Origin of the sequence: Blautia sp. TF10-30 (assembly GCF_003481245.1) — a bacterium.
Taxonomy (GTDB): Bacteria; Bacillota; Clostridia; order Lachnospirales; family Lachnospiraceae; genus Fusicatenibacter; species Fusicatenibacter saccharivorans.
The window spans coordinates 230,686-288,356 of sequence record NZ_QUKM01000003.1; the positions used below are offsets into that span (position 1 = coordinate 230,686).

The 57,671-nt window shown below is 48.4% G+C and carries 49 protein-coding genes and 2 pseudogenes (2 of these 51 only partly in view); 12 read left to right on the forward strand and 39 right to left on the reverse strand.

Annotated features, from left to right (window positions below):
• The 6 genes from secD to ftsH form a co-directional block, all read right to left on the reverse strand.
• Positions 1 to 345, reverse strand: partial view of a protein translocase subunit SecD gene (secD, locus tag DXD02_RS04990; RefSeq protein WP_117509424.1) — the 5' end (the start) only. Its footprint begins 1,935 nt before the window's first position; only the first 345 of its 2,280 coding nucleotides appear in the window; the start codon lies at positions 343 to 345; the stop codon falls past the left edge of the window.
• Between the two features lie 24 nt (positions 346 to 369).
• Entirely contained in the window at positions 370 to 1,728 is a 1,359-nt protein-coding gene (gene scfB / locus DXD02_RS04995) for a thioether cross-link-forming SCIFF peptide maturase (RefSeq protein ID WP_117509255.1), read from the reverse strand.
• Between the two features lie 116 nt (positions 1,729 to 1,844).
• Positions 1,845 to 1,985: a six-cysteine ranthipeptide SCIFF gene (gene scfA / locus DXD02_RS05000; RefSeq protein ID WP_022461131.1), complete on the reverse strand. Its 141-nt coding sequence runs from the start codon at positions 1,983 to 1,985 to the stop codon at positions 1,845 to 1,847.
• A gap of 133 nt (positions 1,986 to 2,118) precedes the next feature.
• Positions 2,119 to 2,511, reverse strand: a complete 393-nt coding sequence (locus tag DXD02_RS15375; protein WP_022461130.1) for a TIGR04086 family membrane protein — start codon at positions 2,509 to 2,511, stop codon at positions 2,119 to 2,121.
• Positions 2,512 to 2,572: 61 nt separating this feature from the next.
• The gene (locus tag DXD02_RS15380) at positions 2,573 to 4,270 is read right to left on the reverse strand and encodes a hypothetical protein (protein WP_158580103.1); all 1,698 of its coding nucleotides are present in this window, start codon (positions 4,268 to 4,270) and stop codon (positions 2,573 to 2,575) included.
• A gap of 220 nt (positions 4,271 to 4,490) precedes the next feature.
• Entirely contained in the window at positions 4,491 to 6,350 is a 1,860-nt protein-coding gene (gene ftsH / locus DXD02_RS05010; protein WP_117509257.1) for an ATP-dependent zinc metalloprotease FtsH, read from the reverse strand.
• A 257-nt stretch (positions 6,351 to 6,607) separates the two neighbouring features.
• Between ftsH and DXD02_RS05015 the strand changes: the two genes are divergently transcribed.
• Complete coding sequence (locus DXD02_RS05015; RefSeq protein ID WP_117801737.1) at positions 6,608 to 7,498, forward strand: RluA family pseudouridine synthase; 891 nt, start codon at positions 6,608 to 6,610, stop codon at positions 7,496 to 7,498.
• Between the two features lie 113 nt (positions 7,499 to 7,611).
• On the opposite strand, the gene DXD02_RS05020 is transcribed toward DXD02_RS05015, so the two are convergent.
• The 10 genes from DXD02_RS05020 to DXD02_RS05065 form a co-directional block, all read right to left on the reverse strand.
• Entirely contained in the window at positions 7,612 to 8,112 is a 501-nt protein-coding gene (locus DXD02_RS05020; protein ID WP_022461366.1) for a heme-degrading domain-containing protein, read from the reverse strand.
• Between the two features lie 191 nt (positions 8,113 to 8,303).
• Positions 8,304 to 9,098 (reverse strand): RnfABCDGE type electron transport complex subunit B, encoded by a 795-nt coding sequence (locus tag DXD02_RS05025; RefSeq protein WP_118666472.1) that lies wholly within the window; start codon positions 9,096 to 9,098, stop codon positions 8,304 to 8,306.
• Positions 9,099 to 9,111: 13 nt separating this feature from the next.
• Entirely contained in the window at positions 9,112 to 9,687 is a 576-nt protein-coding gene (rsxA, locus tag DXD02_RS05030) for an electron transport complex subunit RsxA (protein WP_022461368.1), read from the reverse strand.
• Entirely contained in the window at positions 9,684 to 10,388 is a 705-nt protein-coding gene (gene rsxE / locus DXD02_RS05035) for an electron transport complex subunit RsxE (protein WP_022461369.1), read from the reverse strand. The genes rsxA and rsxE overlap by 4 nt, the downstream gene beginning before the upstream one ends.
• A complete protein-coding gene (locus DXD02_RS05040; protein ID WP_118666473.1) occupies positions 10,385 to 11,023 on the reverse strand; it encodes an FMN-binding protein in 639 nt (212 codons plus the stop codon). The genes rsxE and DXD02_RS05040 overlap by 4 nt, the downstream gene beginning before the upstream one ends.
• Positions 11,020 to 11,976, reverse strand: coding sequence for an RnfABCDGE type electron transport complex subunit D (locus DXD02_RS05045; protein WP_117509260.1), 957 nt, complete (start codon positions 11,974 to 11,976; stop codon positions 11,020 to 11,022). Before DXD02_RS05045 ends, DXD02_RS05040 begins: the two co-directional genes overlap by 4 nt.
• Positions 11,977 to 11,989: 13 nt before the next feature.
• Positions 11,990 to 13,318, reverse strand: coding sequence for an electron transport complex subunit RsxC (gene rsxC / locus DXD02_RS05050; protein ID WP_118666474.1), 1,329 nt, complete (start codon positions 13,316 to 13,318; stop codon positions 11,990 to 11,992).
• A 106-nt stretch (positions 13,319 to 13,424) separates the two neighbouring features.
• A complete protein-coding gene (truA, locus tag DXD02_RS05055; RefSeq protein WP_118666475.1) occupies positions 13,425 to 14,162 on the reverse strand; it encodes a tRNA pseudouridine(38-40) synthase TruA in 738 nt (245 codons plus the stop codon).
• 105 nt (positions 14,163 to 14,267) lie between these two features.
• Positions 14,268 to 15,707 carry an ATP-binding protein gene (locus DXD02_RS05060; RefSeq protein ID WP_118666476.1) on the reverse strand — a complete coding sequence of 480 codons (1,440 nt, stop codon included), beginning with the start codon at positions 15,705 to 15,707 and terminating at the stop codon, positions 14,268 to 14,270.
• Between the two features lie 87 nt (positions 15,708 to 15,794).
• Positions 15,795 to 17,267, reverse strand: coding sequence for a vWA domain-containing protein (locus tag DXD02_RS05065; protein ID WP_118666477.1), 1,473 nt, complete (start codon positions 17,265 to 17,267; stop codon positions 15,795 to 15,797).
• 327 nt (positions 17,268 to 17,594) lie between these two features.
• Between DXD02_RS05065 and DXD02_RS16050 the strand changes: the two genes are divergently transcribed.
• The gene (locus DXD02_RS16050) at positions 17,595 to 18,134 is read left to right on the forward strand and encodes an FKBP-type peptidyl-prolyl cis-trans isomerase (protein WP_330425650.1); all 540 of its coding nucleotides are present in this window, start codon (positions 17,595 to 17,597) and stop codon (positions 18,132 to 18,134) included.
• A gap of 117 nt (positions 18,135 to 18,251) precedes the next feature.
• Here the strand turns inward: DXD02_RS16050 and DXD02_RS05075 are convergent, their stop codons facing one another.
• The 11 genes and pseudogenes from DXD02_RS05075 to DXD02_RS05125 form a co-directional block, all read right to left on the reverse strand.
• Positions 18,252 to 20,252 carry an ABC transporter permease gene (locus DXD02_RS05075; RefSeq protein ID WP_117509265.1) on the reverse strand — a complete coding sequence of 667 codons (2,001 nt, stop codon included), beginning with the start codon at positions 20,250 to 20,252 and terminating at the stop codon, positions 18,252 to 18,254.
• Positions 20,245 to 21,012, reverse strand: a complete 768-nt coding sequence (locus DXD02_RS05080; RefSeq protein WP_055219485.1) for an ABC transporter ATP-binding protein — start codon at positions 21,010 to 21,012, stop codon at positions 20,245 to 20,247. The genes DXD02_RS05075 and DXD02_RS05080 overlap by 8 nt, the downstream gene beginning before the upstream one ends.
• A gap of 146 nt (positions 21,013 to 21,158) precedes the next feature.
• Positions 21,159 to 22,178: a sensor histidine kinase gene (locus DXD02_RS05085; protein ID WP_118666479.1), complete on the reverse strand. Its 1,020-nt coding sequence runs from the start codon at positions 22,176 to 22,178 to the stop codon at positions 21,159 to 21,161.
• Positions 22,179 to 22,202: 24 nt separating this feature from the next.
• Positions 22,203 to 22,874: pseudogene (locus tag DXD02_RS16215) on the reverse strand (response regulator transcription factor).
• Between the two features lie 135 nt (positions 22,875 to 23,009).
• Positions 23,010 to 23,531, reverse strand: coding sequence for a nitroreductase family protein (locus DXD02_RS05095; RefSeq protein WP_022461381.1), 522 nt, complete (start codon positions 23,529 to 23,531; stop codon positions 23,010 to 23,012).
• A 74-nt stretch (positions 23,532 to 23,605) separates the two neighbouring features.
• Positions 23,606 to 23,830: a DUF6472 family protein gene (locus tag DXD02_RS05100; protein WP_118666480.1), complete on the reverse strand. Its 225-nt coding sequence runs from the start codon at positions 23,828 to 23,830 to the stop codon at positions 23,606 to 23,608.
• A 67-nt stretch (positions 23,831 to 23,897) separates the two neighbouring features.
• Positions 23,898 to 25,100, reverse strand: coding sequence for a class I SAM-dependent rRNA methyltransferase (locus DXD02_RS05105; RefSeq protein WP_022461383.1), 1,203 nt, complete (start codon positions 25,098 to 25,100; stop codon positions 23,898 to 23,900).
• A gap of 136 nt (positions 25,101 to 25,236) precedes the next feature.
• The gene (locus tag DXD02_RS05110) at positions 25,237 to 26,145 is read right to left on the reverse strand and encodes a radical SAM protein (protein WP_243106361.1); all 909 of its coding nucleotides are present in this window, start codon (positions 26,143 to 26,145) and stop codon (positions 25,237 to 25,239) included.
• An 89-nt stretch (positions 26,146 to 26,234) separates the two neighbouring features.
• Positions 26,235 to 27,110, reverse strand: a complete 876-nt coding sequence (locus DXD02_RS05115; protein ID WP_022461385.1) for a methionyl aminopeptidase — start codon at positions 27,108 to 27,110, stop codon at positions 26,235 to 26,237.
• A gap of 190 nt (positions 27,111 to 27,300) precedes the next feature.
• Positions 27,301 to 28,719 (reverse strand): GH32 C-terminal domain-containing protein, encoded by a 1,419-nt coding sequence (locus DXD02_RS05120; protein ID WP_117509271.1) that lies wholly within the window; start codon positions 28,717 to 28,719, stop codon positions 27,301 to 27,303.
• A gap of 4 nt (positions 28,720 to 28,723) precedes the next feature.
• Positions 28,724 to 30,157 carry a glycoside hydrolase family 32 protein gene (locus DXD02_RS05125; protein ID WP_118666481.1) on the reverse strand — a complete coding sequence of 478 codons (1,434 nt, stop codon included), beginning with the start codon at positions 30,155 to 30,157 and terminating at the stop codon, positions 28,724 to 28,726.
• Positions 30,158 to 30,338: 181 nt separating this feature from the next.
• Between DXD02_RS05125 and DXD02_RS05130 the strand changes: the two genes are divergently transcribed.
• Both DXD02_RS05130 and DXD02_RS05135 read left to right on the forward strand, forming a co-directional pair.
• Complete coding sequence (locus tag DXD02_RS05130; protein WP_022461386.1) at positions 30,339 to 30,767, forward strand: hypothetical protein; 429 nt, start codon at positions 30,339 to 30,341, stop codon at positions 30,765 to 30,767.
• 283 nt (positions 30,768 to 31,050) lie between these two features.
• Positions 31,051 to 32,814: a Na/Pi cotransporter family protein gene (locus DXD02_RS05135; RefSeq protein ID WP_118666482.1), complete on the forward strand. Its 1,764-nt coding sequence runs from the start codon at positions 31,051 to 31,053 to the stop codon at positions 32,812 to 32,814.
• A 216-nt stretch (positions 32,815 to 33,030) separates the two neighbouring features.
• Here DXD02_RS05135 and glgD read toward each other — a convergent pair whose 3' ends face one another.
• The 3 genes from glgD to DXD02_RS05150 all read right to left on the reverse strand — a co-directional run bounded on the left by glgD (position 33,031) and on the right by DXD02_RS05150 (position 38,290).
• Positions 33,031 to 34,173, reverse strand: a complete 1,143-nt coding sequence (gene glgD, locus DXD02_RS05140) for a glucose-1-phosphate adenylyltransferase subunit GlgD (protein WP_118666483.1) — start codon at positions 34,171 to 34,173, stop codon at positions 33,031 to 33,033.
• On the reverse strand, positions 34,167 to 35,375 hold the full coding sequence (locus DXD02_RS05145) for a glucose-1-phosphate adenylyltransferase (RefSeq protein WP_118666484.1): 1,209 nt from the start codon (positions 35,373 to 35,375) through the stop codon (positions 34,167 to 34,169). The genes glgD and DXD02_RS05145 overlap by 7 nt, the downstream gene beginning before the upstream one ends.
• 299 nt (positions 35,376 to 35,674) lie before the next feature.
• A complete protein-coding gene (locus tag DXD02_RS05150; RefSeq protein WP_118666485.1) occupies positions 35,675 to 38,290 on the reverse strand; it encodes a glycoside hydrolase family 3 protein in 2,616 nt (871 codons plus the stop codon).
• Positions 38,291 to 38,612: 322 nt separating this feature from the next.
• On the opposite strand from DXD02_RS05150, the gene DXD02_RS05155 reads away from it, so the two are divergent.
• Positions 38,613 to 39,017 carry an ACT domain-containing protein gene (locus DXD02_RS05155; RefSeq protein WP_022461391.1) on the forward strand — a complete coding sequence of 135 codons (405 nt, stop codon included), beginning with the start codon at positions 38,613 to 38,615 and terminating at the stop codon, positions 39,015 to 39,017.
• 177 nt (positions 39,018 to 39,194) lie between these two features.
• Here the strand turns inward: DXD02_RS05155 and DXD02_RS05160 are convergent, their stop codons facing one another.
• Both DXD02_RS05160 and DXD02_RS05165 read right to left on the reverse strand, forming a co-directional pair.
• On the reverse strand, positions 39,195 to 40,574 hold the full coding sequence (locus DXD02_RS05160) for an MATE family efflux transporter (protein ID WP_055219500.1): 1,380 nt from the start codon (positions 40,572 to 40,574) through the stop codon (positions 39,195 to 39,197).
• Between the two features lie 22 nt (positions 40,575 to 40,596).
• On the reverse strand, positions 40,597 to 41,919 hold the full coding sequence (locus tag DXD02_RS05165) for an APC family permease (protein WP_158580102.1): 1,323 nt from the start codon (positions 41,917 to 41,919) through the stop codon (positions 40,597 to 40,599).
• A 309-nt stretch (positions 41,920 to 42,228) separates the two neighbouring features.
• Here DXD02_RS05165 and DXD02_RS05170 point away from each other — a divergent pair, with 309 nt between their 5' ends.
• The 4 genes from DXD02_RS05170 to DXD02_RS05185 all read left to right on the forward strand — a co-directional run bounded on the left by DXD02_RS05170 (position 42,229) and on the right by DXD02_RS05185 (position 48,642).
• Positions 42,229 to 43,764, forward strand: a complete 1,536-nt coding sequence (locus DXD02_RS05170; protein WP_118666487.1) for an aminotransferase class I/II-fold pyridoxal phosphate-dependent enzyme — start codon at positions 42,229 to 42,231, stop codon at positions 43,762 to 43,764.
• A gap of 609 nt (positions 43,765 to 44,373) precedes the next feature.
• Positions 44,374 to 46,200, forward strand: coding sequence for a bifunctional diguanylate cyclase/phosphodiesterase (locus DXD02_RS05175; RefSeq protein WP_118659630.1), 1,827 nt, complete (start codon positions 44,374 to 44,376; stop codon positions 46,198 to 46,200).
• 284 nt (positions 46,201 to 46,484) lie between these two features.
• Positions 46,485 to 47,459, forward strand: coding sequence for a choloylglycine hydrolase (gene bsh / locus DXD02_RS05180; protein WP_055219508.1), 975 nt, complete (start codon positions 46,485 to 46,487; stop codon positions 47,457 to 47,459).
• 229 nt (positions 47,460 to 47,688) lie between these two features.
• Positions 47,689 to 48,642, forward strand: coding sequence for a tRNA dihydrouridine synthase (locus DXD02_RS05185; protein ID WP_055227649.1), 954 nt, complete (start codon positions 47,689 to 47,691; stop codon positions 48,640 to 48,642).
• Between the two features lie 326 nt (positions 48,643 to 48,968).
• Here the strand turns inward: DXD02_RS05185 and DXD02_RS05190 are convergent, their stop codons facing one another.
• The 4 genes from DXD02_RS05190 to DXD02_RS05205 form a co-directional block, all read right to left on the reverse strand.
• Positions 48,969 to 49,745, reverse strand: coding sequence for a GTP pyrophosphokinase (locus DXD02_RS05190; protein ID WP_055227650.1), 777 nt, complete (start codon positions 49,743 to 49,745; stop codon positions 48,969 to 48,971).
• A gap of 82 nt (positions 49,746 to 49,827) precedes the next feature.
• A complete protein-coding gene (locus tag DXD02_RS05195) occupies positions 49,828 to 50,529 on the reverse strand; it encodes a response regulator (protein ID WP_022461465.1) in 702 nt (233 codons plus the stop codon).
• A complete protein-coding gene (locus tag DXD02_RS05200; RefSeq protein WP_243001858.1) occupies positions 50,522 to 50,830 on the reverse strand; it encodes a sensor histidine kinase in 309 nt (102 codons plus the stop codon). Before DXD02_RS05200 ends, DXD02_RS05195 begins: the two co-directional genes overlap by 8 nt.
• 131 nt (positions 50,831 to 50,961) lie before the next feature.
• A complete protein-coding gene (locus DXD02_RS05205) occupies positions 50,962 to 51,480 on the reverse strand; it encodes a DUF4118 domain-containing protein (protein WP_118666488.1) in 519 nt (172 codons plus the stop codon).
• Between the two features lie 173 nt (positions 51,481 to 51,653).
• Here DXD02_RS05205 and DXD02_RS15745 point away from each other — a divergent pair, with 173 nt between their 5' ends.
• From DXD02_RS15745 to DXD02_RS15755, 3 genes and pseudogenes are all read left to right on the forward strand, one after another.
• Positions 51,654 to 52,379: a transposase gene (locus tag DXD02_RS15745; protein WP_243108239.1), complete on the forward strand. Its 726-nt coding sequence runs from the start codon at positions 51,654 to 51,656 to the stop codon at positions 52,377 to 52,379.
• Positions 52,380 to 52,581: 202 nt separating this feature from the next.
• Positions 52,582 to 52,887, forward strand: a pseudogene (locus DXD02_RS16220) (GGDEF domain-containing protein); the annotation flags it as partial.
• A gap of 5 nt (positions 52,888 to 52,892) precedes the next feature.
• On the forward strand, positions 52,893 to 53,114 hold the full coding sequence (locus DXD02_RS15755) for a diguanylate cyclase domain-containing protein (protein WP_369123060.1): 222 nt from the start codon (positions 52,893 to 52,895) through the stop codon (positions 53,112 to 53,114).
• Between the two features lie 63 nt (positions 53,115 to 53,177).
• Here the strand turns inward: DXD02_RS15755 and DXD02_RS05220 are convergent, their stop codons facing one another.
• From DXD02_RS05220 to DXD02_RS05230, 3 genes are all read right to left on the reverse strand, one after another.
• Complete coding sequence (locus DXD02_RS05220; RefSeq protein WP_117760761.1) at positions 53,178 to 54,353, reverse strand: glycosyltransferase; 1,176 nt, start codon at positions 54,351 to 54,353, stop codon at positions 53,178 to 53,180.
• Between the two features lie 31 nt (positions 54,354 to 54,384).
• Positions 54,385 to 55,197: a LicD family protein gene (locus DXD02_RS05225; protein WP_158579613.1), complete on the reverse strand. Its 813-nt coding sequence runs from the start codon at positions 55,195 to 55,197 to the stop codon at positions 54,385 to 54,387.
• Positions 55,198 to 55,397: 200 nt separating this feature from the next.
• Positions 55,398 to 57,671: the 3' portion of a transporter substrate-binding domain-containing protein gene (locus DXD02_RS05230; RefSeq protein ID WP_119199135.1), read on the reverse strand. 555 nt of this gene lie beyond the right edge of the window; only the last 2,274 of its 2,829 coding nucleotides appear in the window; the start codon falls outside the window, past its right edge — the gene reads right to left on this strand; its stop codon occupies positions 55,398 to 55,400.

The following is a 57,671-nucleotide window of genomic DNA, read 5'->3' on the forward strand; positions in this document are numbered from 1 at the left end:
GCTTCCCGGTTTACCCATCTCTTCCAGAATGGTGGTTGCATCGGTTGCACCCGGGATTTCAATGGTGATACGGTTGTCGCCCTGCAGATATACCTGTGCCTCTTCGCTGTACTGCTGCGCACGCTGTTCCAGCTTGTAGCGGGTATCTGACATTTCTTCGTCTGTCGGGTTGTCCTTTACGGCCTGATAGGTAATGCTGACACCGCCGGACAGATCCAGACCCAGGTTGATGTTCTTCATCGAACCGGTTCCGGTAGGACCCCATCCTTTGATCATCGTCCATCCAAGAAGCACTGTTACAATGGCTGCCAGGACGAGTGCGATGATACTCTGTTTCTTCTTCATCATGTCGCGATTTTCCTCTTTTCTTTAATCTTCGGCCAGAGCTGCCTTTATCATCAATGCACACTCGATCCGTTTCTGCTGCATCTTGCATCCGATCTCGTAAACATCGTTGATCTTACCTGTGAAATTGTAGGAGTTTGCCGCGCATCCGCCGCTGCAGTAGAACCGTGCAAAGCACTGGCTGCACTCCTTCTTGGAATAAACGTTGCATTTTTTGAATTCGTTGACAGTTTCTGTCTTTTTCACGCCTTCGTAAACATTTCCGAGGCAGAAATCTTCCTGTCCTACGAACTGGTGGCACGGATAGAAATCGCCCCACGGTGTTACCGCAAGGTACTCGGTTCCGGAACCGCAGCCGGAAAGACGTTTATAAACACATGGTCCGCCGGTCAGATCGATCATAAAGTGGAAGAAATTGAAGCCTCTTCCCTCTTTTTCTCTCTTGATCATCTCTCTTGCCAGAATGTCGTACTGTTCGAAGATCACCGGAAGGTCTTCCTCACGGATCGCATAGTCCTCGGTCGGAGGCGCTACAACAGGCTCAACCGAGATCTGCTTGAAGCCGAGGTCTGCCAGATGGAGAACATCAGCTGCAAAGTCTGTGTTGTAATGCGTGAAGGTTCCGCGCACATAGTATTTATCCTGATGACGAAGCTCAGCGAATTTTTGGAATTTCGGCACGATCAGATCGTAGCTTCCGGCACCTTTGCGGAACGGACGCATGTGATCGTGAACTTCTTTTCTTCCGTCGATACTTAATACGACGTTGCCCATCTCTTTATTGCAGAACTCCATGACCTCGTCGTTTAAGAGAACACCGTTGGTGGTCAGGGTGAAACGGAAGTTCTTGTTATGTAACTTCTCCTGTTCTCTTCCGTAGGCTACGAGCTGTTTTACAACATCCCAGTTCATCAGCGGTTCACCGCCGAAGAAATCTACCTCGAGGTTTCTTCTGCTGCCGGAGTTTGCGATCAGGAAATCAAGCGCTTTTTTGCCGACTTCCAGGGACATCAGTGCACGTCTTCCGTGATACTCGCCCTCTTCTGCGAAGCAGTAACGACAGGCAAGGTTGCAGTCGTGTGCAATGTGGAGGCAGAGTGCTTTTACGACGGTCGGACGGTTGGAAAACTGATCAATTGCGTTTTCGTAAATGTCTTTTGTAAAGAGCATGCCGTTATCTGTAAGTTCCTGAATTTCTTCTCTGGCTTCGGTGATGTCCTGCTCGGCATATTTACTGCTAAGCGCCTCTGCTGCCTCTTCTGCATTTTTTCCTTCGTTCATGCAGGAAAGGACATCGTATACGCAGTCATCCACAACATGGACGGAGCCGCTGTTGACGTCCAGCACCATGTTGAAGCCATTGCTTTTATATAAATGTATCACTGTGGTATTCCTTTCTATAACTCTCTCTTTTTTTGATGTGCCTGGCAAAAAGAATGTTCCCAAATCCGGCGAAACCGGTTCTGGGAACACCTTTTACTCGTCCTTATGGATTACTTTTACTTATGCTCGCAGCTCTGGTTGCCTACGGTGCAAGAAGTCTTACATGCGGACTGGCAGGATGTCTGGCACTCACCGCATCCACCTTTTTTTACAGTGTTCTGTAAGCTTTTTGTATTTAAAGTTTTGATGTGTTTCATGGCACATTCCTCCTTCATTGTAGTTGACGCGCGACTTTTTTATAGTCTTCGGCCATTAGCTCTTCCCATTATAGCATAGGTTTTTCAAATTTAAAAGTCTGTTTTTTGAAAAAATGTTCTGTTTTGTCCGCTTTTATCTGCCGTGTGCCGTCATTCCGCCTGCCATTCCGCCGACGGCACAGACTGCTGCCGCCCACAGAAGTCTTCCGGCTCCGGCAAATCCGCCCGGCAGGAAGACTGCGGAGACGATGATCAGAATGGCAAAATACACGATTCCAAAGCAGATGCCCCAGAGAAACCGCCGTTTTCCCGCCATGTTTCCTGCCATTCTTCCGCCGGAAAAGCTTGATGCCAGATAGATCACCACAATGCCCGCCTGCACCCAGCTTTCCTTCCAGGAAAATTTCCAGAGCAGGAAAGACAACAGCAAAAGAAGAAGCACCGAGATCAGATAGGAAACGAGAAGAGCCTTCAGCCAGCCGATCCCGCTGCCCGCACCCACCGCCCATGTTTTCTTTTCTTCCATAAGAAAAAGCCCTCCCATACTGTAAATGTATGGAATGGCTTTTCCGGATATGCCTGTTTCTTTATTCTTCGTCAAACGGATGATTCTTTTTGAATTCCAGCCATGCGGCCATGCTCTTTGCGCGTTTTGCCTGCATCTGAAGGAATGCCATGCAGAACATAACGGCTGCAGAAAGTGCGGAGCTGATCGCCAGCGGAAGCACCATCGTCTCATCGCCGGTGTTGACCGGGATGCTGCGGATGCTTACAGTGGTCTGTGTCTTCTTCTGCGGAATCTTTGTGCTTCCGGTATTGGAATTGGAAGAGCTGTTGTTACTGCTGCTCTTCGACGGTGTGGCTGTCGGAGTCGGAGTGGATGTCTTATTCGTTCCGTAGTTGTCCGGTCCTACAAGGATCGTTCCTGCGGCACGCAGCGTACTTACGTCATCGGCTGCACTTGCTGTCATTTCACCTGCACTCAGGTTGGATTTCTGCTCTGCAGCTGCAAGCAGTTCATGCTCGCCTTCGTCCGCCGTCTCAGCTTCTGCTGTTTCCGTCTGCTCCTCTGATACAAGGCTTCTGGACAGACTTACTGCCACCGGCTGGATCAAAAGAGAGACATTGGAGATCAGATAGCCGTCTTCTGTGCTGTCCGTACCGGATGGATTGGAAATTTCATCGAAATTTTTTACGGTTTCGTTTTCTTTCTGAATTTCATCTTTTACAAGGTCATCCAGATTTTCATCCTGTTTCCACTGGTCCGATGATGCATCATTTCCCGTTCCGTTCTGGTTATCCTGGTTTGTATCGTCCTGGTTTGTATCATCTGCTGCAAGATCGTCTTTTGCTGTATCATCCGGGGCAGGTGTCACGGTTGGATCTTCTGCCGGAGTTTCCGGATTCTCCGGATTTTCACTGTCATCGGTATTCTCGCCCGGTGCTGTCGTCGGAGTTACTTCCGGCGTTACGGTCGGTTCCGCATCCGGTGTCGGCGCTGCCGTTGGTGTATCCCCTGTATCTTCTCCGTTGTCCGCATCCGGTGTCGGAGTTGCCGTTGGTTCCTCCGCCGGCGTTACGGTCGGCTCTGCGTCCGGCGTTTCCGTCGGTTCTGCGTCCGGGGTCACCGTTGGTTCTGCGGTCGGCTCTGCATCCGGCGTTTCCGTCGGACCCGGAGTTGGTGTTACGGTATCTTCTGCCGCATCCGGTGCCGGAGACTCGCCTGGCGCAAGCGTTGGTGTTTCCGAAACCGTTTCTTTTGCTTTTTCTGCTGCCAGAACAGCCTCATATCCGGCTTCTGTCACCACGATTTCATCTGCCGCAAAAACGGTATCTGTTACTCTTCCCCTGAAGTCTGTTTTCTGCTGTTTCTTTCGATACGTTTCCAGCTCTTTTTCATCCATTCCGACGAATACCAGATATTTTTCTGCTGCTTCCTCCGCTGCCGTTTTGCTGGTATCTGCAGCAGTGTTTTTTTCGGTTGTTTTCCCGTCCGCCTGCAGTTCTGCCGCTGCAACTGCAAGAAGCTCCTGTGCTTTTTCCACGGTTTTTACTGCTGTCTCTGCCGTTGTACCGTCTGCCGTATCATCGCCGGTTTTCAGATTCACATAAACGGCTGCCCGTTTTGTCTCTGTACCGTTCTCCGTTCCGGAGACAGTTTCGTTCTGTACTGCGCTTTTTTCCGTTCCTGCCGATGCGCTGGCACGGAGCGGAACTGCATCGGAAAATACCAGTGTGCCCGCAAGGACAGCACCCATCACTTTCCATGCCTGTTTTTTCTTCATTGCGTTTCTCCTTATGTTCTCTTGGTCTATCCTAAAAAAATCTGTCTTTTTGTGTCATAATTTCGCATTACAGCATTATAGCACAAGAAAGAATCCCGCGCAAGGCTGAAGTCGCCTTGAAACGCGGGATTCGTGAATCACTTTCTTACGCAGTGAAACAGCAAGTGTTTCACTGCTGGGTGAACAGTAACGCGGGATTCTCATCTGCTTTTATCGCTTTTTAGTTTGTTTCCATTCTCGTTGTCGTGAGCTGATCCGGGGATAAATTCAGGATTTCCATAAACTCATCACCTGTGATCGTCTCTTTCTCATACAGATATTTTGCCAGCTCGTGGAGTTTCGGCATGTTATCTTTTAAGAGCTGCTCTGCTTTGTCGTACTGTTTTCTGACTGCTGCAACAACCTTCTCATCAATCTGTGCTGCTGTCGATTCGGAGCATGCCAGGGAAGTGTCACCGCCGAGGTACTGGTTCGTTACCGTCTCAAATGCAACCATACCAAATTCCTCGTTCATACCGAAGCGGGTGATCATGGCTCTTGCCACCTTCGTTGCCTGCTCGATATCGTTCGAAGCACCTGTCGTGATGGAATGGAACACCAGATCCTCTGCCACACGGCCGCCGGTCAGGGTTGCAATTTTATTTTCCAGCTCTTCACGGCTCATCAGATTATGCTCATCTTCATCCACCTGCATCGTATAGCCGAGGGCGCCGGACGTACGCGGGATAATGGTGATCTTCGTAACCGGAGCAGAATGGCTCTGCAGTGCTGCGACGAGTGCATGGCCGACCTCGTGGTAGGAAACGATCAGTTTCTCTTTGTCGGTCATGATCTTATTCTTCTTCTGGTATCCGGCGATGACAACCTCAACGCTCTCCTCCAGATCCGCCTGGGTGACGAATTTTCTTCCATCACGGACGGCACGGAGTGCTGCCTCGTTGATCATATTGGCAAGTTCTGCACCAGAAGCACCGGATGCCATACGTGCGATCGCATTGTAATCGACATTGTCGCCCACGCGGATGTTTTTCGCATGGACTTTCAGGATTTCCTCACGGCCTTTTAAGTCAGGCAGTTCAACCGGCACACGGCGGTCGAAACGGCCCGGACGAAGAAGTGCCGGGTCCAGGGAATCCGGACGGTTCGTCGCTGCCAGAATGACAACGCCTTTCTTTCCATCGAATCCATCCATCTCGGCAAGCAGCTGGTTCAGGGTCTGCTCACGCTCGTCGTTTCCGGAGAATCCGCCGCCGTCACGTTTTTTGCCGACGGTATCGATCTCATCGATAAAGACGATACACGGTGCTTTCTCATTTGCCTGCTGGAACAGGTCACGCACCTTCGCAGCTCCCATGCCGACGAACATCTCGACAAACTCAGAACCGGAAATGGAGAAGAACGGAACATTTGCCTCTCCGGCTACTGCCTTTGCAAGCAGCGTTTTACCGGTTCCTGGAGGGCCGACAAGCAGTGCTCCTTTCGGCATTTTTGCACCAATTTCTTCATATTTTTTTGGATTATGCAGGAAGTCAACAATCTCCTGTAAAATTTCTTTTGCCTCATCCTCTCCGGCAACATCTGCAAATTTAATGCCGGTTTCGGACTGTACATAAACCTTGGCGTTGCTCTTTCCAAAGCTCATCGCATTTCCCATGCCGCCCATCATCTTGCTCGTCATGCGTTTCATCAGCCACTGTCCGAGCGCAACCATCACAACGATCGGTATTACCCATGTTAAAAGAAATTCCATGAGTGGCGACATCTGCTCTATGATCGGCGTTCCGAATTCGGTAATACCTGCCTCATATAAACGATCTACCAGCTTGTAATCATTCATCACACCCGTCTTATAATAATTCGCCGGGCTTGATTTGTCGCTGAAAATAATCTCATTTGACTGGATCTGGACTTCGCTGATTTCGTTGTTATCTACCATCTGCAAAAATTTTCCGTAATCAACTTCTGTTACTTTGGGCTCGAGAAGTCTCGGGAAAAGCAGAAGATTTAACAGCAGAATGACGATCAGCGCAATTACATAATAAAAAATTATGGGTTTTTTCGGTTTTTGCACCTGCTTCATCTGTATCCCCTCCTGTTTCTTGATTTTCTTTCTTTTTTAGTAGCATAAACTTTTCTTTCGCTAAAATCAATCAAATTCTGACATTTCATGAAACTTTTATACTTTTTTATATTTTCGCTATAGAAAGGTAAGTTTCTTGCTTTTCCATCTGTTTTCGGCTATACTTGCGAAAGACTGGGAAAGTCTCTTTTTGAAATTTTGCCCCGAAATGACAGGGTTCATTCGATAAAAAAGCTATAGAAACGGAGGTTTTGTGTATGGGACACAGGTTTACATATGTGATTTCGCCGGAGGAGGAACGGGAAAATCTGACTGTGGAATGGTTTCTCCGCCGGCATGGATATTCGCGCCATATTATTACGGGCTTAAAACGCACAGAGGACGGCATTTTCCGAAACGGCGTCCGCGCCTGGACGAGCCAGGCCGTGCACGCCGGGGATGTGATCGAAACGCACCTTGTCGAAACAGAACCCTCCGACGGAATTCTGCCGCGGCCGGTTCCGTTTTCGGTTGTGTATGAGGATGACGACATCCTCGTTGTGGATAAACCCGCTGATACGCCGATTCATCCGTCGATTGGAAATTATGAAAATACGCTGGCAAACGGCATTGCATGGTATTTTGAACAGAAAGGTGAACCCTTCGTCTACCGCTGCATCAACCGCCTCGACCGCGACACCACCGGCCTTATCGTGCTCGCCAAGCACGCCTTAAGCGCCGCCGTCCTCTCCCATGCCATGCGCTCCCGCGAAATCCACCGCACGTATCAGGCCTTCGCCCTCGGCGAAACCGCTGCATCCGGCACCATCGACGCCCCGATCGCCCGCCTCGACGGCTCCCTCATCCAGCGCACCGTCGACTTTGCCTCCGGCGAGCGCTCCGTAACCCATTACCGCACCCTCGCGCACTGCTCCGTTTTCTCCCACCTCGAACTCAATCTCGAAACCGGCCGCACCCACCAGATCCGCGTCCACATGGCTTACATCGGCCATCCGCTGCTCGGCGATACCCTCTACAACAAAACTCCCGGCACTTTCCCCCGCCAGGCACTTCACTCTGCATCGCTCTCCTTCGTCCATCCGATCACCGGAGAACCCTTAAACTTCCACGCACCACTGCCGGAAGATATGCAAAACCTGCTGACATAAACCAACCCCCGTGAGTTGCCGCTCACGGGGGTTTTGTTGTCCCTGATGGAACTGTCATGTCTTTTTGCCGGTGACATTGTATCATACACAAAATTTAGTTTCAATCATCATTTTCATACAGTTCTGATTCTCGGTACTTCATCGATATGCAAATATTTGCTGATGCATTTCACAATCACATCATGATCCGAAACCTGTCCCATGCCGGACACTGCTACGGTTGCCACAACGCCGACTTCTTCCACGCAGATCGGAAAACCTCCGCCCAGCATTGCGTATTCCTTCGGGTCCAGTACCATCTGTTTTACGCTCTCCGGCGCATTCGTCGCTGCCATGTAGAGCTGCAGCGAACTCCGCTCCGTCAGAAGCACCGAATTGCTCTTCCGTCTCATCAGCTCCACATTGTGCGGCGTAATGCCGTTATCACAATACTGGAATACAACTTCCCCGTTGCTTCTGCGGATCATGATGCCAACCTGCGCTCCGCGCCGTCTTGCCTCCATCAGGATCATCGTTCCCAGTTCCCATGCGTCTGCATTTGTAAAATGCGTAAACTGCAGAATATCCTCCTGCATATCGAGCACTTTCATCAGTTCATCCATTGTCATTGTCATACTTTTGCCCCATCCTTTCTGCCATTTTATATTTTTTTAGCTTTTCGCCCCTCGTTTTCTGACTTTCAGTTTATCATTTTCCCAAATTCAAGTCAAGCCAGCCACCCCCGGCATTGGCTAACACGATATCACCGAAAAGCAAAAATTCCACGCCGCAGAAGTTCCCTCCCACAGCATGGAATTTCTCATTTTTATTTTTCTACCATAATACACTTCCGCGGGCAGTTCTCTGCGCAGAGGCCGCAGCCCGTACATTTTACCGGGTCGATCTCCGCGCGCTGGTCCACAACGTGAATTGCATCCGACGGGCAGTTCTTCTCGCACTTCTTACATCCGATACAGCCGATCTCACACGCTGCCATCACCGCCTTGCCCTTCTCGGTTGAGCGGCATTTCACCGTGATCTTCTGCTCATACGGAATCAGGTCGATCAGATTTCTCGGACAGGCCTTCACGCAGGCACCGCATGCCTTGCACGCTTCGCCGTCCACAACGGCAATGCCGTTTTCAATATGGATCGCATCAAACTTACATGCCTTCACGCAGTTTCCAAAACCAAGACATCCGTTTCCGCAGCTCTTCGGACCGCCGCCCGGTACAAAACCGGCGTAGGAGCAGTCCCTTGCACCCGTGTATTCATACTTGTTCTTTGCCACGTCACACGTACCGGCGCACCGTACCACTGCTTTTCTGCGCTCCTGTGCTCCGGCTTCCTGTCCCATAATGGCACCGATCGCTGCCGCAACCGGCGCTCCGCCGACCGGACAGACCGAAATCGGGGCTTCACCCTTTACCACTGCAGCCGCCGCTCCGTCACAGCCCGGGTAACCGCAGCCGCCGCAGTTGTTGCCCGGCAGCGCTTCACGGACCTTCGTCTCGCGCTCGTCCACTTCCACATAAAACTTCTTTCCGGCAATTCCAAGGAGAATACCAATCAAAAGGCCGGTTCCACCCACCATCAGGGTGGCTGCTAAAATACCATTCATCTCTTCATCCCTCCTAGATCATTCCGGAAAATCCCATAAATGCCATTGACATCAGCATAGCCGTAAGAAGAACGATCGGCATTCCTTTGAATGACTCCGGGATATCGTTGTACTCCATCTTTTCCCGCAGGCCGGCCATCAGCACCATGGCAATCGTAAAGCCGATTGCGGTTGCCAGACCGTAAACCGTACCCTGCAGAATCGTGTAATCCTTCTGTACGTTGATGAGTGCCACACCGAGTACCGCGCAGTTTGTTGTAATCAGCGGAAGGTAAACGCCGAGCGCTCGGTACAGAGACGGAATCGTCTTTTTCAGGAACATCTCAACGAGCTGTACCAGCGCCGCGATGACAAGAATGAAAACGATCGTTTTCAGATAATCAAGTTCTGCCGGTGCCAGGATAAATTTGTAAATCAGACTTGTCACAAATGAAGAAATCGTGAGGACAAAAATAACCGCTCCGCCCATGCCGGCCGCCGTATCCATCTTTTTGGAAACACCGAGGAACGCACAGATGCCGAGGAACTGGCTTAAGACAACGTTGTTCACCAGCGCAGCACCGATGGCAATCAAAATCAGTTCTTTCATTTCGCTTCCTCCTTTCCTTTCACAGCCTGGCAGTATGCCTTATTGGCGCATGCCATACAGCCGGTCTCTTCTGCCGGGACTGCCGGTTTTCCGGTTTTCTCTGACTTCTGGCGTTTGATGCGGTTCTGCACCGCAACGAGCATTGCCAGCACAAGGAATGCACCCGGCGCCATGATGAAGATGTTTACCGGCTCGTAAGCACTCGGCATTACCTGGATACCGAACAGGGTTCCGGCTCCGATCAGCTCACGGAACATACCGATCAGGGTCAGGCCGACGGTAAATCCAAGGCCCATGCCGATACCATCAAATAAAGACGGGATCGGACCATGTTTTCCAGCATATGCCTCGGCGCGTCCCAGGATGATACAGTTTACAACGATCAGCGGGATGTAGATGCCAAGGGCGGAATAGAGTGCCGGAATAAAACCTTCCATCAAAAATTCCACGATGGTTACAAACGATGCCACAACAACGATGTATGCTGGCATACGCACGCCGTCCGGGATGATTTTCCGAAGCAGGGAAATCATCAGGTTGGAGGCGGTCAGGATGACCATCGTCGCAAGGCCCATGCCGATACCGTTCTTTGCAGAAGTGGTAACCGCAAGCGTCGGACACATACCCAGCATCATGACGAAGGTCGGGTTTTCTTTTATGATACCATTATAAAGCCGTTCCAGCGGCGTATCTTTTCTCATGAGTTCCCTCCCTCTCCGGAAAGCAGACCGGATTCGTTGCAGTAGTTAAAACAGCAGATTCCTGCATTGACACCGTTTGTTACAGCGTTCGTTGTCAGAGTTGCTCCGCTCAGCGCATCGATTTCATCATCCGCGGATGCGCCGGATTTTGTGTAGGAGAATGCTTCTACGTTTTTATCCTTGAACTGATTCTTGAAATCGTCTGTGTCGGCACGCATACCAAGGCCGGCCGTCTCGGAAAGTGACAGGAAAGAGATTCCTTTTGTCGTTCCGTCCGATGCAATTCCCATCGAGAACTGCATGCCGCCGCCATAGCCTTCAGTTGTGGAGATGATCTCAACCAGGCCGATCGTCGCGCCGGATGCGTCTTTTGCAAGCAGCAGCTCATCTATCGTCTGGGCATTAAAATCGTGGCCGGTTAATGCTGCCGCAAGCTCTGCCTTTTCTGCATCGCTCATCGTTACTTCTTCAAAGGAAGCTGCCTCCGGGAATACATTCTGGCAGGATTCCTGTTTTTCTTTCTCCTGCTGCTTCTGAATCGGCTCCAGGGTTACCTGATGTGCCGCCCCGAGAAGCAATCCGGCAATCAGCGTGATCGCCGCAAGAATCAGTGCGTTTTTTATGATTTTGTTCATGCTTTTTTCTTGCCTCCTCTTCCGAATCCAACCGGCACGGTCACGCGCTCAATAAGCGGAACCAGAAGGTTGGTAAAGATGATGGCATAGGAAACGCCCTCTGCCGAATTTCCAAAGATACGGAATACACCGGTCAGAAGTCCTAAAATGACCGCGTAGATATACTGTCCCTTCTTTGTGATCGGACGGGTAACGTAATCGGTTGCCATGAACCATGCGCCGAGCATCAGACCACCGCCAAAAAGATGCGCGCCAAGGAAGTTGATATCAAAACCGTGGCCGCCGAAAATCAGGGCAAATAAAAGCTCTGTTCCGATGTAGATGAGCGGAATGTTGAGGTCAATCACATGAATGCAGACAAGGAAAATGCCGCCAATCAGAAGGGCCAGTGCGGAAGTCTCACCGATCGTTCCGGCCGTATTCCCAAGGAACATGGACAGCAGATTCACCTGCTCTCCTGCTTTTGCTGCGGCAAGCGGTGTCGCACCGGATACGGTATCCACAAGATGTGCGGCTGCCGGGGCAGCGAAGTTGGTCATATGACCCGGGAAGGAAATCAAAAGGAAGCATCTTCCTGCAAGCGCCGGGTTCATAATGTTCTGGCCAAGACCGCCGAAAAGCTGTTTTACGACGAGAATTGCAAACACACCGCCGATCACCGGCATCCAAAGAGGCGCCTGCACCGGCATGTTCATGGCCAGCAGAAGGCCGGTTACCAGTGCACTGCCGTCGGCAATCGTCACCGGTTTCTTCATTCCTTTTTCATACAGATATTCCGTCAGGGGACAGACTGCCATCGAAATCGCAATCAAAAGCAGTGCCCGAAGGCCGAAATTCCAGACTCCCACGCAGGCTGCCGGGGCAAGGGCAAGCAGGACGGCAAACATGATTTTATCCGTCGTTACCTTGGACCGTGCGTGTGGGGAAGATGATACGTGTAATAATCCATTCATATGTAAGGTCCCCCTATTTCTTCTTTCTCTTTGCCAGAAGCACTTTACGCATTGAGCTGATCTCCTGCGTCAGCGGACGTCTTGCCGGGCAGATAAAGGAACAACAGCCACATTCACAGCACTCCATTCCGCCATATTTCAGAAACTTCTCTTCCTCACCGTGCTCCGCAAAAACAGAAAGGCGGGCCGGAAGAATCTGACCCGGACAGACGGAAACACAGCGTCCGCAGTTGATGCAGGCAGATGGTGCCAGCGCAGATACTTCATCCTCCGTAAGGCAGGTCAGTGCAGATGTTGTCTTGGTAACAGGAACATCCATTGTAAACAATGCTTTTCCCATCATCGGGCCGCCGCAGATGATCTTGGCTGCCTCGTTTTTTAGACTGCCTGCCTGCTCTAAAAGTTCGGATAGGAGCATGCCGACCGGCACTTCAAAGTTGCACGGATTCTGTACGGCATCTCCTGTCACGGTAACGATACGGCTCATCAACGGTTCGCCGAAGCGGACTGCCTGGTAAATAGCGGTCACGGTATCGATGTTATCCACGATACAGCCCGCGTCCGCCGGCAGCATGGAGGAATTTACCTTTCGTCCTGTTGCTGCATAGATCAGCATACGCTCGGCACCCTGCGGATATTTCGTTTTGAGCTCCAGAACCTCAATGTTGTCCCCAGGAAGTACCAGCTCACGGAATTTTGTGATACAGTCCGGTTTGTTGTCCTCAATGCAGATGATTCCCTTTGCTTTCGGGAACATATGCAGCATGATTTTTAAGCCTCCGATCACCTTTTCCGGCTCTTCGAGCATTCTGCGGTAGTCGCTCGTCAGATACGGCTCACACTCTGCTCCATTGACGAGAATGTGGTCAATCGCTGACGGATCTTTCGGGGATACTTTGACGTGTGTCGGGAAGCCTGCACCTCCCATTCCCACGATTCCGGCCTCTTTGATCTTGTTCCGGATCGTATCTGCGTCGAGTTTTTCCCAATGAGGGCACTCCTCAAATGCTTCTTTTTCATACAGCCCGTCGTTCTCCACAACGATACAGTCTACCTGGGAACCGGCTGCGGAAATTTTTTTCTCAATTCCTTTTACCGTGCCGGAAACCGATGCGTAAACAGGAGCCGAAACAAATCCTCCCGCTTCTGCGATTTTCTGTCCCGCTTTTACATGGTCGCCTTTTTGTACGATCGGCACAGCAGGCGCTCCGATGTGCTGTGACACTGCGTAATACAATAAGTTGCCCGGCTGCGCTTTGACAATCGGTTTGTCCTTGGAGAGCTCTTTTCCCTCGTACGGGTGAACGCCGCCATGAAAAGTATTTCTTTTCTTCTGAAACATGCTTTTCACCTCATCCTTTCTCTTTTCTATGCTGCATTTATCAATTCACAGCCTTTTTTCGGTTTTTTATGCAAAAAAGGCTGGTGCATTGCCCTGATTATTTCGGTTATTCATATCGGACTTCTTTTAACAGGAGTCCGCATGCCGGTGCAAGAAAACCCGCACTTTCGCGATTTTTTGCTTTGAGAAGCTCCGTCATTGATGCGATATCCCGTTTTCCCATCCCGGCCTCCACAAGTGTTCCGGTCAGAATCCGCACCATGTGGTACAGAAAACCGGTTCCGGTATAGGAAATGATAAGAATCCCGTCTTTCTCGCAGAAATCAATTCCGGTAATCGTCCGTACTGTCGATTTTTTCATACGTTTGTTGGCACAGAAGCTCCTGAAATCATACGTTCCGACAAACGCTTTCGATGCTTCTTTCATTTTTTCCACATCGAGCGGTGCTTCCGGAAAATACACGTATTTCCGCTCGAAAACATGCTTTCTGCCATCGATCACGATACGGTATTCGTATGTTTTGTCCACCGCATTCAGACGGCTGTGGAAGCGCTCCGGCATCCGCGCGAGGCTGGTAACTTCGATGTCTTCCGGCAGATAATGGTTGATTGTCTGCAGAAGTTCTTCATCGGATAGACCCGTATGAAACTTTGCATTTGCGACCTGTCCCGCCGCATGGACGCCGGCATCGGTTCTGCCCGCGCCGTGGATCTCCACCGGCTCTCCTGCGATCCTGGACAGCAGCGTTTCGAGCTTGCCCTGAATCGTGTTGTCCGTATTTCCCTGCTTCTGCCAGCCGTTATAGCGCGTGCCATCGTACTGCAGGATCATTTTATAATTCATCTTTTTCTTCCTTCCTCTGTCCTGTTCTTCCTCTTCCTTTCAAATCATTTTTCTCCAGAAATGGGCTTTTCAGAACCATTTTCTTCTTTACAAAGTGGCAGCTTATCATTTGGCATCCATGCTTTTCTCAATCAAAAAGCTCCGTAACGCTGGACTTCGCGCAAGATTTGCTTCAAACAGCACCACTTCTGCTCCGCCCGGAAAGCTGTTCTGTAAAAATTCAGCGGCACGGCGGATCTGCAGTTTCACATCCTTTACTTCCTTCTCCACTTTTTCCTGTTCCAGTTCACATACCGTTTCAAAAAGCTCTTTCATCTGATCCGAATCGGTTTTGCGACATTTTTTAGCGGTCTCCTCGAGTTTTTTTAACTTTTTCAAGACCCGCGCATTCGTTTCTTCCTCGTCCTTTTTCAGCAGTCCCTGCTTTTTGCACACTGCAAATCCCTGCTCTTTCTGTTGTAGCCAGGATGCGTATGTCTCATCTTTTTTCTGCCTGCAAAGCCCGGTAAACTGGCGAAAGCACTCGGAGAACTCCTTTGCCGTATGCTCCTGCTTCTGGCAGCCGGATGCCTCTTTCTGAAGTGCCGCATGAAACAGAGACAGCAGTACAGATCGCTCTTCTGCGGAACCATTTGCCGCCATCTTCTGTTTTTCTGCCATGATTTTTCCGGAAAATGCACCGGTCAGAATCTCCTCTACACCGTAATCCTGTCCATATTTTTCGTAAATCCTGTAGTACGAGCTGAATTCCTCCGCCGTCTTTTCTTCCTGCAAATATTGTCCGATCAGTGCTTCGTCGACCGGAAAATGCAGGATTTCATAACTTTTCAGCACTACCGACAAATCCTCCCAGCCGCGTGCTGTCACAAAACGCTTCTCATCCGCTTCCTGCGAAACAGAATAAAAATGGTCACTGTGTGCCATAAGGTACGTTGTCACGGCGCTGTGGATCTGATTTTTCTCTGCGTAGGAGAGCCAGACGGAAAGCTCGGGAAGCACCTCGATCTTCCGCACACGGTCAAGCGTTGCCACATCAAATTCCCGCACAGATTTATTATATTCCGGCGGATTTCCGGCGGCCACGATCAGCCAGTCATCCGGGATGTGCTGATTGCCAAATTTTTTGTCCTGCAAAAGCTGCAGCATTACCGGAGCGAGGGTCTCGGAGACGCAGTTAATTTCATCGAGAAAGAGGATACCCCGCTTCTTTCCGGTCTGCTCCATGCAGTCATAGATCGAGGCGATGATCTCGCTCATCGTGTATTCCGTTGTATGTACCATTTTCCCTTCGATTCCACGTGTGCAGATCTCCGGAAGGCCCATGGCACTCTGACGCGTATGGTGTGTCATCGTGTAGGCGACAAGCCCCACACCGCACTCTTCTGCGATCTGCTCCATAATTGCCGTTTTTCCGATGCCCGGCGGGCCGATCAGGAGAATGGGACGCTGCTGCCGGAGCGGAACCAGTGGAAAACCAATTTCATCTCTTGCAAAGTATGCGCGCAGGGCTGTTTCAATTGTCTCTTTTGCTTCTTGTATGTTCATATGTTCTCTCTTATCTTATGCGCTCTTTATGTACTCTCGAAATCTTTCTGTGTTTGATTTTGCGAGATGCTTTTTTGTCAGTTGTGTTCAAAGAGTACATTCTTCTGTCAGCAGTTTTTTTGCCCATTTGGGGACAAGATTCATTTTTTCGGTCTGTCTGACAAAGACGAATGCCGTCTCGTAATCGGGCTTTTGTTCGGGATAAATTCCGTCTCCGTCGGTAAAATAGATCAACGCTTTTAAGTTTCGGAATACATGCTGTTTCCGCAACTCTTCCACTTTCTGAAAGACAGGACGGAAATCGGTTCCGCCTCGGCCCTTGATGATAATTGTTTCACGGTAAGCTTCCCATTCTTTCGGTGAATGGATCATCGTGACATCCTGCACGAAGCTGTCGCACTGGATCAGGCAGACGTTCCATCGGGAAAAGAAGTTTTCTTTTTCTTCAAGAATGCTGCGCGTCTCACCAAGGAACTTTGCTACAATTTCTTTTTTGCACGAACCGGATGTGTCGATCGCGATAACCAGCTCTTCGAGACGGTTTCCCTCGCGCGTCTCCGGCGGCTCGATGAAAGGGAAATTTCCGTAATACATAAGCCCATAATGGTAAGCGACTGGATCGAAGCTGTCGAGATCCAGCTCCATTTCCTCGCGGGTAACGGTAAAGCGTTTCAGGAAGCGGCGGTAATCGTACGCTCTTTTTTCGATCCCGGACAGGGTTTCTTTTTTTCCACCACGGTTCTGGCCTCGCCGCAGGCCGCCGGTGCCGTAGTTTTCCGCCAACTTGCGGGAAGCACGTTTCCAGACTGATTGAAAAGACTCGATAAGTTCCAGTTCTTTTCCCGGCACCAGCCATGAAACCGGAGACTGTTTTTCTTTTTCCGGCATCAACCATGAAACCGGGGGCTGTTCTTTTTTTTCCGGCTCCAGTGTTTCTTTCCCAAACCGGCGGATGCATTCCAGCAGCAGGTGCTGATAGCCTTCCTTGAGGAACGATGAATTTTCGGCACACATGCGGAGTACAAAATCGGAGTTAAAATATATCGTATGACCGTCGGATGTGATGGCTTTTGTCCTGTCGGATGGCTGATGCTGAAAGAAAAGAATCGCTTCACCAAGTTCCGGGTACAGCCAGCAGAGGTTTTTGCGGGCTTCTTCGAAAAGCCGGAGCGCCAGCGCTTCTTTTTCTTTTGTGGGCTTTTCTTTTTGAAACGCAGCTTCTGTTTTTCTGCTTTCCGTATTCTCCTGCATCGGATCCTGTGAGCTCCGGTTCAGGAGAATGCGGAAGGCCTGCCATTTCTGCTGGTCGGCAGCAAGGTTGAGAAAACGTTTTCGGTCTGCATCGGACAGCCATCCGGTCTGCAGAATACGTTCCAGCTTTGAAAAATCATCCTCACGAATCAGCATTTCGACAGCGGGACGGATGCGTTTCCGCAGGTATGCGGTATATGCGGCTCGCTGTTCTTCCGGAAGATCCTGCGATTCACAAAAGCCGGAAAGTGCAGCCCGGAGGCGCTGCTGTTCAGATGTCGTCGTTCTGAAACTACTCCAGTCATCCATTTTATTCACTCCCTTACTCGCCGCGTTTTCTCACTTGCACTCAATCTTACGCTGCCGCGTAAGCGACATTCGTCGTTCGCCAATTGAAAATAAATTTTCGTTTGACTCACTTGCACTCAATCTTACGCTGCCGCGTAAGCAACATTCGTCGTTCGTCAACTGAAAATAAATTTTCATTTGACTCACTTGCACTCATTATATCGTCATTTTTGAGCATTGACAATGTTGGATCGTGTTATTTTTTTCACACTTTTACCATATTTTTATGATATACTTGATATTATAAAATACGATTGCAGTCGTAAAAGCGCAAAGGAGATCCTTTTTATGAACAAAGAAAACAGAAAAGCTGCCAGGGAACGGCGTGCCAAAGAGCGGGAGCACGAAGCGAAAGTAGCGCATTACAAAAAGATCTGGAGCTGGGCCGGACCAGCTCTGATTGTCGTTGTGATCGTCGGCCTTATTATTGCCAGCGTACTCGATTCCAAACGACTCTCTGTCAAAAGTGCCTCGGAGGATACCTCCACAGCCTCATCGGCCGCATCCGCCTCATCAGCCTCCACTTCGGCTTCTGCCTCTTTGCAGACCGACACTTCCCTCACCATTGAGGACGGTGATACCGTCAATATCGACTATGTCGGCTCCATTGACGGCGTGGAATTCCAGGGAGGAAACACAAAAGGAAACGGCGCTGATCTTGTGATCGGTTCTCATACTTACATCGATGACTTTGAAGAACAGCTCATCGGTCATCACCCGGGCGACAGCGTAGATGTAACCGTCACTTTCCCGGAAGACTATGGAAAAGACGAACTCAACGGAAAAGAAGCTCTTTTCAAAGTTACCGTCAACGGCATTTATAAATAGAACAGCAAAAAAGACATCCTCCACAGATTTTCCGTCTGCGCCGGATGTCTTTTTCTCATCGTTTTTTGTTAAGTTTTTTTCAAAGCCGCGCTGATGTTTTAAAAAAAGTACATCTTTTTATTCCACAATTTTGTAATACGCCCGCGCCGTCAGCACATAGACGATCAGGTAAACCACGGCAAACGCCGCAATCGTAATCGCTGTTGCAGCTAGGAACAGATTGCTGTCCGGGAAATTCAGCATTGCCATGATACGCCTGGTCAATGGAAACGCTACCATTGTATGCACCACGGCCACCGCGAGCGGCAGGAAAAAGACCGTTACCACCTGTGACTGAATCGTCTGACGGATTTCTTTGCGGCTCATGCCGACCTTCTGCATAATCTGGAACCGTTTTCGGTCATCGAAGCCTTCTGAAACCTGCTTGTAATAGATAATCATAACGGCACCCATCAAAAACAGCGCACCGACGAAAACACCTAAAAACAGAAGTGAACCATACAGACTGTAAACCGTATTGCGCTCTTTTTCGCGCACTTCCACCCATCCGTTAAAAGATGACTCCGTCAGTATCGTCTCAATCTCATCTCCAACTGTGATCTGTTCGCCAGCATCCCCGATAAGATCCAGAGCATATTCCCAACTGTATCCTTCTGGCTCCTTTCCCTGCACAGCCGCATACGCTTCCTTTGCTTCATGGTTCCGCGTCACCACCGTCATTGTCTCATACACCTGCGTCTTCTCATCCAGAATGTACGATTTTTTATCGGTATTCCATTTTTTTACTTCATACATCTGATTTCCCAGTTCAATCGTGTCATATCCATAATTTTTCTGTTTTGCCTGAAAAACCAGAGCCTGCCCTGGTTCCAGCTCTACCTGTTCGCCGGTTACCTGATTGTACTCCGACTCTTCCATGATTTTTATCAGTGTGCTCGCCGCAGCATCATCTGACTGTGTTTTTTCTACTTTGTTTCTATCTACAGCAGCAAGCATAACATAGTATCTCTGATCACTTTCATACTTTTTTCTGAGCTGCTTTTCTTCCAGATGCTGATCAATCCCAGTTTTCACTTCCTCTATCATCTTCTGACTGACCGGCTCCACCGTCTTCATAATGCCGCTCACGCCAGTATTTGCTTCGATCGAAATCTGATGTGGAAACCGCGTATAGGTAACCTCCTCAATTCCCGTCCACAGACATGTGCTGATGGAGATAACCAGAAGCACACCCGTTGACAGAATACAGATATTCGCAAGACCGACCGCATTTTGCTTCATGCGGTACAGCATGCCCGAAATGCTTGTAAAATGGCGTGTCTGGTAATAGTAATTCTTGTTTTTCTTCAGAATTTTCAAAAATGCAATACTTCCAGCAGAAAACAGGCAGTACGTTCCCACCATAACCAAAGCGATTGCATTAAAAAACTTATCAAGTGCATCCATCGAGGATTGGCAGGTCAGAGCCAGATAATAGCCAACACCAAGAAGCATGAATCCAAGAACCGCCGTCAAAAGCTTCGTTTTCGGTTCCCGCTCACCCTGCGCGCCGCCGTGCAGCAGTTCGACCGGCTGTGAGACGTGGATCTGGCGAAGGCTTAAGAGAAAATTGATCACAAAAGTCAGGCCGAACAGCAGCATCGTACTTCCCACGGCTTTTGCACTGAACGCAAAACCAATTGTTCCGTTCAGTCCGGTCAGCTTCATCAGCACCAGAAACAGCAGGCGGTACAGCAACACACCGAGCAGAATACCGATTCCAAGCGATGCCGCCCACAGATACAGACTCTCAAAAAAGAGGATCTTCGCCAGATGCTTTTTCTCCATGCCGAGAATCTGGAACAGACCGAACTCTTTTTTTCTTCTTTTTGCCAGAAAACTGTTGCTGTAGATCAGAAAAATCACCGCGAACAGGCCAATGATATAGGTTCCCATCCCCATCACTGTCAGGATCGTATCTTTTCCGATCATGGAATCAAAGCCACTTCCCTGCGCCAGTGTATCCATGATAAAAAACATCACCACCGTGCCGATGCATGACAGCAGATACGGAAGAATATTCTGACGGTTTTTGCTCAAATTTGTTTTTGCCAGTCTGGCATACAGCAGATTATTCATCCCGTTCACCACCCGTCGCAAGAATTGTCAACGTATCGGAGATCTTCTGATACATCTCATCGCGCCCTAAAGAACCGCGATACAGCTGGTGGAAGACCTCGCCGTCCTTGATGAACAGCACACGCTTCGCCGAGCAGGCCGCCTTCACACTGTGCGTTACCATAACAATCGTCTGGCCCTCCTCGTTGATCTCCCCGAACAGTTTCATGAGGCCATCCGCTGCATGGGAATCGAGCGCGCCGGAAGGCTCATCCGCAAGAACCAGCTCCGGATTGGTAATCAGCGCACGCGCAACGGCTGCACGCTGCTTCTGTCCGCCGGACACCTCATATGGGTATTTATTGAGGATCTGGGTGATGCCGAGTTTTTTCGCAATCGGCTCTGCCCGAAGACTCATCTCCTCGTATTTTTTTCCTTCCAGCACGAGCGGCAAATAAATGTTGTCACGCAGGGAAAAGGTATCGAGCAGGTTGAAGTCCTGGAACACGAAACCTAAATTTTCGCGGCGGAATCCGGCAATCTCCTTCTCCTTTAATTCGCCGAGATTCTTTCCATTTAACCGCACCTGTCCGCCGGTTGGCTTGTCTAGTGCTGCGAGCAGGTTCAGAAGCGTCGTTTTTCCGCTTCCCGATTCGCCCATGATTGCAACAAATTCGCCCCGTTCCACTGTAAAATTAACGTCTTTCAACGCTTCCACCCGGTTGCTGCCAAGGCGCGTGGTATATGTTTTTTTCAGATGTTCTACTTCCAGAATTGCCATGTCACATTTTCCTTTCTGTCTGAACTGTTTTCTTAATTGACAAGGCTTATTATACCCGTCCGCGCCCTCTTCTGCCTTAGGATCATCTTACAAAAAGACCGGCAACCTTACATTTCTGTAAGATTCCCGGCGAAGCTCTCTATGTACTACAGGGATACGGTATCCAGCCCAAGATACACCTTCGTTCCCACTCCCATCTCCGACTCGATGCGGATGGTATGCGAAAGTTTCTCCATGATCTGGCGGCACAGATACAGTCCGATGCCCGTTGACCGCTTGTCTGCGCGGCCGTTGCAGCCCGTGTAGCCTTTTTCGAAAATCCGCGGCAGATCCTCCGGCGCAATGCCGATGCCGGTGTCCTCAATCACCAGCGTTTTTGGTGCATCCGGTGACAGATAGATGTGAATGCTTCCACTTTTCGTGTATTTCAGCGCATTTGACAGAATCTGCTCCAGCACAAAGACGAGCCATTTTTCATCTGTCAGCACCTCGCAGTGCACCGGCTCGTAGGAAAGGATAATCTTCCGGCGGATAAAAAGCGGAGCATATTTCCGCACAGCCTGGCGGATCAGCGCATCCAAATCGTACCTTGCAAAGACAAGATCCGATGTCATTTTTTCCATGCGCAGGTACTGCAGCGCCATCTGCACATACTGCTCCGTCTGGAAAAGTTCGCTCTGCATTTCACGCGAAAACGGCGTATCCTCCTCCTGCAGAAGCAGCCGCATCGCCGCAATCGGCGTTTTGATCTGATGGGTCCACATCGTGTAATACTCCATCATATCGCGGTATTTCTGCTCCATCTTAATCTGTTCTTCCTGAAACTGCCGCTCATAGGATGCGATGATCTGCTGGTAATCCCGCGCCAGAAGCCCGTCCGCCTCCGGAAGCGCTTCTGTTTTGCCCTGCGGTTCGGCGGCAAGGAGTGCTAAGACCAGATGATGTTTCCGGTACTTCCCATAATGAAAGCAAAAACCTGTGGCTCCGACAGCAGCCATCAGCACGATCATATAAACGGTGACATCCTGCGGCACATTGCGCAGAAAACAGAGGAGTGAAAATACTCCTATAAAAGCGGCAATCCGCACGGCCGATGCAAGATGCTCTTTCAAATACCAGTTAAGAAGTGTAACCTCCTGCCGGATTCCCTCTTTCTGTTGTTCCATCCTCTTTCTCCTGTTCTGCTTCCGTCATGCGATCAGGTAGCCGACACCCTTTTTCGTCTGGATAAAGTCTGTAAGTCCTGCCTCCTCCAGTTTTTTCCGCAAGCGCGTGACGTTGACGGTCAACGTGTTGTCATCTATAAAGCTGTCCGACTCCCACAGATGCATCATCAGCATATCGCGGCTGACGGCTTTTCCTTTATTTTCGAGAAGGGACTGCAGAATGCGCCACTCATTTTTTGTCAGCTCAATTCGCTTTCCCCGGTAATTCAGCACACCACTTCCCGTATCGAGCATGGCACCGCGGTGCTCGAGGAAATTCGTTTCTCCGGCAAATTCGTAGGTGCGGCGGAGCATCGCCTGGACTTTGGCGGTCAGGACACTTAAATCAAACGGCTTCGCGATAAAGTCATCGCCGCCCATATTAACGGCCATAATGATGTTCATGTTGTCCGATGCAGAAGAAAGAAAAATCACCGGCACTTTAGAGACTTTTCGAATCTCCTGGCACCAGTGAAATCCGTTAAAAAAGGGAAGATGAATGTCCATCAGCACTAATTGCGGATTTTTCACGGCAAATTCAGCGAGAACACTGGAAAAATCCTATACGCAGAACGCATCCATGCCCCAGGAAACCAGGCTCTGCTGCACGGCGCGGGCGATGACTTCATCATCTTCTACAATCATAATTCGATACATGGCTGTTCCTCTGTTGTCTCTAGCAAAGCGGATATTCGCAATCCGCTTCGCTACTTGCTTGATTCGGTTAAAAATATAGACTCCGGGCGGGTGTTTTCAACGCACAGCCGCTCCCGGAGCCGTTTTCGCAGATGATTATACTCTTACAATATAATCTGCTTTTCTTTCTTTTGCCTCCGGGTACTCACAGTCGCGATAGCCGAGGATGCAGTGGCCGATGCCAACATAATTTTCGGAAAGTCCCCACTCTTTTAAGAGGGCTTTTCCCTCCGGGCTCGCGAACTCTTCTTTTGCACGATGGATCCAGCAGGAATCCACACCAACGGCATGTGCTGCAAGCATCAGATTTCCCATGACAAGAGAGCCGTCCTCCACATAAGTTCCGCGCTCCGGGTCAGCAAGCACGATCAGAACGGTCGGAGCGCCGTAGAACGGATCGGATGTTGTACCCATAACAGCCGCATTCATTTTTGAAAGCTTTGCAATCAGCTCCGGTTTCTGTACCACAACAATCACCGGCGACTGTTTTCCCATGCCGGTTGCCGCATACGTTCCGGCCTCCAGAATCGCATCAAGCTGCTCATCCGTAATCTGCTCCGCTTTGTATTTGCGGATGCTTCTTCTTGTTTTGATTGCATTTAATACTTCGTTGTTCATGGTAAAAATCCTCCTGTTCTTTTTTTGTTTTTATCGCAAACGCCGCAGCTTTGTATACCGGACGCATTGCCTGCCTACATCTGTTTCCGCACAATCCGATACTCGTCGCCGAGCTGGTAGTACGGACAGTTGTAAAATTTATCCTGCAGAAAACGTGCCATCTCATCCTCATCAAGATCGACCTCGCAGGTGTAGCACTCATACTCCTCATCATACACAAAATTGCCGCACGACTCACAGCTTGTGGCCATCTGGCGGGAGTGCTTTTTCTTTTGTGTGTGGGGTGTTGGTTCTATCATATGGCAATTCCTCCCATTTCTTACACTTCGCTTTTCCGTTTCGGCGCTTCCGGCAGAGGAAGAATTTCTATTTTTCATCCACAACCTGGAAAGTGTAGAACTTCAGGTAATAGGACTCATCCGCCGCCCACAGAATTGGGTGATCCGGAGCCTGGGTGCGGTATTCTACCTGACGGAGACGTTTGTGGACGTTGTGAGCCGCCTGGTTGATGGTTTTTGTAAAGAGTTCGTAGTCCATAAAGTGGGAACACGAACAGGTGCACAGATAGCCGCCGTCTTTGACCAGTTTCATGCCGCGCAGATTGATTTCACGATATCCCTTGATTGCGTTTTTGATGGAGTTTCTTGATTTTGTGAAGGCCGGTGGGTCAAGGATAACGACGTCGAATTTTTCTCCCTCTTTTTCAAGACGCGGCAACAGTTCAAAGACATCCTCGCACACGAAAGATGCTACGTTTTCCAGACCATTTAAGGATGCGTTTTTCCGTGCCTGCTCTACGCCGAGCTCTGATGCATCAACGCCGATAACTTCCTTTGCTCCTGCATATGCCGCATTCAGTGCAAACGATCCGGTGTGGGTAAAGCAATCGAGCACTCTCGCGTCCTTGCAGAGCTTCTGCACAGCCAGACGGTTGTATTTCTGATCCAGGAAGAAACCAGTTTTCTGGCCGTCCTTGACATCGACGAGATAGTGGACACCATTCTCGACGATTTCCACGCTGGTGTCAAACGGCTCGGAGAGAAATCCTTTCACACGCTCCATGCCCTCCTGCTCACGCACTTTTGCATCACTTCGCTCAAACACGCCGCGGATCTTAACCCCGTCAGCTGCCAGAACCTCCTCCAACAGGCGGATGATCGTCATTTTCATTTTGTCGATACCGAGTGCCAGCGACTGAACGACCAGCACATCGGAGAATTTATCCACTACGAGTCCCGGCAGGAAGTCTGCCTCGCCAAAGATCAGGCGGCAGCTCGATGTGTCCGTCACTTTTTTGCGGTATTCCCAGGCATCCTGCACTCTTTTTCTCAAAAATGCTTCATCGATTTCCTGGTCGATATTTCTTGTCATCATACGGATGCGGATTTTGGAATGCTCGTTGATGAAACCTCGTCCCATCGGGTATCCGTCGAAGTCGCGCACCAGCACGATATCTCCGTTTTCATATGCTCCTAAAATCGAAGCGATCTCATTATCAAAAATCCAGGCTCCGCCCTGCTTTAGGGCGCGGCCCTCTCCTTTTTTCAGTGTTACAACTGCGTTGCTCAAAAGTTTTTCCTCCTTAAAACAATATAGTTAGCCATATCTAATCATAGACAAATGTGTTTTGCTTGCATTCTCAAAACCGCACTTCCAGCGCTTTTTGCTGCTGCGCAGCTCCTTTTTGCACGAGTGAACTATAACGTCAGATTCCTCTTCCGTCAAACTCCGGAATGAAACTCTCCTCAGCCACCGGGCCTTCCTGTAAAAAGGCGTTGGTGACGCCGAGGGAAAACGTATAGTCCAGCAGACGCTCATACTCCCGCTTTGTCGTTTTCCGGTTCAGCGGACTTATGTTTTCCACCTGCGGAAGCGGCGTGTACTGGCTCATGAGGCTCAGCCAGACGGTATCGCTGTACGTCTCATAGACGTATTTTACCACAGCTTTTGCATTTTTTACAGCACCGGGCAGCAATAAATGGCGCACAATCACACCTTTTTTCATCAGACCATTCTCATCGAATACAGCCCTGCCCGTCTGACGCACCATTTCCGCCAGCGCCCGTTTTGCTGTTTCTGGGTAATCTTCTGCCCGCGAGTACGCTTTTGCAAGCGAGGGAACCATATATTTAAAATCCGTCAGGTAAATATCGATCAGCCCATCCAGAGCCTGCAGGGCTTCCACGCTCTCATACCCGCCGCAGTTATAGACAATCGGTACGGTAAGTCCCTTCTCTTTCGCCAGAAGAAGTGCTTCCCGGATCTGCAGCACGTAGTGGCTCGGCGTCACGAGATTGATGTTATTCGCATTCTGCGCCTGCAGCTCCAGAAAAATATCCGAAAGCCGCCCGATCGAAATCACTTTTCCGCTCTCCATCTCCGCAATATGATGGTTCTGACAGTAAACACACCGCAGATTACACCCGGAAAAGAAAACCGTCCCTGACCCCGTCGTCCCGGAAATACACGGCTCCTCCCAGAAATGCAGCGCCGCCCGCGCCGCCGCAACCCCGGAGGGCGCCTTACAATATCCCGTCTTTCCATGCTCCCGGTCCGCTCCGCACTTCCGCGGACAAACCCGGCACCGGCTCATCTCCAGTTCCAAATCCTGCATCGTATTTCTCCCTTTTCTCTTTAGAAAAAAGCCGTGTCTCCGGAAAATAGTTCTTCCACAGACACAGCTTTCATATTTCTATGCGTCAATTAATATGCCAGAATTTCATATCCATCTTCTGTTACCGCAACCGTAACCTCCCACTGGGCTGACGGTGCGCCGTCCTCAGTGTAGACAGTCCAGTCGTTGTCGGAGTCGATGAAGATCTCATCCGTTCCGAGATTGATCATAGGCTCAATGGTGAATACCATACCCGGTACGAGCAGCATTCCGGTATCGCGTCTTGTGACATAGCTGACGAACGGATCCTCGTGGAACTCCAGACCGACGCCATGACCACCGATGTCACGGACTACTTTATAGCCCTGACTCTGGGCAAATTCATTGATCACCGCGCCGACATTGCCAAGCCGGTTAAACGGACGTACTTCGGAGAGTCCAAGCTGTACGGCTTTTAACGTATCTTCCACCAGCTTCTTTGAAACATCGTCTACCTCACCGATACAGAACATACGGGAAGAGTCGGAAAAATATCCTTTATAAATGGTAGAAACATCAACATTGATGATATCTCCGTCCTGCAGAATTTCCTCTTCGTTCGGAATTCCATGGCATACCGCATCGTTGATGGAGGTACACACGCTCTTCGGAAATCCTTCATAATTCAGCGGTGCTGCAATTCCGCCGAGTTCTTTTGTCTTTTCTGCGACCAGACGGTCGATGTCTTCCGTACTCATGCCTGCATGAATGTTTTCGGCCACATAATCCAGAACTGCAATATTGACAAGACCGCTTTCACGAATTCCATCGATCTGATCCGGTCTTTTGATAATTTTCTTCGGCGGAATTTTCCATCCCTTTAATTTATAAGAATTGATTTTCTCATCCAGCGCCAGATGGCAGTCTTTGTACTTCTTCCCGCTGCCGCACCAGCAGGGATCATTTCTTCCAATTTTTTTCAGCATAATGTTCTATCCTCTTTCTGAACGCGGAACGACAGATCCGATTTTCTGTCTCCCGCTGAAATTCATATAACTCCTCTACTACTTTACCACACTCCGGCAAAACTGCAAGCAAAAGTTCCCAAATGAATAACTCTCTCAAAAGAGACCCTCCGCCGGATTCCGCATGCGGACGGCGCGTGCAGTAAGGTTATCATGCGTGAAAAACTTTTATATCCCGAAATACCGCTTTCCCATCCGATGCATACAGCCCGAAGCATCCGCCCGTCTGATCATACATCCGTGTTCCAAGCGCAATTTTGCCATCCACATAAGCTTCCAGAATCGTACCGTCTGCAATCACATCGACATGAAAGCTTCTTCCCGTTGATGACGGCAGCGGCCGTTCCAGTTCCACCTCATATGGGAACATCTGTCCGCCCCGCTCTGTCATGCGGACTCCGGATTTAAACTCGATCCGGCGGCGGCCAAAATCAATCAGAAGATAATAACCGACCGTAAATGTTTCTTCGACATGCACGGCAATTCCAACGCTCGGACAATCCCCGTCCACTTCGACGTCAAAGGAAAGACGGCTCGTTTCCCCCACCGGATTCAGCAGCAGCGCACCAAAATCGTACGGTGCATCAACCTCTGCCTGGTTCTTTTCCAGCTTCCACTCTCCTGTCAGTGCCTGCATCTGAAGCGGTTCTTCCCATCCCACGGCTTCCAGCACCTGTGGAATCGGCTTCACAAAAAGATCGCCATTCTCATCCTGCCACAGCTCATGCACCACCAGACTGCCGCCCCAGTCCCATGTATTACAGTCTTTTCCGGGATATCCCGGCGGATCAAAATTGTGCTCGTTGACTTCTCTTGTCGGATTCCAGCCGTAAACGTATCGGTGAACGCCATCACTTCCCGTCTTTGCCGCATAAAAAGCACGCGTGTCGAACGTATCAATTTCCGGCGTCTGCCACGGTCCATACGGACTTCTGCTCTTCCGGTACATCGTCTGATAGCGGTCCGCATACGAAGAAAAGACGAGATAATACCAGTCTCCCATCCGGAAAAAGTCAGGGCACTCAAACGCACACTGTGCATTCATCGGAGCATAGAACGGCTCGCAGTAGTCCCAGTGATGCAGATCCTTCGATTTGCACAGACCCACACAGCCTCTCCTCGTCGTTTTTCCTTTTTTCTGCGCCGCAAAAATCATCCACCAGCAGTTTTCCTCCTCACTCCAGAAAACAAACGGATCCCTCCAGTGGATCGGCTCATAGATCACATCATCCGATGCGAAGCGGTCCTCCGGGATTTCCGTCCACACATCCAGATCGGTGCTGACGGCGTGATTCATGTAGTTCTTCTCTGGCAGCTTCTGAAAGGTACAGTAAAACATGTGATACAGGCCATCCACTTTGATCACAGAACCCGTGCCGCCCACAATTTTTGTATCATGCTCCGTATAATGAATATGATCTGTCGTGCTCAGCATCACCCAGCTGTCCTGATGCTGTTCATCCCGGTTCGCACGGTAATTGCGAAGATAAAACGGTTTAAAAACACCATTGTCATAATAGGGGATCACATCACCCAGCACTGCCTTTTCCGGTCGAAAATAAAGACTCATCCGCTCACCCTCCCATCGTTGTCAATTGAATATTTTCAAAGCGCACCTTTCCGTCAGATACAGCAAGACCAAACTTCCGGTCGTGCAAGTCATACGCGCGCACACTGAGAGCCGTTGTTCCGCCCACATAGACTTCCATCACAGACTCATCGATATAAATTTCCATGGAATACGTTTTCCCCGGAATCAGTTCCAGCGGCCGCTCCAGCTCGACATCGTACTGGAACGTCCATCCGCCCTGCTCATGCATACGGATTGCGCTCTTGTACTCCAGACGCTGCCGCTTCGGATCTAAGTAGAAATAGTAGCCTCTCGCAAACTCCTCATCCACCTGCAGTGCCACGGCAAAACGCTCTGTTCCTTCCGAAAACGTGAAATCAAATGCCAGACAGCCCTGATGCGGAACATCGTTTTCACTGAGTGCAGACGCATAAGCATACGGCGTATCAACAACGGCAGATGTTTCACCAATCTCCCACGCGCCGTTCATCGGTGCCCACTTTACGTCATTTTGAATGGTCAGAACCTCTTTCAGCGCCGGATTTGGTCTTACCGCCAGTGTGCCGTCCTCCCGTGCATAAATTTCATGCGGAATCAGCGTACCGCCCCAGTCATATGTTTTGTAATCGTATCCCTCGTGGTTCGGATCCGGGTCGAAATTCCAGGTGTTCTGTGTCCTTGTCGGATTCCAGCCGAACAGATACCGGTGGTTTCCATCCCCGCAGCTTTTTGCCGCGTAGAACGCACGACCGTCAAAGGAATCTGTTTTCGGGCGTTTCCACGGTCCATGGCAGGAACGGCTCATGCGGTAAATGGTCTGGAAACGGTCTGTGAACTGCGAAAAGATCAGATACCACCAGCCGTTTTCGTAAAACATATCCGGGCATTCGTATGCCGACATGCTCGCATGTGGTGCATACAGCGGCTCACAGCACTCCCAGTGGTGAAGATCGGCAGATTTACATAAGCCCACACAGCCGCGGCGGCCTGTTTTTCCCTGGCTCTGCGCGCACAGCAGCATCCACCAGCAGTTTTCTTCCTCATTCCAGAACACGTATGGATCGCGCCAGTCGGTCGGCAGATAGATCGTTTCGTCCGGTCCGAATGTTTCTTCTTCGTGTTTCGTCCAACTGTCCAGATCACGGCTCGTCGCGTGGCAGACGTACTGCCGCTGCGGATTCTGTTCAAAGACGCAGTAATATAAATGGTAAATCCCATCTGCCTTGATGACAGATCCCGTTCCTCCCAGAATCCCAATCGCCGTCTCCGGCCCGTAATGCACCATATCTTTTGTGTTTAGCAGATGCCAGCCGTCTTTCCTGTCGCTGCCGAAATATGGATTCCAGTTTTTCAGATAAAAAAGGTGGAATTTCCCATCTTCATAATAAGGAATCACATCGCCGACACGGGCATGCTGCGGGGTATAAAATAACTGCATATTTTTTTCTTCTCCTTTCCGTTTTTCTGCGGTTTTTCCCGCTTTTTCGTACTCTTTTTCCGATGCTTTTATTATACTTTTTCCCCTGTAAAATTACAATTAAAATCAGGTATATTTGCCCCGATTTCCGGCAATACTTTTTCATGAAACCACCAAAGAAAGTAAGAAAGGAAGATGCACGATGAGTGGAGATGCAGAGCTTTTAAACTTTATTTACCAGAACTCCCAGATGGGTGTCGACACGATCCGGCAGCTCATTGGAGTCGTTGAGGACAAAGACTTAAAAGAACATCTGAAAACCCAGTTTCAGGGCTATGAGGAATTTCATCAGGCGGCAAAGGAGCTGCTGAATGAACACGGCTACGATGAAAAAGGCCTTGGCATAATGGAAAAAGCACGCACGTATTTTATGATAAACCTGCAGACTATGACGGATCCGTCCGTCTCACACATTGCCAGCATGCTGATTACCGGAAGCAGCATGGGCATCGTCGAGGCAATCCAGAAGTACCGCCAGTATGAGGACGCGGATCCCAAAATCCGGGATCTGATGGATAAGCTGCGAAAATTTGAAGAATACAACATGGAAAAGTTAAAAGATTTCTTATGAAAATCATATTCAGCCAAACTACCCGCATCTGCAGATCCTGCGAGTGGCAGCTTCTTTCGGATGCAAAGGAATCGAGAAACGATCCGGTACCGGCACAAAACAGTGCCGCACCGGATTTTGAGTTGTTTTGACCGTTTTACAAACTTTACATACATTTAACACAAAACTGTTTTTAGATGTGTTATCTTCTAAATGTAGGTTTTTTCTCGAGTAAGACCTGCAAAACGTGTATCTATTGTTAAAACCACGAAAAGAAAAAGAAAATTACGTAAAGGGAGAAATTATGGACATTTTTGGAGTGTTATCCTTTGTCGGTGGCCTTGCCATGTTCTTATACGGCATGAGTGCCATGGGCGATGGCCTGACCAAACTTTCCGGCGGTAAACTGGAATACCTGCTGGAAAAGCTGACATCAAAGCGGATTATGGCAGTTCTTTTAGGTGCCGGTGTTACCGCAGTTATCCAGTCCTCTTCTGCAACTACTGTTATGGTTGTCGGATTCGTAAACTCCGGCATCATGAAGCTGAACCAGGCAGTCGGCATCATCATGGGCGCCAATATCGGTACCACCATCACTTCCTGGATCTTAAGTCTTACCGGCATTCAGGGCGACAATGTATTCATTAAAATGCTGAACCCGTCGTCCTTTTCCCCCATTCTTGCAATCATCGGCGTTTTTATGCTGATGCTGGCAAAGAGCGATAAAAAGAAAAATGTCGGTACCCTGTTAACCGGTTTTTCCATTCTGATGTTTGGTATGCACACCATGAGCAGCGCTGTATCACCGCTCGCAGATGTACCGGAATTCACGGGACTTCTCGTAAAATTCTCCATGCCGGTTCTAGGTGTTCTTGCCGGAACCATTCTGACCGCCGTGATCCAGAGTTCCTCTGCTTCTGTCGGTATTCTCCAGGCACTCTGCGCAACTGGTTCCGTCAGCTACGCCGTAGCCATTCCGATCATTATGGGACAGAATATCGGTACATGTATTACCGCACTGCTCTCCTCCATCGGTACAAGCCGCAATGCACGCCGTACCGCAATGGTTCACCTTTATTTTAACATCATCGGTACTGTTCTTTTCCTGGTTCTCTTCTATGGAATCAATGCCTTTGTGCATTTTCCATTCCTGGAAACCTCCGCAAATGCAGCCGGCATCGCAATCGTTCACTCCGGCTTCAATATTTTTGCAACACTAATCCTGTTCCCGTTTGCAGACGGACTGGTCAAACTTGCGAAACTGACCATTCCGGACGGACCGGAAGAAAAAGCAGACGAAGCTGTTCAGATGCTCGATACCCGTTTCCTCGACAGCCCGGCTTTTGCTCTGCAGCAGTGTAAAGTCGCAGCCGCAAAAATGGCAGAGCTGACCGAAACCGGCCTTGTTACTTCTGTTGACCTGATGGCCTCCTACAACGAGGCGGATGCGGAAAATGTAGATATTCTTGAGAAAAAGGTGGATCATTTTGAAGATGCCCTCGGCACATATCTGGTGAAACTTTCCAGTGAAAAGCTTTCCCCAAAGGACAGCCAGACACTTTCCATGATCCTGCACTGCATCGGCGATTTCGAACGAATTTCCGATCACACCGTCAACATCATGAAAGCTGCAAGAGAGATGCATGACAAGAACCTGCAGTTCTCTTCTGACGGAGCCGCAGAGCTTGCTGTTTATGGAAAAGCAGTCAAAGATATTGTCAGCCTGACCTTCTCCGTTTTCAACAATGAGGATGTAAAAAAAGCAAATGAAGTGGAACCACTCGAGCAGGTGATTGACAGCCTGAATTCCAGCCTGAAGAACCACCACATCGAACGGCTCCAGAGTGGAAAATGCACGATCGAGCTTGGTTTTATCCTTTCCGATGTGATGACCGACTTCGAACGGATTTCCGACCACTGCTCCAACATTGCCGTCTGCGTCAGCCAGATCCACAGCGGATCGTTTGATACACACGAATATCTGCATGCGCTGAAGAAAGAAGAAGAGTTTGAGTCAGAGTACAAAGAACTGAAAAAACAGTATCAGCTGCCAACGCTGAAAGCCTAAAAACAGACTGTACTGTAACCATAAGCTGTACAACCGGGAATTTTTATGGTAAGAATCTTCCCTTCCTTAGGCTGTCACTGTTTTGTTACCATATCACAGATGCATTACTCAATCTACTATTTTTCTCTGAATTTTTCCAAAAAATACCGACTGCCCATCAATATTGATATATTCTACATTGGCAGTCGGTATTTCTATTTCATTCTATTCTTTTCTTTATACCACCTGATCCTTCGCAATAAATACCGGGAAGGAATCGGTTCCTTTGAGCTGTTTTCCCTCAGATACCGTAACGTATTTATCAGAAACAACGTACTCAATCTCAGCGCCTGCTTCAATCACGGTATCCTGCATCAGAATGCAATTCTTTACTTTTGCTCCCTTGGCTACCTTGACACCACGGAACAAAATGCTGTTTTCGATTTCGCCTTCGATCACACAGCCGTCTGCTACCATCACGTTTTTCGCTTTTGATCCGTTGATATAACGGGTCGGATTGTCGTCGCGGACTTTGGTATAAATCGGGTTTCCCAAGAAGAGGCTATCCAGATTTTCATCTTTTAAGAGCTTCATGTTCTCATCAAAATAGCTCTTCATATCGTCGATTCTTGCCTGATAACCGGTAAACTCATATCCCTGAATGTTCAGTTTCTCCGTTTGCGGTGCCAGAACATCACGCTCAAAGAATTTATTTCCAAGGACAAAGCCTTTTTTGATTTCGTCGATCAGAAGCTTACGCTCCATCACGTAGATATTCATCGATACATTTTGTACTCCGTGTTCCTCTGAGTTTACAAAAATCTTGCTGATCTTCTGTCCTGCCATGGAGAAGGTGTAGTGCAGATAATTGGTTTTCTCGTAAGAGCTTCTGACGCCTTCCGGAATCGGCTGCTTGGTATAAGCTGCAGTAACATCTGCGCCGCTTTCGATATGCTGATTCAGCATCTCTTTGAAATCAAAATTGCAGGCAATGTTGGTATCTGCCATAACAACGTATTTTTCTTTCTGCCATTTCAGGAAATCGAGAACATTTGCCAGTGCTTCCACTCTTCCGGAGTACACCTGAATTTTCTTCTCGGAATAAGGCGGAACAATGTTTAAGCCGCCTTTTTTTCTGGCAAGATCCCACTCACGTCCGGAGCCGAGATGATCCATCAGCGAATGGTAATTTTTGCGGACGATAATGGATACATTTCCGATTCCGCAGTTTACCATGCTGGATAAAATAAAGTCCACCATGCGGTAACGGCTGGCAAAAGGAATGGAGGCCATCAGACGCTCGTTTACCAGATCCGGTACCTGCTCATCATAGCTGTTTGGGAAAATGATGCCCAGTGCATCTGCATTTGCGTTTACCATTCTTCTTCACCATCCTTTACATTTGCATTTACCATTGCATTTGGTCCTACTTTGGCACGCTCACCGATATGGATTCCGGATCCGATGGTGGCAACACCTTTTTCACCGTCATGCGGCATTTCTCCTACCACGGCATTCTGGCCAATCACAACGTTTTCCGCAACAATACAGTGTTTCACGACTGCTCCGGATTCGATCACGGTTCCTCCCATGATAACGGCATCTTCTACTTCTGCGCCCTCTGCGATTTTTACGCCGGAGAACAGAATCGAATGTTTGACATGACCTGCAATACGGCAGCCATCGGTGATCATACAGTTTTCCACAACAGCGGTTTCGGTGATCTTATGGCCTGTTTTTCCGCTGTTTCGGCTGTAAATCTTCCAGTTATTGTCAAACAGGTTGATTCCGCTGTGTTCCGGATCGAGGATTTCCATGTTTGCCTCCCACAAGGAGGAGATGGTTCCTACATCTTTCCAGTATCCGCTGAAGTGATAAGCGTACATATTGCGTCCGTCTTTTAAAAGATTCGGGATGATGTTGTTTCCGAAATCATTCGAAGAATTCGGGTCTGCCTCGTCCTCAATCAGATATTTTTTCAGGATATCCCAGTTAAAAATGTAGATACCCATGGATGCCAGATTGGATTTCGGCTGTTTTGGTTTTTCCTGAAACTCGGTGATTTTGTCATTTTCATCTGCCACCATAAGTCCGAAACGGGATGCTTCCTCCCACGGTACTTCCATAACCGCAACGCTGAACTCTGCCCCCTTTTCCTTATGGAAGCGGAGGAAATCGCTGTAGTCCTGTTTGCAGATCTGGTCTCCGGAAAGGATGATGACGTACTCCGGATCGTAGCTCTCGATGAATGGAATATTCTGGTAGATGGCATTTGCAGTTCCTTTATACCAGTCAGAACCTGAGGCTTTCTGATAAGGAGGCAGCACGTGAACACCTCCATGGAGGCGGTCCAGATCCCACGGCTGGCCGTTTCCTATGTACTCATTTAACACCATTGGCTGATACTGTGTCAGAATACCTACGGTATCAATTCCGGAATTTACGCAGTTAGAAAGTGGGAAATCGATGATTCTATATTTTCCGCCAAATGGAACTGCCGGTTTTGCAAGCTTCTCGGTCAGCGCATAAAGGCGAGATCCCTGACCTCCGGCAAGAAGCATTGCTATCATTTCTTTTGCCATAATCTATCCCCCTGTTTTAATAGATGCATTCATTATAACACACTATTTGCTCTATGGACAATATTTTTGTGCATTTTTCACTATTTTTTATTTTTTTACCGATTTTATTCTGTATTTTTCTCCAGTTTTACAGTTCTTTCGTGAGCTTTTTACATTTTATGCCACCAAGCTGGGCTTGCAGATTGCGGAAATCGCTTATCTCTTGCAGTCACAGCCTTGCTCCTTTGACCGTACAAAAAGCAGCCCCGCAAAGCCTTATGGTAAAGGTCTGCGGGGCTGCTTCTATGTTTTTTGATTTTTTATGCTTTTGTAACGGTAACTGCCTCTTCGAGATCGAACTGATCACCGTATGGTTTGCAGTCATCATAGGCGAGGGACTGCAGAACAACATTCAGAATGCGGTATGCACAGGTCTGAAGCTGTCCAAGCGGCAGAGTTCCGTCTGCAACAGATGCTACAATTTCCTGACGGTTTCCTTGCTGGCCAGGCATCTGCAGATCGTTTCCTGCAAGAACACACTCTCTTGAAGTGGAATGTCCATATTTCAGGTTATATTTGTAAGCGAACAATCCGCTCATGTCCTCTGAGGTTCCCCAGTCGGTCATGACATAGCCTGCGAAGCCCCACTCATCTCTTGCTGCTGCGGTCAGAAGGTCGTGGCTGTTGGCAGTATGCACACCGTTTACCAGGTTGTAGGAAGACATGATCGTCATCGGCTGTGCTGTCTTGACTGCGATTTCAAAGCCCTTCAGATAGATTTCACGCATTGCGCGCTCGCTGATGTGCTCATTGACGTACATACGGTTATCTTCCTGGTTGTTGGCTGCAAAGTGCTTGATACTGGTTCCGATTCCGGCATGGGACTGGATTCCTCTGGTATCGGCTGCGGCGCACATACCTGCCACCAGCGGATCTTCCGAGTAGTACTCGAAATTTCTTCCGCAAAGCGGATTTCTGTGAATATTCATGCCAGGCGCCAGCCATACGGAAATGTGGAATTCTTCCATCTCTTTTCCGACGATATCACCGCATTTCCGGATCAGATCCATGTTCCACGATTGCGCAAGAAGCGCTGCTACCGGGATTGCGGTGCAGTACTGGAAATACTCCGTGCCGCCTTCCGGAACTTCGATTTCATTTTTGTTAAACGCATCTTCCAGAGGATTTCCGGAGGATACCATCTTTCCGTCTGCATCAACGACAAAGTGCGGAATCAGACGAAGACCGGCCGGACCGTCTGCAAGAATCGTATTGTAAATACCTCTGTCCTCAAGAAGAATGGAAGTTGTATCTCCCGCTGCTCCAGGCGCCATATCGGAAGAAGATCCGATAAATCCTTCCTGGCCAAGTCCGTCTGCAGTACCATTGCAGACGGCAGCCATCTCCTCTACGGTCAGCTGCGATACGAGATCTTTTAACGTCGCTTTTCCGCTCTTTACATCTGCCGCTGTCAGCTTCTCTCCCTCATAAGCCGGGAATGCTTCCGGTGTCTCACTGTAGACAACAGTCTCCGTCTTGATGCATTTGCTGCAGATATCGATCTGTTTTGCAGCTGCTTTTTCTTCTGCCTCACCTTCATAGCTGTACGGTGTTACGCCTGCTTTGGAGAGTTCCTGTGGAGCGTCATCTGCCGGGAAGAGATTCTTTCCCTGAACCGTAACAACGGTCTCTTTGAGATTCAGGGCTGCTGCTACTTTCGTTGTTCTGGAGCTGTTGCCGACACGGATGTAATACGTTCCTGCCTCGAGTACCCATGCTGCTTTTTTCTCATCGTAGGAAGCCATAGATCTCGTCGGGAAGGAAATGGTAATCGTCTGGGACTCACCCGGCGAGAGCAGATCGGATTTTCCGAAGCCGCCAAGCTCCTGATACGGTTTCTCAATCGTGCCATCCGGTGCGGAATAGTAAACCTGTACGACTTCTTTTCCGGCGAATGTATCACCAATATTCTTTACGGATGCGGTAACGGTAACGTTCTTGGCATCTGCCTCCACGTCCCTTACTTCCGTCTCAAAATCAGTATAACCTTTGCCATAGCCGAAGCAGTAGTTCGGGGTTACGTTGAAGGTGTCAAAATAACGGTAGCCGACATAAATGCCGTCGCTGTAATACTCATCGTTGGTGTCACCGTTGTTGTGGCTGAAATTTTTTGAGGACGGATAGTCTTCATAGGAAGCAGCCCATGTATCAGTCAGCTTTCCGGATGGGATGCTCTTTCCGAGAACAACGTCTGCAACGATGTTTCCGGTTGCATTTCCGGCCTGTCCTGCAAGAAGAATTGCATTCAGTCCTTTGATTTTCTTTAACTCTGTGGTGTCTACAAGGTTCGCAATATTCAAAATTAAAACTGTTTTCTCATAATGCTCTGCCAGATAGGCAATGTCAGCGAGCTCGTTTTCGCCGAGCAGATAATCGCATGCTCTGTTATAGCGGTCTGCACCTTCACCGGAGTTTCTTGACAGAACATAGATAGCGGTATCGGTGTCCTCTTTTTCGGTAATTACCGGCACGTCAGGCTGTGCAAATACTTCCGAGAACATAACAGCAAAAATCGGAACGTGAAGCTCCTCTGCTTTTTTTGCCAGCTCTGCCTGATATGCAGCCTGCGCATCTGCAAGCACTTTGTCATATTCATCGAGCCATTTACCAGTCAGAATTTCAAAGCCGGCCTCTTTTAAGCCCTGTTCGATCGTAACAACCGTTCTTGTGTTAACGTCTCCGGAACCGGTACCCCCTTTTACCGTGTGGCGGACGCCGTTACCATAAACTGCGACTTTTCCTGCACCGGCAAGCGGCAGGGTTCCGTCGTTTTCAAGAAGTGTCATGCACTCACCGGCCAGTTCACGTACCAGCGCGGAATGTTCTTTTTCTCTTGCAGATACTTCTCCTGTTTTTGATGCATAAAATGTTGCCATAATTCTAATACCTCCCAATAATAAATTCACATATAGCGCTTATATTGTAACGCATTTTTCGTCATTATGCAAAAGTTTTTTCACCTGTTTTCTCATATTTTATTTGTATTTTGTGCATTTTCTCTTATTATCCGACTTTTCTGTCTTTTTTTCGCTCATTGATTTCTTTTTTTATTTTTTATATTGATGCTTTTATTCTATTAATTTTCTGTAAACGATACGCTTTTTTACCTTTTTTTTCGTCTTCTTTTACAAAATTCGTTGACGCGTTTGATTTTGGCAGTATAATGGAATCAGAGATCAATTTTAGGAGGCCCCCATTATGTTAAAACAACTTTCTATTTTCGCAGAAAATAAAAAAGGCACGATGCAGCAGATCACACAGATTCTGTTTGAAAACGACGTCAATATTTTAGGTTCCGTCAACAACGACAGCGCAGAGTACGGCATTGTCCGCATGGTCGTTTCCGATCCGGATAAAGCAGAGCAGGCGCTTCAGGCTGCCGGTTACATGACACGCCAGACGGATGTACTCGGTGTCGAGGTAGTTGATCAGCCGGGTAACTTAAATTCCCTTCTGAAAACACTGCTTGAGACAAATATCGACATCGACTATATCTATCTCTCTTTCAACCGCGAGTCCGGCTGCCCGATCATGGTGTTCCATGTACCGGATGTGTACGAGACAGAAGCAAGCTTAAAGAGCAAAGGATATACCGTTCTTTAAAACTTTTGCACTATCCTTTTACGGTCTGATCATACCAGTTTCCGATCCGTTATGCTATAACCATTCTGACTTTCCGCTGTTGTTTCTTTGACTCTTGCAGCACAGTTAGAGCGTGTTTGAAAAAGACATCTGGCGAAGTGATTTTTCACCCCTGCAGATGTCTTTTTTCTATATCATCTATTCTTTTTCTTCATCCTCAAACAGATGATCCCGCGTAATGTTTTTTGCCCACAGTCCGCTCTTATACCGTTTCAGAACCCACGGCCATTTTACAAACTCGTCTGTACACAGCAGGAAATAAACCACAAGGACAGGAAGCTTGAAGACAAACGCTGCAATAAATCCAAGCGGCACCGCGTAGCACCACATATCAATCGTATCGCAGACCAGTCCGAACTTTGTGTCACCTCCGGCACGGAATACTCCGGCAATCAGCGTCGTATTGACGGCCGCCCCCATAATATAATAGGTATTGATCAGCAGCATATATTTCAGATAATGCATCGCGGTCTCATTTAAAGAAGCAAATTTCAATACAAACGGCGTGATACCCAGCACAACCAGTCCGCCCACAGCTCCGGCAACAACCGTCAGCTTCAGCAGTTTCGATGCATATTCCTTCGCCTTTTCCAGATTTCCTTCTCCCATAACATTTCCAAGCAGAATACCGCCTGCACTTGCCACACCAAAGCACAGCACGGTTCCGATATTTCTTACAACGACAACGAGCGAGTTTGCCGCTACCGCATCGCTTCCCAGATGGCCCAGGATCACAGAATACATCGAAAATGCAACGCCCCAGGAAAGATCATTTCCAAGTGCCGGAAGTGAAAGCTTCACAAAATCGGAAAACAGCAGCTTGTTGCGGATGAACATGTACCGCAGATCGAGCTTGATATCCTTACTCATAATCGACACAATCACGCAGCCGATCAGTTCAATGACACGCGACATCGCCGTTGCGATTGCAACACCGGTTGCTCCAAGCTTCGGAAATCCGAAGAGGCCAAAAATGAAGCATGCGTTGAAAAATACGTTCAGTGCGAATGCCATCATATTCATCGCCATGCTGATCGTCACACGGCCGAGGCTTCGAAGCACCGCAAGATAGATCTCCGTAATGCCCCAGCACAGGTAGGTCACACCCATGACGCGCAGATACGAAGCACCGATCCGGATCAGTTCCGCATTATCTGTAAACAGACGCATCATCATCTGTGGCATGGTAAAAGCAATTCCTGCCACAACGACGGAGATGATGACGGAGAATCGAAGTGCGATTCCCTCGACAGTCTGAATTGCTCGCATATTGCCTTTTCCAAAGTACTGGGCACACAGAAGTGTTGCTCCTGTTCCCAGTCCGTAATAAACCATAAATAATACATTTGCATAGTTGGATGCCAGGGATACCGCGGAAATAGCGGACTGTCCCACGTAGTTCAGCATCACGACATCGGCAGAGTTGACTGCCGCGCTTAAAAGATTCTGAATCACAATCGGCAGAACCAGCTTAAAAATCTGGCTGTAAAAGCCCTGCTCTTTTGTTGTTGCCCTCATGTTTCTTCTCCATTTCTCTTCTTTATTTGTCTTCTTTCTTTTCCTGTTTTGCCTTCACATACGGGTATCGGACCTGCGTGTAAACAAACATCACCAGAATATAGATGCCGCATGCGATCGCCGCGGGAACCGTAAGATCCGACAGATTGACATACGAGGTTCCGATCATCAGAATGCCGATGAAAAACAGCAGAATGTGAAGTGTCCGCTTTTTCATACAAAACGCAGATTTCTGATACTCTTCCGGGAAGATATCCGGCAGACGCCAGCAGGCCAGCAGCACCATAAACTCCGTCACCATATCGGTTCCGACACCCATGTTTGAAATCAATGTCAGATCCATTCCCGTAAGAATCGGAATGGCGCCCATCAGGAAAAAGACCATCAGAAGAATCGCCGGAACACCGTTTCTATTCTCCTCCGCGGTTTTTTCCGGCAGCCAGCCCTGTTTTGCGGCAGCCTGCAGTCCTCTTGTCACCCAGCTCAAGGTTCCGTTCAGGGTGGTAAGCAGCGCAAATACGGCACCACCGAACACGAAAAACAGGTACAGCCAGGTTGGAAAAATCTCCTGTGCGACAAGCGTCAGATTCTGAAATGCGACCGTTTCGACCGGAAGCACGCCGCCTGCCACGATACCGATCAGCACGTAGAATACAGCAACGATACTCGTGGAAAGCACGATAACCTTTGGAATCGTGCGGGACGGCTCCACGATATCATCTCCGTTCTCCGCAACGAATTTTGCGCCTCCGCACGCAAAACTTAAAAGCGCTACGCCTGTGAAAAAGTTCTTCGGACCGTTCGGCATCAGGTTGGATACCGTCGGTGTCAGGGCATCCCAGCTCACCTTGGGCAGACCGAATACAATAAATAAGAACAGGCTCAAAAGCAACAGCACAACCATGCCCTTTTGCACCAGTGCGCTCGATTTCAGTCCGATGAGATTGACGGCGGTACAGATTACAAGTGCTGCCATTGCGACAGCCGACTCGCCAAACTGTGGAAAAATCGAGCAGAAATAGCTCGCAAAGCCTTTCGCGTACGTTGCGATCAGAACCTGGCTTAAGACAAACATCGCAATGTACATAAAGCCGGCTTTTTCACCCATCAATCGTCGGATGTAAGTAAAGCCGGCGCCTGATGACGGGATTGCGGACGTCAGGATGATGAACGGTACACAGGTGATAATGGCAAGCACGGCACCTAAAATAAACGCTGCGGCAATGCCGTGTCCTGTCAGACCGATGACGATTCCCGTCAATACCATGATGCCTGAACCGATGATCTGTCCGATCGCAAGTCCCATACAGTCGGAAATATTCAGTTTTTTATGACCTTCCCCCATACATTTTCCTCCCTTTTTCTCCCAATGTACTCTCGTTTCTGTTGGCGGATCCCAACAGAAACGCATAGCATCCTATTTTTTTATTCTACCGAAATCTCATCGTTTGTCAATTTGCAAAATGCGCAAGGTTTAACGCTTTACCTGTACAGAATAGACAATATTATAATTGAACTTGTTTCGCTTTAATTTTGAACTTTTCAACATTTTTACAATTTTCAGTTTTTCTATTGAACTTTTTTCTTGTCCATGCTACAATAAGCACAGTTTTGAACTTTTTTTATTTTGTATTCTATCTTAAGGAGATTTTCTATGACAAACGAAACCTTTTCCGACCGTCTGAAACTGGCCATGCAGGCGAAACAGTTCAAGCAGGTCGATTTGATCCGAGCGGCCCAGCGGCGCGGTGTGAAGCTTGGAAAAAGCCATGTCAGCCAGTATGTCAGTGGAAAAACGGTTCCGCGCTCCGACATTCTTCACTTTCTGGCCGATGTGCTCCAGGTCGATCCCGACTGGCTGCTTGCAAAAGATTCCACAGTAAACTATACGGCAGATACGATTTCCGATCCGGCAGAATCCTTTTCTGATCCATCTGCCGCTTCCCTTTCCCAGACAAAAACAGGAGGTTCCCCTATGCGAGAATTTAAAAAATCATCGAAACTCGACAATGTCTTATATGATGTCCGCGGACCTGTCGTAGAAGAAGCAAACCGCATGGAAGCGTGCGGCACACAGGTTCTGAAACTGAACATTGGAAATCCGGCTCCATTTGGCTTCCGCACCCCGGATGAGGTCATCTATGATATGAGTCATCAGCTTACCGACTGTGAGGGCTACTCTCCTTCCCAGGGACTTTTCTCCGCAAGAAAAGCAATCATGCAATACGCACAGTTAAAGAAACTGCCAAATGTTTCTATTGATGATATTTATACAGGAAACGGCGTCAGTGAGCTGATCAACCTCTGTATGTCCGCTCTTCTGGATGACGGGGATGAAATCCTCATCCCATCCCCGGATTACCCTCTCTGGACTGCCTGCGCAACGCTGGCCGGCGGAAAAGCCGTCCACTACATCTGCGACGAACAGTCCGAATGGTATCCGGACATCGATGATATGCGAAAGAAGATCACCGACCGCACAAAAGCGATTGTTATCATCAATCCGAATAACCCGACCGGTGCACTCTATCCGAAAGAGGTACTGCAGCAGATTGTCGAGCTTGCCAGAGAACATCAGCTGATCATCTTTTCCGATGAAATTTATGACCGGCTCGTCATGGACGCTCTCGAGCATGTTTCTATTGCATCCCTCGCACCGGATCTGTTCTGTGTCACCTTCAGTGGTCTTTCCAAATCGCACATGATCGCAGGCTTCCGTATCGGCTGGATGATCTTAAGTGGAAATAAAGCTATCGCAAAGGACTATATTGAAGGGCTCAAAATGCTCTCCAACATGCGTCTCTGCTCCAATGTTCCGGCACAGTCCGTTGTCCAGACCGCTCTTGGCGGCCACCAGAGTGTCAACGACTACATCGTTCCGGGCGGACGGATTTACGAGCAGCGCGAATACGTTTACAAGGCATTCTGCGATATTCCGGGTATCACCGCAGTCAAACCAAAAGCTGCGTTCTATATGTTCCCGAAAATTGACACGAAAAAGTTCAATATCACAAACGACGAAAAATTTGCTCTCGATCTGCTGCGCGACAAAAAACTTCTGATCGTCCACGGCGGCGGCTTCAACTGGGGACAGCCGGATCACTTCCGCGTTGTTTACCTGCCGCGAATTGAAGTTTTAAAGGATGCGGTTGAAAAGATCACCGACTTCCTCTCCTATTATCATCAGTAAAATTCTGATCACTTTTTTCACAGAGCTCCACCGGAAATACCACCTTTTTTTCCGGCGGAGCTTTTTTCCTTTACCGGATTCTTTCCTGCTGCATTACACTTCACCGGTACCCGGCAAACAACAGGTAACTTTTCGTTACTGTTCACTCAGCAGTGAAACACTTGCTGTTTCGCTGCATAAGAAAGTGATTCAGGCGTGAGCAGCCCTCCTTTTGCGAAGCAAAACTTTAAATGAGGGCTGCGAATGTTACAGTTCGCTGGGAACCAGTGAACTGTAACAACTTTTCTGTTCCACGGCTTAATTTCGATTGCGGCTCCTGTTCCTTTATGTTATAATTCTTTCAAATCAAGTCACAACCTTTCTTTTGAGTTCTATTCTCGCTGTATCGCTTCTTGGCGGATGCCGCGCCTCCGACAAACCCGTTACGCTGACCGTATGGACGTATTACAACGGAGATCAGTTAGCTTCCTTTGAACGTCTTGTTGAGGAATTCAATACAACGATCGGAAAAAAAGAGCATATTACGGTCGAAGCCTCCAGTCAGGGCAGCATCAATGACCTGGAAAAAATGTTCTCGATGCCGCCAAAGGAAGGGTTGGTGCCCTTGCCATGCCAAATATTTTTTCCGCCTACGCCGATACCGCCTATACGCTTGAGCAGATGGGACAGGTCGTTGATCTTTCCCCTTATCTTACAGAGAAAGAAAAGGCTGCCTATCTTCCCAATTACCTGGAAGAAGGTGACTTTTCCGATGACGGCAGTATCCACATTATTCTGACAACCTCCACAAAATTCCTGCGTATCATGGAAATGGCAAGTATTGAACTGGGTGGCTATGAGATGCGTTTTGATCTCAACACGGTCTATGTCACAAAGAACTTTTTTCCCATGCTCAACCTTCCATCTGAAGATGTCTCCGGGCTTTCCACCCGGTATTTCCAGCAGATGCTGCGTGAATTTGACCAGACACATTCTCATACCGTATGGGTCGGGCATTCTAAGGTGTATGAAATTTCATTTTCTGACGGAACAATCCGCTACATCCGTATGGAGACCTCCCGCGAGGGCTATGCGCAGATCGGACTTGTCGAAGATTTTACCTCCGTTATGCTGGAACGGCAGCGCATAGAGCACGAGCGTGATTACGATGCATTGACCGGTCTCTACAATCGACGCGCGTTTCAGCGGGAAAGTGAAGCTCTTTTTGAGCATTCGGAAGTTCTCGGTCACGCTGCCCTTCTGATGATCGACCTTGACAATCTAAAACGCACCAACGACACCTTCGGCCACGACTGGGGCGATGCCTATATCCGGCAGGCAGGACAGTGTTTTATCTCCTCTGTGCCGGCTAAAACGCTCTGTGCCCGTATTTCCGGCGATGAATTTAATCTTCTGTTCTACGGCTACCAATCGCAGGAAGAAATTCGAGCACTGCTGCAGAATCTTTCCCTTGCGGTTTCAAATACAGCCCTGGAGCTGCCAAGTGGTCGTAAACTGCCCCTTCGCCTTTCCGGCGGAGTTTCCTGGTATCCGGAAAACAGTACAGATCTGTCTACGCTGAAAAAATATGCGGATTTCGCAATGTACCAGGTAAAGAAAGCAGAAAAAGGGTACATTACCGAATTCGATCTGGAGCTTTTTACAAAAAACGCAAAGGAAACCGAGATGCGCCGCCTGTTCCATAAAATGTTGAATGAAGAGCTGTTTACGTATTACTTCCAGCCAATTGTTTCCGCTGCGGACGGCAGTATCTACGCCTACGAGGCGCTGATGCGCGGAAATCTCCCGGCACTTACTCGTCCGGATCAGATCCTGCAGCTGGCTCACGAGGAAGAGTGCCTGCATGAAATAGAACGTCTGACTATGTTTCTCTCTGCAAAATCCTATGCCACATTCCTCTCCACCCATCAGATACGCGGTGATGAGCTTCTCTTTGTCAATTCGATTGCAAGCCAATACATGAATCACGATGAGTCAGTGGCTTACGTCGAACAATACAGCTTTCTTCAGGATCGGATTGTCATCGAGATCACAGAGGAGGATTCACAGGATCTTACAGCTCTGTTGAAAAAACGTGAGATGCCGGGATTTTCCGGTGTATTTGCCCTGGATGACTACGGCAGCGGCTACAGCAATGAAAAAACGCTTCTGGAGCTTGCACCGGCGTATATCAAGCTGGATCTTTCCATCATCCGCGATATCGACTCCGATCCGGACAAGCAGCAGATCGTAGAAAATATTGTTTCCTATGCACATCAAAGAGGCATGAAAATCATTGCCGAGGGTCTGGAAACTCCAGCTGAACTTTTGAAGGTACTGGAACTGGATGTTGATCTCCTGCAGGGCTATTTTCTTGCAAAACCGTCCGCTGTTCCGAAACCTGTCAGTGCAGAATCCGTTGCTGTCATAGAACACTTCCGGAAGCATCTTGCGTAATTCCACCTCTTCCTGCAGCATCATTTCAAATGACAGAATTTATGGCTGATCTGCTGTTTTGAAACATGCACCGGTCAGAGACCCATAGCGTATTTGAGAAGTCATCCCTTAAAAACGCCCATAGCAAAACCCTGCAAAAGCAGGGTTTTGTTTACACTCGAAGGGTTCTGCCTGACAGGATCCTTTTTTATACTTTTTTCATATTTTTCTCCTGTTCGTTCCTCCGCTTCTGTGCTATGATACCTTACAGCAATGACAAATCATCCATCGAAAGGAGTTTTTCTATGTGTACAGCAGCAACCTATCAAACACGCGACTTTTATATGGGCCGCACACTCGATTATGAATTTTCCTATGGCGACCAGATCACCGTCACACCTCGCAATTACCCGTTTTCCTTTCTTCATATGCCGTCCCTTTCCCATCACTATGCAATGATCGGCATGGCGTGTGTGATGGATGATTACCCGCTCTATTATGAGGCGTTCAATGAAAAAGGGCTTGGTATCGCCGGCCTTAATTTTGTAGGAAATGCCGTTTATTTCGATCCGAAACCGGAGAAAGACAATATCGCGCAGTTCGAGCTGATCCCGTGGATTCTCGGTACATGTGCTTCGCTTGCGGAAGCAAAAGAATCCCTCTCCCGTATCAATCTCATCAGCACACCTTTTAAAAAGAATCTTCCGCTCGCACAGCTTCACTGGATCATCGCAGATGCATCGGGTGCCATCACCGTGGAATCCACGGCGGACGGTCTGCATGTCTACGACAATCCGGTCGGCGTTCTGACAAACAATCCGCCGTTTCCAATGCAGATGTTCTCACTGAACAATTACCTGCATCTGTCACCAAAACAGCCGGCCAACACGTTTTCCAACCAGCTCGATCTTTCTACGTACAGCCGTGGCATGGGCGGTCTTGGACTGCCGGGCGACCTCTCGTCTGCTTCCCGCTTTGCACGCGTGGCGTTTGTAAAGCAGAACTCGATCTCGGGAAACAGCGAAACGGAGAGTGTCAGCCAGTTTTTCCATATTTTAAATTCTGTCGACCAGCAGAGAGGATGCTGCGAGGTGGCGGACGGAAAGTATGAGATCACGCTCTATACTTCCTGCTGCAATGCGACGCAGGGAATTTACTATTATACGACGTATGACAATCATCAGATTTCTGCGGTTGATATGCACCGCGAGAATCTCGATGGCGAAACGCTTCGCTGCTTTGCGCCGGTGACGGGCGAGCAGATTCATATGCAGAATTAGAAAAATCCGGTACAGAAATCTTTGAGGACCCCTCAAAAAAGATTCTGTATCGGATTTTTTCTACATCTCATCACACATTGTAAAACAGACGTCGCACCGGCTTCTTCTTTTAACCTCTTACTTGTTTAGTAGATATTATTTTACTTTCATTTTTTTCTGTCTCTTCCGGCAGTTTTATGATACACTTTTCGTATTGGAAAACCGATTTTTTTGAAAGGATTTTATCATCATGCAATTTTATCTCGCCCCGATGGAAGGGCTGACCGGATATGTGTACCGGAGCGCCTACCACAAATATTTTCCGGCGGCTGACCGTTATTTCACGCCATTTATTACAAATAAAAAGATGAGCTCCCGCGAGCGCAATGACATTCTCCCGGAGCATAACGAAGGGATGACGGTGATCCCGCAGATTCTCACAAACCAGGCGGAGGACTTTCTTTCTCTGACAAAAGAACTGAAGGAGTACGGCTACGATACCGTCAATCTAAACCTTGGCTGTCCGTCCGGCACGGTTGTCGCCAAGCGGCGCGGCTCCGGACTGCTTGCGTGGCCGCATACACTCGATGCATTTCTCGATGAAATCTTTTCGTCCTGCGACTGCCGGATTTCCATCAAGACAAGACTTGGCACAACCGACACCGATGAGTGGGAGACGCTGCTTGCGATTTATGACAAATATCCGCTGGAAGAGCTGATTATTCATCCGCGGATTCAGAAAGATTTCTACAAATATACGCCGCGCATGGAGTGTTATCGGACAGCATATGAGACGAGCCGCCACTCGCTGTGCTACAATGGGGATCTTTTCTCAACCGCTGATTTTCAGAAGCTCTGCCATGATTTTCCCTTGACGGAAAAGGTCATGCTCGGCCGCGGGGTGCTGCAGAACCCCTGGTTGATCGGGATGCTGCGCAGTACAGATCCTGCCAGCAGTGAAAATTTAGCTCCGGCAGATAAGGAGCTGCTGCGCGCATTCTGCGAAGATCTCTGTGCCGGCTATGCGCGCGTTATTTCCGGGGATAAAAATGTGCTGTTTAAATTAAAGGCACTGTGGATTTACCTCGGAACATCGTTTACGAATCCCCAGAAGTATCTGAAAAAGATCAAAAAAGCAAATCGCCTTGCCGAGTATGAAGAGGCCGTTGATTCGCTCTTTCGGGAACAGGAGCTGATTTTTTAACCGAATCGAGCCGCGCAAGCCGCTTATGAACCTTCGCTTGATTTTTCCATCCTGTTCCGCACAGATAAAATTGAACCGCGTCTGATCAACGAAAACACAGCTCTCATCCTTTTCTCTTACCACACCGAATGCATCCGCCGTGAGGATGGCACTTCGTACGGCATCCGCGGACTCGAGACACAGGTCGCCGTCAAAGAGGACGAGAAATGGAAATTGCAGCATATTCATTATTCGAAAGAAGCATGAGCAAAAATACGCCGCAGATCTGATCACTAGACCTGCGGCGTATTTTTATGCTCTTTTTCTCCAACTCCCAAATCCGTTCTCTATTTCATCGGCAGCATTGCAAGCGTATCGCACTCTTCCTCTTCTGCTTCCTCTGCAATCAGATTCCGGATATTCTGCATACGGTTATCCAGCTCCGCGCTCTGTCTTGCGCAGTCGTAGAGTTCATCCTGCAGATATTTGACATGATTTTCGGGAATATTTTTCTTGTAGCGCATCTTGTGCTCCAGACTCGCCCAGAAATCCATCGCGATCGTACGGAACTGTACTTCCACGTAAACCAGTTTCTTTGTATCCTGTAAAAAGATCGGCACCTGAACGATCAGATGAAGACTGCGGTAGCCGCTCTCCTTCGGATGCTGAATATAGTCCTTCCGCTCAATCAGCGTAATGTCATCCTGTTTCAGAAAACTGTCTGCCAGCTTATAAATATCGCTTGGAAAAGAACAGATCACGCGCACACCGGCGATATCGCGGATATTTTCCTCGATAGACTCCAGTGTGACCGGGATGTCTTTCACGCGGATTTTCCGCATAATGCTCTCATACGATTTGACCCTTGTTTTGATTCCTTCGATCGGGTTCTGGTCATAGGAAAGCGAGTATTCCTGATTCAGCACCCGGAACTTTGTCTCGATTTCCATAATGGCGCACTGATAATACGACATCAGAAGATCGAACGGCTTTTTGTTCTTCTGCATCATCTCAATAAACTCATCCGATAAAAGATTCTGCTTTACAAACTCATCCCGTTTTGTCCCAATCAGGTTTTTTCCCTGTTTTTTTATTTCCTCCAGTACTTCGAGGTTTTTCATCATCCGTTTTTTCGTCCTCCCAAAACTGCGTTCTCTGTCCTTTATGCTATCATTTTAGGCCTGTAAAGTCAAATTTTTTCTTCTTTTACTCTACCTTCAGCATCCGGTAGCCAACCCCGATATGCGTCTGGATATACTGCGTCTGCTCTCCGTTCTTTTCCAGCTTTTTCCGAAGCGTCGCCATGAAAACACGGAGGGAAGCGATATCATTCTCCCAGCTGCTTCCCCAGATTTTCTGTGTGATAAACGTATGCGTCAGCACCTTCCCTGCATTCTGCGACAGCAGGCAGAGCAGCTTGTATTCGATTGGGGTCAGATGAAGTTCCTCTCCGTCAAGATATGCGCACCCCGCTGCGTACTCGATCCGCAGTGCGCCATTTTCAAAGACAGCCGACTGGACTCCATTTTCTGCCTGCATCTGGGACAGACGGCGCTGTGTGACTCGAAGGCGGGCCAGCAGTTCCTCCACAGAAAACGGTTTCGTCAGATAATCATCCGCTCCTGCGTCCAATGCCTCGATTTTATCGCTGTCCTCACTTCTTGCACTGATTACGATAATCGGCATATTCGACCAGCTTCGAATCTTTTCAATCACCTCTACGCCATCAATATCCGGCAGGCCAAGGTCGAGCAGAACAATGTCGGGATTATGTGTGGATGCCTCCATAATGGCACCCGCACCGTTCTTTGCAGAAATATACTTATAATCGTGTGTTTTTAACGTCGTAGTAATCAGGTTGTGAACCGGCGTATCATCTTCCACAACCAGAATTAATGTCTTATTCATTCAAATTCACCTCACTGAGCGGCAGGGTAAACCGAAAGCAGCAGCCCTGTGGATCGCAGTCATAAAGTGCTATCTCCCCGCCGTGCGCATTTACAATCGAACGGCAGAGTGCCAGTCCAAGGCCAAGGCTTCTGCGGCTGTCGCTTACTTTATTTTTCCCGGAATAGAACATCTCAAACACATGCTCTCTGGACTCTTTTGGAATCCCGGGGCCGTTGTCCTCCACCGCGATCCAGATATTTTTCTCCTCTTTTCTGGCTGTCGAGAACCCACTGAATGATTTCCTGTTCCCTTGGGTCAAAGATTTTTTCCGTCTTTCCTCCTGTCTGCGCGCTGTAAAGTGTTCCGCGGACAATTCTGCTCTCCTGTGCCCCTGCCGGTGCGGCCGTCAGATCCCTTCCCAGCAGTTTTACAAGCTTTGTCGCTGTAATATCAAAAATCTCCGACGCATCCTCTGCCTTCTGCAGAAGCTGGCTGGTATTGAAAAGAAGGTTCTGTCAGGAAGTAGTTAAACAGCACTACACTGATCACAGAACTGATTACGCTGCAGGTATAACCGCTGGTCAGAATGGACGTCATCATAACGCCGACCAGATATATGGTAATGATATTGGAATCCGGAATGATATGGATTTCCAAATCCGGCACCAGATCGGTCAGCCGTTCGGTCCATCCCCTTCTCTTTCGAAAAAATCCCTGATCCATCATGCTTTTTCCAATGACAATCCGCGTTACTTCGGAAATTCTCGCATATTCTGCAATCTGCAGGGCAATGTCCTCGCTGTGCGTCGTTACAATCTCCGCCCCGCTCTGTTCTACCAGGCGGATATGCTTCTGCAGCCTTGCCTGATCCTCCGGCGTTTTCTCTGCCGGTTCCGCGGTCTGCACATACAGTGCTGTAAAATTAGCACCAAATGCCCGGGCCATCTGTGCCGCAGTCCGGATAAACACTCAAAAAGGACACCTTTTATTGTATAATTATGTTACCCCACAAACATACGAAAGAAGGTGTCCTTAATGAAAAATTAGCATTGAAGAAACTGCTAACTTATATGAAAAGTGTATACAAAATTCCACAAAAAATCAAGGGTTTATCCGATGAAAGAAAAAGAAAATCCCTCCCGTTGTTTAATATCGTTATGCCAGTGCTGATTTTCCTGATGCTTCAGTATGAAAGTTTTCACACCATTTTTTCAGCGCCGGAAAGCATGGAGAAACGACTGAAAAACTGTATCCGTGGAAAAATCCCAAAAGTTGATGCAGTCAGGGATCTTCTTTCCCGGATTGATCCAAAAGAAATCGAGAAAATTCACGCGCAGACGATTGATGTTCTGAAACGCAACCGCGTATTTCGGGAAGGAACCATAGGCGGATATGTTGCGGCAGGTATTGATGGGGTGGAATTATTCAGCAGTACAAAAAAGTCCTGTCCAGACTGCCTGAGCCGGAAGAACGGGACGGGGAAGACAAAATACTTTCATCGAAGTGTGGTATGTATGACGGTAGGAAAATCGCCGCATGTGATCTTTGGGCAGGAAATGCTGAAACCCAGAGATGGTTCAGAAAAAGATGAAGGGGAACTGACAGGAGCGAAAAGGCTCATCCGGCATTTAAAGAAAAGGCATGGTCATTTCGCAGATGTGATTGTGGCAGATGCACTGTACCTGAATGCCCTGTTTATCAATACTTTGAAGGAATGCGGTTTAGAAACGGTAATCCGTCTGAAAGATGAAAGAAGGCTTCTGTTTCAGGATGCGGAAAGCATGTTTCAGCGGGACGAGGGGAGAAAAAGGAGCTTCAGGAAGGGAAAAAGAGTATTGAAGTATGGGATCTTTCCGGATTTGAGATAGACCTTACCTGGACGATATCTTAAGCGGACTGAAATACGAGGACGGCCACTACGATCTCGTGAGTCTTTCCGACAAGGATTATCAGAAAAAACTGGATGTCCAGATTGCCTGCTGGGATAAACTGAAAAATGAAATTCAGAAGGTCAGATCCGGAGAAAACGGAACGGCGGATCTGGTAGACATGAGCGAGACGTATTTCCAGATGGCAGATGAAACGGTTGCCGCAGTCAAAGTTTCCCGTGCCAACCGCCAGCTGGAACAGAAAGCCTACATCGACCTTCACACGGGACTGCCGAACAAGAGCAAGTGCGAAGAGCTGTTCCACAATGTGGAATTCATCAAAACTCCTACCGCCTGTATCGTCTTTGACATGAACAACCTGAAACGCGTCAACGACAGCCTCGGCCACTCCATTGGCGACCAGCTGATTCTGAACTTTGCCCGGCTGCTGCGAAACTCGATTCCCGCGAAGCATTTCGTAGGAAGATACGGCGGCGATGAATTATGGCGGTCATCTATGATGCAACCCGCGAAAGCATCACAGAAATCCTCACAGAGCTTCAGAACGAAGTCGAACAGTTCAACAGCTACGGAACCCAGTTCCGCATCAGCTATTCCCACGGCTGGGCACTTTCCACCGATTACAACGAATGTACGCTCCGCACGCTGTTTGACAAAGCAGATAAATATATGTATGAAAACAAGCAGCAGAGCAAGCAGGGACGCCAGGACTAAAGAAACGCCGGAACCGGAAATATCTTATCGCCGGTTCTGGCGTTTTTTCTTGCTGTTTCTCTTTTATTTTTTTGCAAACGCTTCTATCTGCGCATATCCCGCTGAAAAATCAATGGGTTCCTCCCGCAGCTTCTTTCTGACCGCATCGCGTCCTTCCTGATCTGCCAGCACTTTCTGGATTTTATCGGCAAACTGCATCACATCCAGCGGACAGAGATATCCGTTTTCCCCATCCCGGATCTGCTCGCGCATGGACGGAATATCGGAAGCGATGATGACCTTCTGCAGGCTTCTCGCCTCTACAATCGTAATCGGATAGCCTTCGTGACGGGACGGCTGGAGATACAGGTCGCAGGATTTTACGTACGGCGCAGGATTTTCGCGCATTCCGAGAAAAATAATTTCCTGCTCCACCTGATATTCCTTTGCCATGGTCCGCAGCTTGTTCAGATCTCTTCCATCACCGATGATGAACCATTTGAAGCGAAGTCCCCGTTTTTTCAGCTCCGCCGTAATCTGCACCGCAATATCATATCCTTTTTCTTCCGAAGCTCTTCCCACCGTCAGAAATTTCAGCTCTCCTGTGTACTGCGGATCGCTAAGCGGCTCCTCACTCCGTCTCTGCACCTGTTTGATGTCAATGAAATTCAGCAGAACCTCTGTCCGGTCCGCGAGTTCCGGAAAACGGGCAATGACCTGTTTTCGGACAGGCTCGGAAACACAGTAAATTTTATCATACTCCGGAATAAAGTCCCTGGTCCGGAACAGCCACCAGAGATTTTCTCCGTGGAACCAGACCGCTTTTTTCCGCGCATTCGTCTTTCTGGCTCCGAATGCGGTTGTGAACGCACCGAATCCGAAAAAGTCGAAAACAAGATCGTATTGTTTGGTTTCCGGCTCCACACACTCCAGAATCCGTTCATACAGTTTTCCATACCGTTTCTTTCCATACACGACGCGCATCAGAAATACGCCCATTCCTCTGGCATAGAAAGACCGTTCTGCCGGTGTCTCCCGTTTTCCCACAATCCGTTCCAAAGCCGGATGCGGTTTTTTGTTCCAGATCATCTGGCGCACTTCCACTTCCTTCGGAATCCGCTCCAGCAGAACGCCTCTTTTTTCGACCAGAAGAAGCGTTACATCTTCTTTTTTCTCCACCAGTTTCTGCAGCAGCGCTGCCATGGCAACTTCCGTTCCGCCCATGTCCATGGTACGTCCCAGCACCAGTATTTTACTCATTGCTTACCTCTCATCTGCTTTTTTCTCTGTTCTAACGCCAGTAGGCATCTCCCACATGCGCAGGATGACGCTGATCCTCCGGCGGAAGCTGATGGTAATCGCCGTACAGGGTGTGAAGATACGTCTCATATCCCGCCGGGGCATTGATCAGATGGCCTTCAAACGGAAGGCGCACGATCTCTTCGATCGCTGTTTTGGGAATCGCGTCCGACTTGCGGTAACCGCCGCACTGGCAGGCCACCCACTTTGAGTCCTCCGCGCGGTACTTTCTGCACTCTTTTTCCATCTCGCGCAGAATCCGCTCTTTTCCATAGCATTTCCGGATCGCCCATTTGCACCATTTTGCGAAGCTTCCTTTGTTTCCTTTTAAGGTTTGGCGGTAGGTGCGGAATGCATTCATCCGCTGGCTTTCCAGAAACAGCAGCTTTTTCCAGTGACGGTCGTACTCCGGTGTATCTTTTTCCGGCAGTCCGTCAAACGGGAAAATGTCGACGAAAAGACCGGTATCCACAGCTCCTGCCACGTGCTCCACGAGACTCGTTCCGGTGTGTACCAGCTTTCCGTATGCCAGTGTGAAACCCTTTGTATTATGAAAATTCATGACGCGGTACGGTGTATCCGTTTCGCTGTTTACAATCTGTTCCAGTTTTTCATAATCCGCTCTCGGCATCCAGACATCCACATCATCATCCCACGGAATGAACCCCTGATGCCGGATCAGCCCGAGCAGCGTTCCATCTGCTGCAAAATAGATCAGGTGATGTTTCCGGCAGACTTCATCCAGATACAGTAATATTCCAAGCGCAATCTCCTGTTTTTCTTTTAATTCTGTAATTTTACGCATAACGGCATTGCCTTTCTGTTTTGTTTTTCCCATCCATTATAAACACTCTGCCGGATTTTTTCAATTTAAAGTTCCTGCCGCTCCGCATCCGGACAGTAAGGATACCACACACACTGCTGTCAGACAGAAACTTAGCTCTTTTCTTCTCTTCATTCTCTCTCCTTCCTCTTGTATTCCACTAATTCATGAACCTCTGCTAATCAATGATATACATACCTTATAATCGTTTTTATAACCTCATCAATCACAATCGGCTTTGACAAATGTGCGTTCATTCCTGCATCCAGTGATGCCTGAACATCTTCTGCAAATGAATTAGCTGTCATTGCTATAATAGGAATGTTTTTTCCATCCGGTCTGTCATTCATTGCCCTGATTGCTTTTGCCGCTTCATAACCATTCATTTCAGGCATCATGATATCCATCAGGATTACATCAAATGTGCCTTCCGGATGATTTCTGAAAATCTCAACAGCATTCTTTCCATCCACAGCTCTTTCTACATTCATCCCGAACTCTTCCAACTGCACGGCAGCAATCTCTGCATTCAGTTCATTATCCTCTGCAAGAAGGACATTCACACCTGTAAGATTTACCTTTTCAGAAAAACCTGTGTCTGCCTTATTACATTCCTTATCTGTAATTTCCAAAGGAATATCCACAACAAATGTGGTTCCCTCATGCTTTTTACTCTGCACGGAAATGGTTCCACCCATCATATCTACATACTTCTTTACGATAGCCATCCCCAGTCCAACTCCATGGTACTGCGTTCTCACATCGGAATCTTCCTGTGCAAATTCCTCAAAAACTTCTTTTGTAAATTCCTCACTCATGCCAATACCAGTGTCCGAAATGCGGTAACGCATATTTATATATCCATCCCCGCCCTTCTCCTGACACCGGGCTTCAAATGTAATCGTTCCTCCATCCGGAGTGTATTTTACGGCATTGCTCAGAATATTGACCAGCACATCGCGCAGGCGTGCAGGATCCGCAAGTACATTCGGAATCTTTGCATCTTCACGCTGAATCTTAAAGTTGATATCCCTGTTCGTAAGAAAGCCTTTTATAATATCCAATGCAGAATCTGTAATGTTTTTCACATCCGCCGGTACCGGATTGTATTTCACTTTTCCACTTTCGATGCGGGTCAGATCTAATACATCATTGATCAGCGACAGTAAATGCTCTGAGCTTTCGTCAATCTTTTCCAGACAATTTTTCACTTCGTCTGACGGATTGTTTTTCATTGCAATACCGGTAAATCCTATGATTGCATTCATCGGTGTCCTCATATCATGGGACATATGTGACAGAAATGCTGTTTTTGCCTTGTTTGCAGCCTGTGCATGCTCTGCCAGTTCCGCCATTTCCTCAGCTTTCTTCTGGGCCGCCTTCTGAGCTTTTTTTCTTGCACTGAGACGCACCATTGTCCCAGCCATAGCAGTCAGCAGCCATCCAAAAATAAGAAGAACCCAAACAGTAACAACAGGATGCAGACGGATCCAGTCAACAAGTGTAAGCTCTGTTGCTTTGTATGTGGTATACTGTGCTGCAAGATCTTCAACAAGATTTTGGGGCATGGCATACATTGCTTTCGTCAGAATACCAGCCAGCGCATGGTTCTCAGTTGATGAAATTACCATGCGGTAGGTGAATGTAGGCTGTTCCAGCAGAGTATATGTCATGGTGCCCGTAGTGTCACTGTTCACAAACGCCTGTGCCATGTAATAGTAGACGAAGGCAGCATCTGCTTTACCCTCACGGACAGCTTCCATCATTTCCTGTCGGGTACTGCACATCAGTTTTTCTGCACCGGGTGCCATTGCATCTTCAATGGAATTTGATGCTGTCTGGTCAACAGTAGTAACAACATTAATTTTTCCATCAAAGTCACGCCGTGTCACCCTTGCCAGCTGCATCGTAATGAAAGGTGCAGTAATCCCCCATTTTTTCGTCTCAGCATAGTTATCTGTTTCCAGGCGCGCATCGATGCTCATATCTGTGGTTTCCTTATTTTTCTGATAAGCAATATACTCATCTCTGGTGGCAGGTGTAAGAAACTCATAGGAAATCCCGGCATAGTCTGCAATTTTCCGGAAGTAATCCGGGATAATACCCTTCATCTCACCATTTTCATTATAAGAATATGGATAACGGGTCGGATCACACAGAACATGAAGCGGGTTGTCCTTGGAATACTGTGAAATAATACTTTTTTCTTTCTCCGTATATTCCAGATTCTTAGTTTCGATGCTTTCATAATTTTTATTATAAAGTGTCGTTTTCCAGTCACCCTCAACTGCATTCATCTGGTCGATTGCATAATTGATCTCATTCAGCAATTCTGTATTACCTTTTTTAACCATGACATAGAAATCGCTGCTGTCAAATTTATCCACGATACGCTCATTGTTTGTTTTTCTCAGAGAACTAGCAGCAATAGCATCAACATTTCCACTCTGAAGAGC

Coding starts and splice junctions, on each gene's coding strand:
- DXD02_RS05095 (WP_022461381.1), bottom strand. CDS start 23,531: ATGAACAACGAAGTATTAAATGCAATCAAAACAAGAAGAAGCATCCGC.
- DXD02_RS05155 (WP_022461391.1), top strand. CDS start 38,613: ATGTTAAAACAACTTTCTATTTTCGCAGAAAATAAAAAAGGCACGATG.
- DXD02_RS05065 (WP_118666477.1), bottom strand. CDS start 17,267: ATGGATGACTGGAGTAGTTTCAGAACGACGACATCTGAACAGCAGCGC.
- DXD02_RS16050 (WP_330425650.1), top strand. CDS start 17,595: ATGAACAAAGAAAACAGAAAAGCTGCCAGGGAACGGCGTGCCAAAGAG.
- rsxA (WP_022461368.1), bottom strand. CDS start 9,687: ATGAAAGAACTGATTTTGATTGCCATCGGTGCTGCGCTGGTGAACAAC.
- rsxC (WP_118666474.1), bottom strand. CDS start 13,318: ATGTTTCAGAAGAAAAGAAATACTTTTCATGGCGGCGTTCACCCGTAC.
- DXD02_RS05060 (WP_118666476.1), bottom strand. CDS start 15,707: ATGAACATACAAGAAGCAAAAGAGACAATTGAAACAGCCCTGCGCGCA.
- DXD02_RS05160 (WP_055219500.1), bottom strand. CDS start 40,574: ATGAGGGCAACAACAAAAGAGCAGGGCTTTTACAGCCAGATTTTTAAG.
- DXD02_RS05115 (WP_022461385.1), bottom strand. CDS start 27,110: ATGCTGAAAAAAATTGGAAGAAATGATCCCTGCTGGTGCGGCAGCGGG.
- rsxE (WP_022461369.1), bottom strand. CDS start 10,388: ATGAGAAAAGATACGCCGCTGGAACGGCTTTATAATGGTATCATAAAA.
- DXD02_RS05110 (WP_243106361.1), bottom strand. CDS start 26,145: ATGCAGGATTTGGAACTGGAGATGAGCCGGTGCCGGGTTTGTCCGCGG.
- DXD02_RS05125 (WP_118666481.1), bottom strand. CDS start 30,157: ATGCAGTTATTTTATACCCCGCAGCATGCCCGTGTCGGCGATGTGATT.
- DXD02_RS05130 (WP_022461386.1), top strand. CDS start 30,339: ATGAGTGGAGATGCAGAGCTTTTAAACTTTATTTACCAGAACTCCCAG.
- DXD02_RS05075 (WP_117509265.1), bottom strand. CDS start 20,252: ATGAATAATCTGCTGTATGCCAGACTGGCAAAAACAAATTTGAGCAAA.
- truA (WP_118666475.1), bottom strand. CDS start 14,162: ATGAATTATAAAATGATCCTGCAGTACGATGGCACGCGCTATAACGGC.
- DXD02_RS05175 (WP_118659630.1), top strand. CDS start 44,374: ATGCCAAATATTTTTTCCGCCTACGCCGATACCGCCTATACGCTTGAG.
- DXD02_RS05120 (WP_117509271.1), bottom strand. CDS start 28,719: ATGAGTCTTTATTTTCGACCGGAAAAGGCAGTGCTGGGTGATGTGATC.
- DXD02_RS05165 (WP_158580102.1), bottom strand. CDS start 41,919: ATGGGGGAAGGTCATAAAAAACTGAATATTTCCGACTGTATGGGACTT.
- DXD02_RS05150 (WP_118666485.1), bottom strand. CDS start 38,290: ATGGCAACATTTTATGCATCAAAAACAGGAGAAGTATCTGCAAGAGAA.
- DXD02_RS05170 (WP_118666487.1), top strand. CDS start 42,229: ATGACAAACGAAACCTTTTCCGACCGTCTGAAACTGGCCATGCAGGCG.
- DXD02_RS05085 (WP_118666479.1), bottom strand. CDS start 22,178: ATGGAACAACAGAAAGAGGGAATCCGGCAGGAGGTTACACTTCTTAAC.
- scfA (WP_022461131.1), bottom strand. CDS start 1,985: ATGAAACACATCAAAACTTTAAATACAAAAAGCTTACAGAACACTGTA.
- glgD (WP_118666483.1), bottom strand. CDS start 34,173: ATGGTAAACGCAAATGCAGATGCACTGGGCATCATTTTCCCAAACAGC.
- DXD02_RS05040 (WP_118666473.1), bottom strand. CDS start 11,023: ATGAACAAAATCATAAAAAACGCACTGATTCTTGCGGCGATCACGCTG.
- DXD02_RS05225 (WP_158579613.1), bottom strand. CDS start 55,197: ATGCGTAAAATTACAGAATTAAAAGAAAAACAGGAGATTGCGCTTGGA.
- DXD02_RS05025 (WP_118666472.1), bottom strand. CDS start 9,098: ATGAATGGTATTTTAGCAGCCACCCTGATGGTGGGTGGAACCGGCCTT.
- bsh (WP_055219508.1), top strand. CDS start 46,485: ATGTGTACAGCAGCAACCTATCAAACACGCGACTTTTATATGGGCCGC.
- DXD02_RS05195 (WP_022461465.1), bottom strand. CDS start 50,529: ATGAATAAGACATTAATTCTGGTTGTGGAAGATGATACGCCGGTTCAC.
- DXD02_RS05020 (WP_022461366.1), bottom strand. CDS start 8,112: ATGACAATGACAATGGATGAACTGATGAAAGTGCTCGATATGCAGGAG.
- DXD02_RS05190 (WP_055227650.1), bottom strand. CDS start 49,745: ATGATGAAAAACCTCGAAGTACTGGAGGAAATAAAAAAACAGGGAAAA.
- DXD02_RS15380 (WP_158580103.1), bottom strand. CDS start 4,270: ATGAAGAAAAAACAGGCATGGAAAGTGATGGGTGCTGTCCTTGCGGGC.
- DXD02_RS05185 (WP_055227649.1), top strand. CDS start 47,689: ATGCAATTTTATCTCGCCCCGATGGAAGGGCTGACCGGATATGTGTAC.
- DXD02_RS05145 (WP_118666484.1), bottom strand. CDS start 35,375: ATGGCAAAAGAAATGATAGCAATGCTTCTTGCCGGAGGTCAGGGATCT.
- DXD02_RS05135 (WP_118666482.1), top strand. CDS start 31,051: ATGGACATTTTTGGAGTGTTATCCTTTGTCGGTGGCCTTGCCATGTTC.
- DXD02_RS05220 (WP_117760761.1), bottom strand. CDS start 54,353: ATGAGTAAAATACTGGTGCTGGGACGTACCATGGACATGGGCGGAACG.
- ftsH (WP_117509257.1), bottom strand. CDS start 6,350: ATGAAGCAGGTGCAAAAACCGAAAAAACCCATAATTTTTTATTATGTA.
- DXD02_RS05080 (WP_055219485.1), bottom strand. CDS start 21,012: ATGGCAATTCTGGAAGTAGAACATCTGAAAAAAACATATACCACGCGC.
- DXD02_RS15375 (WP_022461130.1), bottom strand. CDS start 2,511: ATGGAAGAAAAGAAAACATGGGCGGTGGGTGCGGGCAGCGGGATCGGC.
- DXD02_RS05045 (WP_117509260.1), bottom strand. CDS start 11,976: ATGAATGGATTATTACACGTATCATCTTCCCCACACGCACGGTCCAAG.
- DXD02_RS05100 (WP_118666480.1), bottom strand. CDS start 23,830: ATGATAGAACCAACACCCCACACACAAAAGAAAAAGCACTCCCGCCAG.
- DXD02_RS05015 (WP_117801737.1), top strand. CDS start 6,608: ATGGGACACAGGTTTACATATGTGATTTCGCCGGAGGAGGAACGGGAA.